Origin of the sequence: Streptomyces sp. NPDC048370 (assembly GCF_043200825.1) — a bacterium.
Taxonomy (GTDB): Bacteria; Actinomycetota; Actinomycetes; order Streptomycetales; family Streptomycetaceae; genus Streptomyces.
In genome coordinates this window covers 223485-279646 of the sequence record NZ_JBICYI010000010.1, presented here as the reverse complement: position 1 = coordinate 279646, position 56162 = coordinate 223485, and the positions used below count along the sequence as shown (strand labels likewise).

52 protein-coding genes (2 of these 52 cut by a window edge) are annotated in these 56162 nt (G+C 71.5%); 21 read left to right on the top strand and 31 right to left on the bottom strand.

Annotated features, from left to right (window positions below):
- Positions 1-918: the start of a glycosyltransferase gene (locus tag ACGFYP_RS22855; protein ID WP_393496451.1), read on the bottom strand. Its footprint begins 2814 nt before the window's first position; the window shows 918 of its 3732 coding nt (coding positions 1-918); its start codon is at positions 916-918; the stop codon falls past the left edge of the window.
- A gap of 223 nt (positions 919-1141) precedes the next feature.
- Positions 1142-1405, bottom strand: coding sequence for a WhiB family transcriptional regulator (locus tag ACGFYP_RS22850; RefSeq protein ID WP_015033978.1), 264 nt, complete (start codon positions 1403-1405; stop codon positions 1142-1144).
- Between the two features lie 676 nt (positions 1406-2081).
- On the opposite strand from ACGFYP_RS22850, the gene ACGFYP_RS22845 reads away from it, so the two are divergent.
- The 3 genes from ACGFYP_RS22845 to ACGFYP_RS22835 are packed head-to-tail and all read left to right on the top strand — an operon-like array spanning position 2082 to position 4937.
- Positions 2082-2591: a cysteine dioxygenase family protein gene (locus tag ACGFYP_RS22845; RefSeq protein ID WP_361961017.1), complete on the top strand. Its 510-nt coding sequence runs from the start codon at positions 2082-2084 to the stop codon at positions 2589-2591.
- Positions 2592-2604: 13 nt separating this feature from the next.
- Complete coding sequence (cofD, locus tag ACGFYP_RS22840; protein ID WP_361961019.1) at positions 2605-3561, top strand: 2-phospho-L-lactate transferase; 957 nt, start codon at positions 2605-2607, stop codon at positions 3559-3561.
- The gene (locus ACGFYP_RS22835; RefSeq protein ID WP_393496444.1) at positions 3558-4937 is read left to right on the top strand and encodes a coenzyme F420-0:L-glutamate ligase; all 1380 of its coding nucleotides are present in this window, start codon (positions 3558-3560) and stop codon (positions 4935-4937) included. The genes cofD and ACGFYP_RS22835 overlap by 4 nt, the downstream gene beginning before the upstream one ends.
- A gap of 45 nt (positions 4938-4982) precedes the next feature.
- Here the strand turns inward: ACGFYP_RS22835 and ACGFYP_RS22830 are convergent, their stop codons facing one another.
- The 3 genes from ACGFYP_RS22830 to ACGFYP_RS22820 form a co-directional block, all read right to left on the bottom strand.
- Positions 4983-6002, bottom strand: coding sequence for a DNA-3-methyladenine glycosylase family protein (locus tag ACGFYP_RS22830; protein ID WP_393496441.1), 1020 nt, complete (start codon positions 6000-6002; stop codon positions 4983-4985).
- 186 nt (positions 6003-6188) lie between these two features.
- Positions 6189-7271: a sugar phosphate nucleotidyltransferase gene (locus ACGFYP_RS22825; protein ID WP_393496438.1), complete on the bottom strand. Its 1083-nt coding sequence runs from the start codon at positions 7269-7271 to the stop codon at positions 6189-6191.
- A 112-nt stretch (positions 7272-7383) separates the two neighbouring features.
- Positions 7384-8904 carry an N-acetylmuramoyl-L-alanine amidase gene (locus ACGFYP_RS22820; RefSeq protein ID WP_393496434.1) on the bottom strand — a complete coding sequence of 507 codons (1521 nt, stop codon included), beginning with the start codon at positions 8902-8904 and terminating at the stop codon, positions 7384-7386.
- Positions 8905-9041: 137 nt separating this feature from the next.
- Between ACGFYP_RS22820 and ACGFYP_RS22815 the strand changes: the two genes are divergently transcribed.
- The 4 genes from ACGFYP_RS22815 (at position 9042) to ACGFYP_RS22800 (ending at position 15133) form a co-directional block, all read left to right on the top strand.
- Positions 9042-9794 (top strand): TIGR03089 family protein, encoded by a 753-nt coding sequence (locus tag ACGFYP_RS22815; protein WP_393496431.1) that lies wholly within the window; start codon positions 9042-9044, stop codon positions 9792-9794.
- A gap of 253 nt (positions 9795-10047) precedes the next feature.
- A complete protein-coding gene (locus ACGFYP_RS22810; RefSeq protein ID WP_393496428.1) occupies positions 10048-11307 on the top strand; it encodes an LCP family protein in 1260 nt (419 codons plus the stop codon).
- A gap of 245 nt (positions 11308-11552) precedes the next feature.
- Complete coding sequence (locus ACGFYP_RS22805; RefSeq protein WP_393496425.1) at positions 11553-13322, top strand: LCP family protein; 1770 nt, start codon at positions 11553-11555, stop codon at positions 13320-13322.
- Between the two features lie 47 nt (positions 13323-13369).
- Positions 13370-15133, top strand: coding sequence for an LCP family protein (locus tag ACGFYP_RS22800; protein ID WP_393496422.1), 1764 nt, complete (start codon positions 13370-13372; stop codon positions 15131-15133).
- A gap of 155 nt (positions 15134-15288) precedes the next feature.
- Here ACGFYP_RS22800 and ACGFYP_RS22795 read toward each other — a convergent pair whose 3' ends face one another.
- Positions 15289-16308: a glycosyltransferase family 2 protein gene (locus tag ACGFYP_RS22795; protein WP_393496418.1), complete on the bottom strand. Its 1020-nt coding sequence runs from the start codon at positions 16306-16308 to the stop codon at positions 15289-15291.
- Positions 16309-16527: 219 nt separating this feature from the next.
- Here ACGFYP_RS22795 and ACGFYP_RS22790 point away from each other — a divergent pair, with 219 nt between their 5' ends.
- The gene (locus ACGFYP_RS22790; RefSeq protein ID WP_393496414.1) at positions 16528-17946 is read left to right on the top strand and encodes an LCP family protein; all 1419 of its coding nucleotides are present in this window, start codon (positions 16528-16530) and stop codon (positions 17944-17946) included.
- 73 nt (positions 17947-18019) lie between these two features.
- On the opposite strand, the gene ACGFYP_RS22785 is transcribed toward ACGFYP_RS22790, so the two are convergent.
- The gene (locus tag ACGFYP_RS22785) at positions 18020-18553 is read right to left on the bottom strand and encodes an acyl-CoA thioesterase (protein ID WP_361961041.1); all 534 of its coding nucleotides are present in this window, start codon (positions 18551-18553) and stop codon (positions 18020-18022) included.
- Between the two features lie 119 nt (positions 18554-18672).
- Here ACGFYP_RS22785 and ACGFYP_RS22780 point away from each other — a divergent pair, with 119 nt between their 5' ends.
- Positions 18673-19932 (top strand): LCP family protein, encoded by a 1260-nt coding sequence (locus tag ACGFYP_RS22780; protein ID WP_393496410.1) that lies wholly within the window; start codon positions 18673-18675, stop codon positions 19930-19932.
- A 95-nt stretch (positions 19933-20027) separates the two neighbouring features.
- On the top strand, positions 20028-21356 hold the full coding sequence (locus ACGFYP_RS22775) for a UDP-glucose/GDP-mannose dehydrogenase family protein (protein ID WP_361961043.1): 1329 nt from the start codon (positions 20028-20030) through the stop codon (positions 21354-21356).
- A gap of 75 nt (positions 21357-21431) precedes the next feature.
- Here ACGFYP_RS22775 and ACGFYP_RS22770 read toward each other — a convergent pair whose 3' ends face one another.
- Entirely contained in the window at positions 21432-22343 is a 912-nt protein-coding gene (locus tag ACGFYP_RS22770) for a membrane dipeptidase (RefSeq protein WP_393496406.1), read from the bottom strand.
- A gap of 15 nt (positions 22344-22358) precedes the next feature.
- Here ACGFYP_RS22770 and ACGFYP_RS22765 point away from each other — a divergent pair, with 15 nt between their 5' ends.
- Complete coding sequence (locus tag ACGFYP_RS22765; protein ID WP_393496403.1) at positions 22359-22529, top strand: hypothetical protein; 171 nt, start codon at positions 22359-22361, stop codon at positions 22527-22529.
- A gap of 122 nt (positions 22530-22651) precedes the next feature.
- Here ACGFYP_RS22765 and ACGFYP_RS22760 read toward each other — a convergent pair whose 3' ends face one another.
- From ACGFYP_RS22760 to ACGFYP_RS22750, 3 genes are read right to left on the bottom strand one after another with little or no spacing between them, the layout of a single operon-like run.
- The gene (locus ACGFYP_RS22760) at positions 22652-23872 is read right to left on the bottom strand and encodes a dipeptidase (RefSeq protein WP_393496399.1); all 1221 of its coding nucleotides are present in this window, start codon (positions 23870-23872) and stop codon (positions 22652-22654) included.
- Positions 23869-24402, bottom strand: a complete 534-nt coding sequence (gene purE / locus ACGFYP_RS22755; protein ID WP_361961049.1) for a 5-(carboxyamino)imidazole ribonucleotide mutase — start codon at positions 24400-24402, stop codon at positions 23869-23871. Before purE ends, ACGFYP_RS22760 begins: the two co-directional genes overlap by 4 nt.
- A 5-nt stretch (positions 24403-24407) precedes the next feature.
- Positions 24408-25547, bottom strand: coding sequence for a 5-(carboxyamino)imidazole ribonucleotide synthase (locus tag ACGFYP_RS22750; RefSeq protein ID WP_393496395.1), 1140 nt, complete (start codon positions 25545-25547; stop codon positions 24408-24410).
- Positions 25548-25709: 162 nt separating this feature from the next.
- Between ACGFYP_RS22750 and ACGFYP_RS22745 the strand changes: the two genes are divergently transcribed.
- Complete coding sequence (locus ACGFYP_RS22745) at positions 25710-26228, top strand: GtrA family protein (protein WP_393496392.1); 519 nt, start codon at positions 25710-25712, stop codon at positions 26226-26228.
- Positions 26229-26280: 52 nt separating this feature from the next.
- On the opposite strand, the gene ACGFYP_RS22740 is transcribed toward ACGFYP_RS22745, so the two are convergent.
- Together ACGFYP_RS22740 and ACGFYP_RS22735 are read right to left on the bottom strand one after the other, a co-directional pair.
- The gene (locus ACGFYP_RS22740) at positions 26281-27552 is read right to left on the bottom strand and encodes an ATP-binding protein (RefSeq protein WP_361961055.1); all 1272 of its coding nucleotides are present in this window, start codon (positions 27550-27552) and stop codon (positions 26281-26283) included.
- A gap of 136 nt (positions 27553-27688) precedes the next feature.
- On the bottom strand, positions 27689-28366 hold the full coding sequence (locus tag ACGFYP_RS22735) for a response regulator transcription factor (protein ID WP_393496388.1): 678 nt from the start codon (positions 28364-28366) through the stop codon (positions 27689-27691).
- 426 nt (positions 28367-28792) lie between these two features.
- On the opposite strand from ACGFYP_RS22735, the gene ACGFYP_RS22730 reads away from it, so the two are divergent.
- Complete coding sequence (locus ACGFYP_RS22730) at positions 28793-30298, top strand: peptide MFS transporter (protein WP_393496384.1); 1506 nt, start codon at positions 28793-28795, stop codon at positions 30296-30298.
- 140 nt (positions 30299-30438) lie between these two features.
- On the opposite strand, the gene ACGFYP_RS22725 is transcribed toward ACGFYP_RS22730, so the two are convergent.
- The 6 genes from ACGFYP_RS22725 to ACGFYP_RS22700 form a co-directional block, all read right to left on the bottom strand.
- Positions 30439-31764, bottom strand: a complete 1326-nt coding sequence (locus tag ACGFYP_RS22725) for a hypothetical protein (RefSeq protein WP_393496381.1) — start codon at positions 31762-31764, stop codon at positions 30439-30441.
- Between the two features lie 14 nt (positions 31765-31778).
- Positions 31779-32939: a hypothetical protein gene (locus tag ACGFYP_RS22720; RefSeq protein WP_393496378.1), complete on the bottom strand. Its 1161-nt coding sequence runs from the start codon at positions 32937-32939 to the stop codon at positions 31779-31781.
- Positions 32936-33787, bottom strand: a complete 852-nt coding sequence (locus ACGFYP_RS22715) for a hypothetical protein (RefSeq protein WP_393496375.1) — start codon at positions 33785-33787, stop codon at positions 32936-32938. Before ACGFYP_RS22715 ends, ACGFYP_RS22720 begins: the two co-directional genes overlap by 4 nt.
- A 23-nt stretch (positions 33788-33810) precedes the next feature.
- The gene (locus tag ACGFYP_RS22710) at positions 33811-34497 is read right to left on the bottom strand and encodes a peptidase (protein WP_393496372.1); all 687 of its coding nucleotides are present in this window, start codon (positions 34495-34497) and stop codon (positions 33811-33813) included.
- Positions 34498-34699: 202 nt separating this feature from the next.
- Complete coding sequence (locus ACGFYP_RS22705; protein ID WP_393496369.1) at positions 34700-35170, bottom strand: ATP-binding protein; 471 nt, start codon at positions 35168-35170, stop codon at positions 34700-34702.
- Between the two features lie 100 nt (positions 35171-35270).
- A complete protein-coding gene (locus ACGFYP_RS22700) occupies positions 35271-35639 on the bottom strand; it encodes an STAS domain-containing protein (protein ID WP_361961069.1) in 369 nt (122 codons plus the stop codon).
- Positions 35640-35848: 209 nt separating this feature from the next.
- Here ACGFYP_RS22700 and ACGFYP_RS22695 point away from each other — a divergent pair, with 209 nt between their 5' ends.
- From ACGFYP_RS22695 to ACGFYP_RS22685, 3 genes are all read left to right on the top strand, one after another.
- Positions 35849-36751: an RNA polymerase sigma factor SigF gene (locus tag ACGFYP_RS22695; protein WP_393496365.1), complete on the top strand. Its 903-nt coding sequence runs from the start codon at positions 35849-35851 to the stop codon at positions 36749-36751.
- A gap of 193 nt (positions 36752-36944) precedes the next feature.
- Complete coding sequence (locus ACGFYP_RS22690) at positions 36945-38099, top strand: DegT/DnrJ/EryC1/StrS family aminotransferase (protein WP_393496516.1); 1155 nt, start codon at positions 36945-36947, stop codon at positions 38097-38099.
- Complete coding sequence (locus ACGFYP_RS22685) at positions 38092-40266, top strand: lipopolysaccharide biosynthesis protein (RefSeq protein ID WP_393496362.1); 2175 nt, start codon at positions 38092-38094, stop codon at positions 40264-40266. Before ACGFYP_RS22690 ends, ACGFYP_RS22685 begins: the two co-directional genes overlap by 8 nt.
- A gap of 3 nt (positions 40267-40269) precedes the next feature.
- Here ACGFYP_RS22685 and ACGFYP_RS22680 read toward each other — a convergent pair whose 3' ends face one another.
- The 8 genes from ACGFYP_RS22680 to ACGFYP_RS22645 form a co-directional block, all read right to left on the bottom strand.
- Positions 40270-40521, bottom strand: coding sequence for a DUF6406 domain-containing protein (locus ACGFYP_RS22680; RefSeq protein ID WP_393496359.1), 252 nt, complete (start codon positions 40519-40521; stop codon positions 40270-40272).
- A 4-nt stretch (positions 40522-40525) separates the two neighbouring features.
- Positions 40526-41776 carry a C2 family cysteine protease gene (locus ACGFYP_RS22675; protein WP_393496356.1) on the bottom strand — a complete coding sequence of 417 codons (1251 nt, stop codon included), beginning with the start codon at positions 41774-41776 and terminating at the stop codon, positions 40526-40528.
- 77 nt (positions 41777-41853) lie between these two features.
- Entirely contained in the window at positions 41854-42918 is a 1065-nt protein-coding gene (locus tag ACGFYP_RS22670) for a glycoside hydrolase family 26 protein (protein ID WP_393496353.1), read from the bottom strand.
- Entirely contained in the window at positions 42915-43319 is a 405-nt protein-coding gene (locus ACGFYP_RS22665; RefSeq protein ID WP_393496350.1) for a hypothetical protein, read from the bottom strand. Before ACGFYP_RS22665 ends, ACGFYP_RS22670 begins: the two co-directional genes overlap by 4 nt.
- 37 nt (positions 43320-43356) lie before the next feature.
- Entirely contained in the window at positions 43357-45228 is a 1872-nt protein-coding gene (locus ACGFYP_RS22660) for a hypothetical protein (RefSeq protein ID WP_393496347.1), read from the bottom strand.
- 179 nt (positions 45229-45407) lie between these two features.
- Positions 45408-46214 (bottom strand): polysaccharide deacetylase family protein, encoded by an 807-nt coding sequence (locus tag ACGFYP_RS22655; protein ID WP_393496344.1) that lies wholly within the window; start codon positions 46212-46214, stop codon positions 45408-45410.
- A complete protein-coding gene (locus ACGFYP_RS22650; protein WP_393496340.1) occupies positions 46211-47470 on the bottom strand; it encodes a glycosyltransferase in 1260 nt (419 codons plus the stop codon). The genes ACGFYP_RS22655 and ACGFYP_RS22650 overlap by 4 nt, the downstream gene beginning before the upstream one ends.
- Before the next feature lie 18 nt (positions 47471-47488).
- Positions 47489-48574, bottom strand: coding sequence for a GNAT family N-acetyltransferase (locus tag ACGFYP_RS22645; protein WP_393496337.1), 1086 nt, complete (start codon positions 48572-48574; stop codon positions 47489-47491).
- A 273-nt stretch (positions 48575-48847) separates the two neighbouring features.
- On the opposite strand from ACGFYP_RS22645, the gene ACGFYP_RS22640 reads away from it, so the two are divergent.
- The gene (locus tag ACGFYP_RS22640; protein ID WP_393496334.1) at positions 48848-49567 is read left to right on the top strand and encodes a leucine-rich repeat domain-containing protein; all 720 of its coding nucleotides are present in this window, start codon (positions 48848-48850) and stop codon (positions 49565-49567) included.
- A 48-nt stretch (positions 49568-49615) separates the two neighbouring features.
- On the opposite strand, the gene ACGFYP_RS22635 is transcribed toward ACGFYP_RS22640, so the two are convergent.
- Positions 49616-50086, bottom strand: coding sequence for a recombinase family protein (locus tag ACGFYP_RS22635; protein ID WP_393496330.1), 471 nt, complete (start codon positions 50084-50086; stop codon positions 49616-49618).
- Positions 50087-50216: 130 nt separating this feature from the next.
- Between ACGFYP_RS22635 and ACGFYP_RS22630 the strand changes: the two genes are divergently transcribed.
- Both ACGFYP_RS22630 and ACGFYP_RS22625 read left to right on the top strand, forming a co-directional pair.
- A complete protein-coding gene (locus ACGFYP_RS22630; protein ID WP_393496327.1) occupies positions 50217-51335 on the top strand; it encodes a helix-turn-helix domain-containing protein in 1119 nt (372 codons plus the stop codon).
- Between the two features lie 13 nt (positions 51336-51348).
- Positions 51349-51933, top strand: coding sequence for an HD family hydrolase (locus ACGFYP_RS22625; RefSeq protein ID WP_393496324.1), 585 nt, complete (start codon positions 51349-51351; stop codon positions 51931-51933).
- A 318-nt stretch (positions 51934-52251) separates the two neighbouring features.
- On the opposite strand, the gene ACGFYP_RS22620 is transcribed toward ACGFYP_RS22625, so the two are convergent.
- The gene (locus ACGFYP_RS22620; RefSeq protein WP_393496321.1) at positions 52252-52533 is read right to left on the bottom strand and encodes a hypothetical protein; all 282 of its coding nucleotides are present in this window, start codon (positions 52531-52533) and stop codon (positions 52252-52254) included.
- 339 nt (positions 52534-52872) lie between these two features.
- Between ACGFYP_RS22620 and ACGFYP_RS22615 the strand changes: the two genes are divergently transcribed.
- Together ACGFYP_RS22615 and ACGFYP_RS22610 are read left to right on the top strand one after the other, a co-directional pair.
- A complete protein-coding gene (locus tag ACGFYP_RS22615) occupies positions 52873-53574 on the top strand; it encodes a hypothetical protein (RefSeq protein ID WP_393496318.1) in 702 nt (233 codons plus the stop codon).
- 27 nt (positions 53575-53601) lie between these two features.
- Positions 53602-54036: a VOC family protein gene (locus tag ACGFYP_RS22610; RefSeq protein WP_393496314.1), complete on the top strand. Its 435-nt coding sequence runs from the start codon at positions 53602-53604 to the stop codon at positions 54034-54036.
- Between the two features lie 44 nt (positions 54037-54080).
- Here ACGFYP_RS22610 and hutI read toward each other — a convergent pair whose 3' ends face one another.
- Together hutI and ACGFYP_RS22600 are read right to left on the bottom strand one after the other, a co-directional pair.
- Positions 54081-55328 (bottom strand): imidazolonepropionase, encoded by a 1248-nt coding sequence (hutI, locus tag ACGFYP_RS22605; protein WP_393496311.1) that lies wholly within the window; start codon positions 55326-55328, stop codon positions 54081-54083.
- Positions 55329-55363: 35 nt separating this feature from the next.
- Positions 55364-56162 carry the 3' portion of a formimidoylglutamate deiminase gene (locus ACGFYP_RS22600; RefSeq protein ID WP_393496307.1) on the bottom strand. It continues 539 nt past the right edge of the window, so the window shows 799 of its 1338 coding nt (coding positions 540-1338); its start codon lies off the right edge, out of view — the gene reads right to left on this strand; its stop codon occupies positions 55364-55366.

Below are 56162 nucleotides of genomic sequence, written 5' to 3'. Positions count from 1 at the left end.
CAGGACGTACGGCAGGGTGGCGCCGCGGCTGTTGGCGAGGAGGGTGTAGACGGCGCCGGCCTTGTCGACGCGGTGCGGGTTGGCGACGGAGCGGCCGGCGCAGTCGACGGTGCGGCGTTCGCGGGCGGAGGCCTCGGCGTGCCGCAGGACGGCGTCGGGGGCGACGAGGACGCTGTGGCCGGCGGCGTGGGCGCGCCAGCAGAGGTCGACGTCGTCGCGCATGAGGGGCAGGCGGCGGTCGAAGCCGCCGAGCTCCTCGAAGACGTCGCGGCGGATGAGCATGCCGGCGCTGGAGACGGAGAGGACGGAGCGGACCTGGTCGTGCTGGCCCTGGTCCTGCTCGCGACGGTCGAGGCCGGTCCAGCGGCGGCCGCTGCGGGCGATGGAGACGCCGGCTTCGAGCAGCTGCCTGCGGTCGTACCAGCCGCGGAGCTTGGGTCCGACGACGGCGGCGTACGCGTCCGCGTCGGCGACGCGCAGGAGCTCGGTGAGGGCGTCGGGCTCGGGGGCGCAGTCGTCGTGGAGCAGCCAGAGCCACTGCACGGGCTCGCCGTGCGGGAGTTCGGGCAGGTCGTACGCCTCGTCGCTCCAGGTCCTGCTGACCGGGTCCCAGCCGCTGGGGCGCTTCAGATACGTGAGTTCCTCGGGTCCGAGCACGGGGGCGGTGCGGGCCGCCTCCTCGACGGCGGCGCCGAAGCCCGTACGGCGGGCCAGGTGCAGCACGCGGTCGGCGCCGATCGACTCGGCGAGCAGCCGCGCGGAGTCGTCGGCGCTGCCGGTGTCGGCGGCGACGACGTTCTGCACGGGGCGTTCCTGCGCGAGCAGCCCGGCGAGGGCGTCCGGCAGCCAGCGGGCGCCGTCGTGGGCGACGAGCACGGCGGTGACGACGTGTCGCGGAAACTCAGGAGTTGAGGACATCGAGGTACGGGCCCTCCGGCCGGGGGGGGTCGCCCGCGGGGGGCGTGGGTGCGTCTCGGACGGGGCCCCACACTAACGGCTGTCAAGAAAACGGTCCGCCCCCTGTGGACAGAGCACAGGGGGCGGACCGTTCGATGTGTACGGGTGTGGGTGGTTCGGAGGGCGGGTGGTTCGGCGGGTGAGTGCCGAAGCCGCCGGGTCGTGCGTCGGGCCGGGCGTCGGGTCAGACGGCGGCCTTCTTCAGGCGGCGGCGTTCGCGTTCGGACAGACCGCCCCAGATCCCGAATCGTTCGTCGTTCTGGAGGGCGTACTCCAGGCATTCGGAGCGGACCTCACAGGCGAGGCAGACCTTCTTGGCCTCGCGGGTCGAGCCGCCCTTCTCGGGGAAGAAGGACTCGGGATCGGTCTGGGCGCACAGCGCGCGCTCCTGCCAGCCGAGTTCCTCGTCCGCGTCCTCGACCAGCAGTTCCTGGAACAACTCGGTCATGTGCGCCCCTCGTCTGTCTTCGCGTCCCCGTGATGTTGCCGTTACCGATTCCGGCCGAACGACACGAGTGAAATTACAAGTTCGTGCTCTGTGCGAGTCAAGCCGGAATCTGCTATTGGGCCCGGTATTCACTCTGCGGAACCAAGGCTATGCGGAAAGTGTTCAAATCACCAAAAACCTGACACATGCCACTGGCCTGGCCACACCGTCCCCTCTCGCAGAGAGAGACGTCCGGAGCGTGGATCTTGTTGCGATCCAGCCACGGAAGCGATCCGGATCACAGTCTGATCACAGGACCTCAGCTGCGTTTACGGGCACGGATGTTGCGCCATGTCTCCCGCTCAGCGGCTGCACAAACCTTTCTCCGGGCGCTGTAACCGGATGAGGTGAAACATTACCCCCAAAACGGGCATTGGGTTGACAGTCGGGTGGCCCGCCCGTCACCTTTGGTGGCATGCCAGCGACCTCAGCGCCCTCCGCGACCCACGCCCGTGGGTTCCGCCGCGCTGTCCAGGCGCGCTGTTGCTGTTGCTGTTCCAGCTGTTGATGCCCCCGAGCTCCAGCGCCTTCTCTCCGCGTCACCCGCGTTTCCCGCGTTGCCCCGCGTGACCCCCTGCACGACTCCCGTGTGACCCCCCTGCACGACTTCTGTTACTGCCGAGGAACCACCGCACCCATGAACAGCGACAGCGACCTTCAGATCGCCGGCGACATCCTCGAGGTCCCCCACCTCCTGCAGCCCGCCCGCGAGCACCCCGCCACCGTGGCCGAGTTCGTCGGCCTCGCCCACTCCATCGCCGCCGACCGCGCGCAGTGGGCCCCGCACGTCGAGTACGACGCCACCACCCGCTGGTACCACCGGCTGCGCACCGGCCCCGGCTACGAGGTCTGGCTGCTCTCCTGGGTGCCCGGGCAGGGCAGCGGACTGCACGACCACGGCGCCTCGTCAGGCGTACTGACCGTGCTTCAGGGCGAGCTGACGGAGCGTACGGAGAGGGGCGTACGGAAGCTCGACGGGGGCGCGACGCGGGTCTTCGCGCCCGGGTACGTCCACGAGGTCGTCAACGACTCCCTCGAACCGGCGGTCAGCCTGCACGTCTACTACCCGGGCCTCACCGAGATGCCCATGCACGAGTCCCGGCAGGCGCAGTGCGCCCCGATCTCCCCCGGTGTCGTACCGGCCTGACACACTGATCCACATGCGCATTGTGGTTCTGGCCGGTGGCATCGGTGGTGCCCGCTTCCTTCGCGGCCTCAAGCAGGCCGCGCCGGACGCGGAGATCACGGTCGTCGGCAACACCGGTGACGACATCCATCTCTTCGGGCTGAAGGTCTGCCCGGACCTCGACACGGTGATGTACACCCTCGGCGGTGGCATCAACGAGGAGCAGGGCTGGGGCCGTGAGGACGAGTCCTTCACGGTGAAGGCGGAGCTCGCGGCGTACGGGGTGGGGCCGGAGTGGTTCGGCCTCGGCGACCGCGACTTCGCGACGCACATCGTCCGTACGCAGATGCTGGGCGCGGGCTATCCGCTCAGCGCGGTCACCGAGGCGCTGTGCGCGCGCTGGCAGCCGGGCGTGCGACTGCTTCCGATGTCCGACGACCGCGTCGAGACGCACGTCGCCGTCGAGATCGACGGCGAGTCGCGGGCGGTGCACTTCCAGGAGTACTGGGTGCGGCTGCGGGCGTCCGTGGACGCCCAGGCCGTGGTGGCCGTCGGCGCGGAGGCGTCGAAGCCGGCGCCGGGCGTCCTGGAGGCGATCGCGGAGGCGGACGTCATCCTGTTCCCGCCGTCCAACCCCGTCGTGTCGGTCGGCACGATCCTGTCCGTGCCGGGCATCCGTGAGGCGATCGCCGAGGCGGACGTGCCGGTGGTCGGCCTCTCCCCCATCGTCGGCGACGCTCCGGTACGGGGCATGGCGGACAAGGTCCTCGCGGCGGTGGGCGTGGAGTCCACGGCCTCCGCGGTGGCGCGGCACTACGGCTCGGGGCTGCTCGACGGCTGGCTGGTCGACACGGTCGACGCGGGCGTGGTGGAGGACGTCGAGTCGGCGGGGATCCGCTGCCGGGCGGTGCCGCTGATGATGACGGACCTGGACGCGACGGCGGCGATGGCGCGCGAGGCGCTGGCGCTGGCGGAGGAGGTCCGGGGATGACACGTCCCGCGCGTCCCGCGCGTCCCGCGCGTCCTGCGCGTCCCGCGGACGGCGACGCCCTCGACGGGCAGGCCGCTGAGGCGCCCGGGTATCGGGTGTGGGCGCTCGGCGGGTTGCCCGAGGTGAAGGGCGGGGACGATCTCGCCAAGTTGATCGCCTCCGTCTCCCCCGGGCTCGAGGACGGGGACGTCCTGCTCGTCACCTCCAAGATCGTGAGCAAGGCCGAGGGGCGGGTGATCGCCGCCGACGACCGCGAGGAGGCGATCGACGCCGAGACCGTACGGGTCGTGGCGCGGCGCGGATCGCTGCGGATCGTCGAGAACCGGCAGGGGCTCGTCATGGCCGCCGCCGGGGTCGACGCCTCCAACACCCCTGCCGGGACGGTCCTGTTGCTGCCCGTCGACCCGGACGCCTCGGCCCGCGCGATACGGGACGGACTGCGGGACGCCCTCGGCGTCGACGTCGGTGTCGTCGTCACGGACACCTTCGGGCGGCCCTGGCGCAGCGGATTGACCGACGTGGCCATCGGCGCGGCCGGCGTGCGCGTCCTCGACGACCTGCGGGGCGGGACGGACGCGTACGGCAATCCGCTGAGCGCCACGGTCGTCGCCACGGCCGACGAGCTCGCCGCCGCGGGCGACCTGGTGAAGGGCAAGGCGAGCGGGCTGCCGGTCGCCGTCGTGCGCGGGCTGCCGCACGTCGTGGACGGTTCCGCCGAGGAGGGCGCGCGGGCGCTGGTCCGCGGGGCGGCCGACGACATGTTCCGGCTCGGGACGTCGGAGGCGGTACGGGAGGCGGTGACCCTGCGGCGTACGGTCCGGGAGTTCACCGACGAGCCCGTGGACCCCGGGGCCGTGCGCCGTGCCGTCGCGGCGGCCGTCACGGCCCCGGCGCCGCACCACACGACGCCGTGGCGGTTCGTGCTCCTGGAGTCGAAGGCCTCGCGGGTGCGGCTCCTCGACGCGATGCGGGACGCGTGGATCGCGGACCTGCGGCGGGACGGCAAGTCGGAGGCGTCCGTCGCCAAGCGGGTGCGCCGCGGCGACGTGCTGCGGAACGCGCCGTACCTGGTGGTGCCGTGTCTCGTGACGGACGGCTCGCACCACTACGGCGACCCGCGCCGGGACGCCGCCGAGCGCGAGATGTTCGTGGTCGCGGCAGGCGCGGGCGTCCAGAACTTCCTGGTGGCCCTCGCGGGCGAGCGGCTGGGGTCGGCGTGGGTCTCCTCGACGATGTTCTGCCGTGACGTCGTACGGGAGGTCCTCGAGCTCCCGGAGGACTGGGACCCGATGGGCGCGGTCGCGGTCGGGCACGCGGCGGCACCACCGAAGGAACGGCCGGCGCGGCAGGCGGGGCGGTTCATCGAGGTGCGGTAGTGCGGCGGCGCCCGGGGGGCTCGGGGGGCTGGGGGCTCGGGGGGCTCAGAGGGCCGCGATGTTGCCCGGGGTCATGCGCGGTGCCCTCCGCGGTGGGGTGCGGCCGCTGAGGAGGATGAGGCGGGCCGCGCGGTGGCGTTGGCCCGCGTACGGGGCGAGCAGTTCGAGCATGGCCGCGTCGTCGGTGGTGCGGTCGCCCGCGAGGGCGTAGCCGACGATGCCGGGCAGGTGGTAGTCGCCGACGGTCACCGCGTCCGGGGCGCCATTGCTCCGCTGGATCGTCTCGGCCGAGGTCCAGGGGCCGATGCCCGGGATCAACTCAAGGCGTTGCTGGGCCTGTTCGGGTTCCATGGCCGCGGCTTCCTCCATGCGGCGGGCGACCTTGGCGGCGCGCAGGATCGTGGCAGCGCGCTTGTCGTCGACGCCGGCGCGGTGCCACTCCCAGGACGGGATCAGTGACCAGGTGCGGGGGTCGGGCATGATGTGGAGGCGGTGCTGGTCTCCGGAGCCGGGGGTGGGGCCGGGGGCGGGTTCGCCGAATTTCCGTACCAGCAGGCGCCAGGCTCGGTAGGCCTCGTCCGTGGTGACCTTCTGCTCCAGGATCGAGGGGATCAGCTCCTCCATCACCAGGCCCGTACGGGTCAGCCGGAGGCCGGGGCGGCGGCGGTGCGTGGCGGCGAGGAGGCGGTGGCGGGGGACGAAGGCGGCGGGGTCGTCGTCGGCGCCGAGGAGTTGGGGGAGGCGGTCGAGGAGCCACTGCGCTCCGGGGCCCCATGCTTCGGCCTCCGCCGTGCCCTGGCGGAGGGCCACCCGGAGGGTGCCGGGGCCTTCCGGGGTGCGGGTGGCGCGCCAGACGGAGCCGTCGGGGGTCGTACGGAAGGTGGGGTCGCCGACGCCGCGGCGGAGGGGGCCGAGCGTGAGGCCCAGGTCGGTGGGGGCGTCGGGGGTCCAGCGGCGGGTGGCTCCGGCGGCGGGAGCGGCCTGTCGCGAGGCGGGTACGGGGATGTGGCCGCCGCGAACGGTGGTGCGGGTCGTGGGGGTGCGGGGTGCGTAGCGGCCGGCCATGTGTACGAGCGTAGCCGGGCGGGTGCCGCCCGGCGGGTGGTGCGCCCGGCCTCCGGCCGGGCTTGTGTTTCCCACCCGCACCACCCGTGCGACTCAGAACACAGAGGTGCGGGTCCTCCCGTGGGCCGCGCCCGCCGTCGGCGGCCGTCGCGTCCGAACGGGGCGCCGGGCCGCGCAGCGGGGCGGCTACTGGTCCGAGGAGAAGCGGACTGCGCCTGGAGGGAGGGTGGTGTTGCACCAGATGCGGATGCCGTCGCGGAGTTCGTTGTCCGGGCCCACGTGGGCGCCGTCGCCGATGACCGCGCCCGTGAGGACCGTACGCGCGCCGATGCGGGCGCCCGCGCCGATCAGGGAGTCGGTGATCACCGCGCCCGGCTCCACCACCGCGCCCTCGTGCAATGTCGAGCCCGTGATGCGGGCGCCCTCGCCGACCTGCGCGCCCTCGCCGACGACCGTGCCGCCCGTGAGCTTGGCGGCCGGGGAGACGCGGGCCGTCGGCAGGACCAGGCGGTCGCCGCAGCGGCCCGGGACCGCCGGGGACGGGGCGCGGCCCAGGACCAGGTCGGCGGAGCCGCGGACGAAGGCCTGGGGGGTGCCCAGGTCCAGCCAGTACGTCGAGTCCACCAGGCCCTGCAGGTGCGCGCCCGTGGCCAGGAGCTCCGGGAAGGTCTCGCGCTCCACCGAGACCGGGCGGCCCGTCGGGATCGTGTCGATGACCGAGCGGCGGAAGACGTAGGCCCCCGCGTTGATCTGGTCCGTCACGATCTCCTCGGGCGTCTGGGGCTTCTCCAGGAACGCCGTGACCCGGCCCGTCGGGTCCGTCGGGACCAGACCGAACGCCCTCGGGTCCTCGACCCGGGTCAGGTGCAGCGAGACGTCCGCGCCCGAGGCGTCGTGCGTGGCGACGAGCGCGCGGATGTCCAGGCCGGTCAGGATGTCGCCGTTGAAGACGAGGACCGGGTCGTCCGGGCCCGAGTGCAGGCGCGAGGCGACGTTGCGGATCGCGCCGCCGGTGCCGAGCGGCTCCTCCTCGGTGACGTACTCCAGGCTGAGCCCGAGCGACGAACCGTCCCCGAAGTGCGGTTCGAAGACCTCCGCCAGGTAGGAGGTGGCGAGGACCACGTGCTCCACGCCCGCCGCCCTGGCCCGTGCCAGCTGGTGCGTCAGGAACGGCACGCCCGCCGCCGGGACCATCGGCTTCGGTGTGTTCACCGTCAGGGGCCGCAGCCGTGTGCCCTTGCCACCGACCAGGAGGATCGCTTCTGTCACCTGTCGTCTCTGCTTCCTGTCCGGGGCCGGTCTCGTCGCCCGTCTGGCTTGATTCGCTCGTCCGGGCGATATGACCGGTCAGTTTATGCAGATGGTCGGACCGGCGACCGCATCACGGCCGCCCCTGGTACTTCGCCGAGGCGGTACGGGTGGTGCCGAGCTTCCCGTAGAGGCGGGCTCCGGGGCAGGCCGTGGCGTAACCGTCACGGTGTCCGGCGATGGCGTTGAACTTGACCTTCGTGCCCTTCTTGTACCTGTTTCCACCGCCCGAGGTGAGCGTCGCCTTCCCCTTCGGATTTCCCCCGTGCAGCCCCAGCTTCCATGCGGTCAGCTTCGCGATCGCGGTCGTCACCGCGGCCGGCGGATTCGTCGAACTGTAGGTACCGAGGACGGCGATGCCCATGCTGTTCGTGTTGAAACCGAGCGTGTGGGCCCCCAGGACCGGCTTGGCCACTCCCCCGGCGCGGCCTTCGTAGATGTTTCCGCACTTGTCGACGGCGAAGTTGTAGCCGAAGTCGCGCCAGCCGCTGCTCTGGGTGTGGTAGCGGTAGATACTGCGGAGGACGGAGGGCGCCTGCTTGCAGGTGTAGTTGTTGCCGGTCGCGCTGTGATGGACGAAGGCGGCCTTGATCGACTTGGTGTAGACGAAGCCCTTCTCGCGCAGCTTCTCGTCCGCCCCCCAGCCCTTGCGCGTGATGATCTTCGGGCGCGGTCCGATGTACGGCTTCGCGGCGGCGGCCGCCGGGATCACGGCCGTACCGACCGGGGCGAGCTGTGCGTTCACGGAGAACGCCGCCGCCTCTTCCACGGTCGGGCCCCGGTGCACGCCCAGCGTTCCGTGCGTCACAGCCCCCGCGTAGGCACCGCTCTTGCCGTCGTCCGGGGATGCTGCCCGGTCGGGGACCGGCGCCGGTTCCTCGCCCGGGTCCACCAGTTCCAGGCGGAGGCCTTCCGGCAGCCGCTCGGCCGCCGACTCCTCCGCCGTGCGGTCCGTCCGCCCCTGCGGCTGTACGCGGACCTCGACGCCGTCCGAGTCGCCGACCCACAGCGGAGCCGTGGCCCCGCGGACCGCTCCCGACGCGGCCTCCGCGGTGCCGGGATCGGCCCCGTGCTCGTCGTTGTGGACCTCCAGGGCCTGCCACGGCGACCAGTCGGGGCTCCCGGTCGCCCGGGTGCGGACCTGGACGGTGCCGTGCAGGGGGGCGCGGACGTCGTCCCAGACGACGCCGACGAGTGAGAAGGGTCTGACGTCCCGTCGGGTCAGCCCCTGCGCCGCCCCGGCCGCGTCGGGCGCGCCGATGGCCCGGCGGCCGTTCCCGAGCGGGGCGAGGGGCAGGGACTCGGTGGACCCGGCGACGTCCGCGTCCGGTCGCGCGGCGAGGTCTCGTGCGGCGAGGTCTGGTGCGGGGAGGTCTCGTGCGGGGAGGTCTGGTGCGGGGAGGTCTCGTGCGGGGAGGTCTGGTGCGGCGAGGTCTCGTGCGGCGACGTCCGGCGCGGCGTCGTCCGCCCGCGCGGCACCTGGCGCGCCGGAAGCGGCCGGCTGGAGCGACGCCGCCGGCGTCGCGAGGGACAACGGCAGGGCGAGCACCGCCGCGCACGTGACGGCGATCGAGGAGACGAGGTAGGCACGCATGTAGGGATCGTCCGCACCCCGGGCCCGTTCCGCTCGGCGGGATCCCGGCCGGAAACTGACGGCCCGTCGGTCCGACCGGAGGACGGCGTCACCGGTACGGCGGGTCCCCGCACCCCTCCCCGCGTACCCTTGCCCGCGTGAACGCCAGCGACCGCACCCCCGCCGACCTGCTGCGATCCGCGCTCGCCGCGGACCCCGCACGCCCCTTGGTCACCTTCTACGACGACGCCACCGGTGAGCGCGTCGAATTGTCCGTGGCCACCTTCGCCAATTGGGTGGCCAAGACGGCCAATCTGCTCCAGGGCGAGCTGTCCGCCTCCCCCGGCGACCGGCTCGCGCTTCTGGTGCCCGCGCACTGGCAGACCGCCGTGTGGCTGTTGGCCTGCTCCTCCGTCGGCGTGGTCGCGGAGATCGGCGGCGACCCGGCGGACGCCGACTACGCCGTGGCGGGACCGGACGGCCTCGACGCGGGGCGCGCCTGCTCGGGGGACCGGATCGCGCTCTCCCTCGCCCCGCTGGGCCGCCGCTTCCCCGCTCCGCCCGCCGGGTACGCGGACTACGCGGTGGAGGTGCCGAGCCAGGGTGACCGGTTCGCCCCGTTCGTCCCGGTGGACGCGGACGGTCCTGCGCTCCTCGTCGACGGTACGGAACTGACGGGCGCCCAGCTCGTCGCACGGGCCCGCGCGGACGCCGAGGCCCTCGGCCTCGCGCCCGGGGCGCGGCTGCTCTCCGGGCGTCCGTACGACGGCTGGGACGGGCTCTCCGCCGGGCTGTACGCGCCGCTGGCGGCCGGCGCGTCCGTCGTCCTGTGCCGGAACCTGGACCAGCTGGCGCCCGAGTCGCTCGACAAGCGGGTGGAGAGCGAGCGGGTCACCGCGACCGCCGTATGACGAGCCACCGCACGGGCCACCGCCGTACGACGGGTCGCCGCACCGGCCCTCGCCGTATGACAACCAGCTGACGTTCCACCCGTATGGCGCACGGACTCGCCGAGTCCCCGGGTCCGTGCGTCAACTCCGGTACATGATCGGCGGGTACGCACCCCTCCCGCACAACCATGCGTCCGGTTCGGCCGTCCCACTCTTCGAACGGCGGCTTCCGGGCGCGCCGCCGACGCCGACGCCGTGAAGGATGGACTCAGACGTGACGGACAGTGCCGGCACGCCCGCCGAACCCCCGGAGGCCGAACCGGAGGCCGAACCGGAGGCTGGATCCGAGGCGGAACCGGAGACCGATCCGGAGGCCCCGCGCAAGCGTCACTGGCTGCGCTGGACGGCTCTCGGGTGTTCGGTGGTCGTCCTCGCCGCGGCGGGTACCGGCTGGTGGCTCTACCGCAAGCTCGACAACAACATCACCACCGACACCGACGCCGCCGCCGAACTGCTCAAGTACGAGAAGGAGCGTCCGACGCCGGTCGCGATGGGCGCGCAGAACATCCTGCTCATCGGTTCGGACACGCGGTCCGGGGCCGGCAACACGAAGTACGGGAAGGACAAGGGCACCCAGCGCTCCGACACCACGATCATTCTGCACATCGCGGCGGGTCGGTCGAGTGCGACGGCCGTGTCGATTCCGCGTGACCTGATGGTGAACATTCCGAGCTGCCGGACATCGGGCGGAAATCGGACCCAGGAAATGTTCGCCCAGTTCAATTCGGCCTTCGAGATCGGCGGCACGGCCTGCACGATCCGGACCGTCGAGCGGCTGACCGCAATCCGGATCGATCACCACATGGTGATCGATTTCCGGGGCTTCAAGAAGATGGTCGACGCGGTCGACGGGGTGGAGATCTGCCTCAAGGAGCCGATCGACGACAAGGACGCCAAGCTGAAGCTGCCGGCCGGGCGCCAGACGCTCCACGGCGAGCAGGCGCTGGGCTTCGTACGGGCCCGCAAGACGCTCGGCAACGGCAGCGACACGGAACGCATGGACCGCCAGCAGCAGTTCCTCGGCGCGCTGGTCAACAAGGTGCAGAGCAACGGCGTGCTGCTGAATCCGACCCGGCTCTACCCGGTCCTGGACGCGGCGACGAAGTCGATCACGACCGACCAGGGCCTTGACTCGCTGCGGGACCTGTACGACCTGGCGCGGTCGATGCGGGCGATCCCGACGGAGAAGGTGCAGTTCCTCACGGTGCCGCGGCGGCCGTATTCGTACGACGCGAACCGGGACGAACTCGTACAACCCGAAGCGAGCCAACTCTTCAAGCGACTGCGCGAGGACAAGCCCGTCACCGTGGCTCCGGGCACCGAACCGTCCCCCTCCCCCGGCGCGACCGGAGAGGGCGGAATGGGCCCGCAGGGCACGGAGAGCGACGGAAAACCGGACGACGCGGCATCCCCGAGCACGTCACCCGCGCCGACCTTCACGGGGCGCAGCGCGGCGGAGGGAGCATGCTCCTAGGGCTGGGTGAGTAAAGGAGAGTCCAAGGAGTCCGGGGGGAGGACGGTGACGGAAGAGGTTTGGGCTTATTGCCCAGTTGTAAGGGGCGTGGAATTTGTCACGGACGTCGCCCCACGCTGAACTGGGCGGATAGTGTGACGCGATCCGGTGCGCCGACCGCATGGTCGTGCACTCGACGGATCGAACGACCGAGCGCCAGCCGGGGGAGGCGCCTCGCGTGGCACCGACGGAGGATTCAAGTAACCGTGGACGCGCACAGCCGTGGACAGGCGGATGAGATCGACCCCGCCGACCAGTGGGTCCTCAACCCGCAGACGGGCAATTACGAACTGCGACTGAACCACTCCGCTGGGCAGCCCCCGGCGCCGTCGCAGCACCGAACTCCGTCGCAGTCCCGCCCTCGTGGCGCCACCACTCCGGGCCCGAGAACCGCCGAGGGGTCGGGGTCGCGATCCGGCCAGCGCTCGCGTACGACCGGCGCGCCGACCGAGGCTCCCGTGCCCGGCCAGCGCCGCCGCCGCGCCCCCGAGGGGCCGGCCGGAGGTCCGCCGCAGCCGGGCCGACGCAAGCGCAAGCCCGCGAAGTCCCGCAAGAAGAAGGTCCTGCTGTGGACCGGCGGGGCGATGGCCCTGGTGCTCGTGGCGGGCGGTGTGGGCGTGTACGCGTACTACGAGCACCTCAACGGGAACATCAACAAGGTCGACGTGGTCGGCGCCGAGAGCACCGGCTTCAAGAAGGACCAGGCCGTCAACATCCTGCTGATCGGCACGGACAAGCGGACCGGTGACGGCAACGAGGGCTACGGCGACAAGAACAGCCCCGGCCACGCCGACACCACGATCCTCTTCCACGTCTCCAAGGACCGGACGAACGCCACGGCGATGTCCATCCCGCGCGACCTGAAGACCGAGATCCCCGAGTGCCAGACGAAGATGCCGGACGGCACCATCAAGACCATCCCGGGCCAGGCCGACGAGCGGTTCAACGTCAGCCTCGGCCAGTCCGACCGTGACCCCGGCTGCACCATGCGTACGGTCAAGAAGCTCACCGGGCTGACCGTCGACCACTTCATGATGGCCGACTTCAACGCCGTCAAGGAGCTGACGACGGCCGTCGGCGGCGTGAAGGTCTGCCTGGCCAAGCCGGTCAAGGACAAGGACTCCAAGCTCAACCTGCCCGCGGGCGAGTCGACCATCCAGGGCGAGCAGGCCCTGGCCTTCGTCCGTACGCGCCACAGCTTCGGCAACGAGAGCGACCTGGACCGGATCAAGGTCCAGCAGCAGTTCCTCAGTTCGATGATCCGGCAGATGAAGTCGGACGAAACCCTGACAAGTCCGGGCAAGTTGCTCGATCTCGCCGAGGCGGCCACCAACGCGCTGACCGTCGACTCCGGCATAGGAAGCATCGGGAAGCTCAAGGCACTCGGCGAGGAACTCGCCAAGATCGACACGAAGAACATCACGTTCACGACGCTTCCGGTCATCGACAACCCGGCCGAGAAGATCAAGGCGACGGTCGTGCCCGACCCGACCAAGGCGCCGCAGCTCTTCGCGAACCTGAAGTCCGACACCTCCCTCACCGAGGTGAAGAAGAAGCAGCAGGACGCCAAGAACGCCCAGGCCGCCCTGTTGCAGGGCACCCGGTCCACCGCGCGCGAGGTGCGCGTCGACGTCTATAACGGCAGCGGCATCACCGGAGCGGCGCAGAAGACGCTGGACTGGCTCCAGAACGAGCAGGGCGTCACGAGGTCCACGAACAAGAGCAACGCCCCGGAGAAGGCGGCGAAGACCACGCTCACCTACGCTCCGAACCAGGCCGCTCAGGCCCGCAAGCTGGCAGACCTGATGGGGCTGCCCGCCACGGCGCTCAAGCCGGGCACGCAGGACGCCGAGGCGCTCGCACCCATGACGCTCGTCCTCGGTTCCGACTTCAAGGGCGCGGGGGTGCCCATCACCGGTCCGGCAAAGGCGCCGGAGGGTGCGCAGACCGCAGACAAGAAGGTGTGCGCCGCGTGACCCGGAAACACCGGGCCGCGGCGCGTTCCTGAGGAGGGGGACCAGGGGTGGGACAGAACAGCGTGCGTGGGGAGGGGACCCGGGGTCGCGTTCCGCACGCCCGCGAATTGGGCTGGGACGAGAGTCTCTACGGGGACGAGGGCGAACCGGGGGCGGGCGACCGCGCACCGGGCGACCGCACGCCGGGAGACCGGCCGTCCGACGACCGGACCGCGGGTGAAGGGGACAGGAGCGGCCCGGGCCGGAAGGCCGGCGAGGGCCGTGCCAACCACCGGCGCAAAGGGCCGCGCAGGCGTGCCAAGAAGAGCGGCAAACGCAAGATACTCCGCTGGGTCGCGGCGACCCTGTCGTTCCTGATACTTGGCACGGCCGCCGCCGGATACCTGTACTACCAGCACCTCAACAGCAACATCCGCGGCGGGGAGCGCGCGGGCGGCGACAGCGGTGTGAAGAAGGCCGCGCCGAACGCGCTCGGCGACACCCCGCTCAACATCCTGCTGATCGGCTCCGACAGCCGCGCCGACGAGAAGAACGTGGCGCTCGGCGGCGGCAAGAACGAGCGGGACCGCAAGGCCCTCGCCGACGTACAGATGCTGCTGCACATCTCCGCGGACCGCAAGAACGCCAACATCATCTCGATCCCGCGCGACACGATCGTCAAGATCCCCCAGTGCAAGGACGAGAACGGCACGCAGTACGCCGAGACGACCACGAGCCCCATCAACGAGACCCTGGCCCGCGGCGGTCCCGGCTGCACGCTGACCACCTGGGAGAGCATCACCGGGGTCTACATCGACCACTGGATGATGGTCGACTTCGCGGGTGTGGTCGCGATGGCGGACGAGGTCGGCGGTGTCCCGGTCTGTGTGAACACCGGCGTCCACGACAGGTCGACCCGCCAGGTCAAGGGTGGTTCCGGCCTGAAGCTGAAGAAGGGCACCACCGAGATCAAGGGCGAGCAGGCGCTGCAGTGGCTGCGCACCCGGCACGCGTTCGGCAGCGACCAGAACCGCGCCAAGGCCCAGCACATGTACATGAACGGCATGATGGAGAAGCTCCAGGGCCAGAACGCCTGGACCGACACCGGACGCCTCATGGGCCTCGCCGAGACGGCCACGAAGGCGCTTCAGGTCTCGGACGAGATCCGCTCCGTGGGGAAGCTCTTCGATCTGTCGATGCAGCTCAAGAACGTGAAGCTGGACCGTCTCACGACGGCGACGGTCCCCACGTCCGAGTGGACGCAGGACAGGAACAAGCTCGTCATGGTGCCGAGCGCCGCCGACAAGATGTGGTCGATGCTCCGCGACGACGTCGCCTTCGACAAGAACGGCGACCCGGCCGGCGCGAAGCCGTCCGCGTCCGCGAAGCCGAAGCCGCAGGGCCCGGCGGCGGCCGCGCCCGCGACGCTCGCCGTCACGGTCGTCAACGGCACGGCCGGGGACGGCCAGGCGCCCACCGAGGGCCGGGCCAACGCGATGGCCGAGACCCTGAAGGGCAAGGGGTTCACGCAGGCGGGGGCCTCACGGGACGCCGAGCCCCGCAAGGACACGGTGATCAAGTACCCCAAGTCCGGCGGCGATCAGGGCAAGGCGGACGCGCTGTCCGTGGCCAAGGCGCTCGGTCTGCCCGAGTCGGCCGTCCGCGCGGACGCGAAGGCGGAGAGCATCACCCTGGTCATCGGCTCGGACTGGCGCGAGGGCGCCACGTACAAGAAGCCGAAGACCGAGGCGGGCGATCTGCCGGCCGGCGCGGACGACAAGACGGAGTGCATGGACGTCTACAGCGTCTACCGGTGGGACGGCAAGAGCTGACCACCTGAGCGTGCGACGACGGCGAACGGCCGGGCCCCCGAGGGGACCCGGCCGTTCGCCGTGCGAGCCGTGCGAGCCGTGCGAGCCGTGCGAGCCGTGCGAGCCGTGCGAGCCGTGCGAGCCGTGCGAGCCGTGCGAGCCGTGTGACGTACGTGTCAGACCTTCGCGGTCGTCGTCACCGCCGGGCGGCGGCTCGCGATGACCTTCTTCGCGAGGGCGCGCGGGCTCGTCAGGAAGCCGTAGCCCCAGGACATGTGCATCGTCGCGAGGGCCACCGGGATCTGCAGACGGGCCTTGAGCGGCAGGCCCTTGCCCGCCGGGATCGAGCCCGCGGCGATCGCGGCCAGGTAGCCGGCCGGGATCAGGAAGCCGAGCGGGGTGAGGGCCGCGCCGACCACCGCACCGGCCGCGATCGCGCAGACGGCGGTCGGCGGGGCGAGGTAGCGGAGGTTGATCGAGCCCTGGTGGTAGCGGGCCACGACGTGGCGCCAACGGCCGTAGTCCTTGTACTGCTTCGCCAGCGCGCGCACGCTCGGCCGCGGGCGGTACTGGACGCGCAGCTCGGGCGAGAACCAGATCAGGCCGCCCGCCTCGCGGATCCGGAAGTTCAGCTCCCAGTCCTGGGCGCGGATGAACTCGACGTTGTAGCCGTCCTGCTGCTCCAGCGCCTCGCGGCGGAAGACACCCAGGTACACGGTCTCGGCCGGGCCCGCCTGGCCGCCGGTGTGGAAGGCCGCGTTGCCGACACCGATCTTCGACGTCATCGCGGCGGCGACCGCGTGCTCCCAGTCGTTCTCGCCCTCGGCGTGCATGATGCCGCCGACGTTCTGCGCGCCCGTCTCCTCCAGGAGGCGGACGGCGGTGGCGATGTAGTTGGGCGACAGCATGCCGTGACCGTCGACCCGCACCACGATCGGGTGGCGCGAGGCCTTGATCGCCGCGTTGAGGGCGGCGGGCGTGCGGCCCGTGGGGTTGGGCACGGTGTGGACGCGCGGGTCTTCTCGTACGAGTTCGGCGGCGATCTCGTCGGTACGGTCCGTGGACGGGCCGAGCGCGATCACCACCTCCATCTCGCCGTCGTACTCCTGCTCGAGGATGTGACGGACCGAGTTGCGCAGGTGCCGCTCCTCGTTGAGGACCGGCATGATCACGGAGACGGGGGGCGTGGCGTTCATTGCCGGTCACGTTACCGCGAACGGGGGACAGGAAGCGCGTCCCGGGGAGCGCTGCACCCTTGCGCTGATCGTATGGGCCTACGGTGCTCACGGTTCCCCTTGTCACACCCGCGGAGGTGTCCCCCGGTGCCCACACCGCCCCGCACGCCCCGTCCCCGCCCGGCCGCCCGTCCCGTACCGGCTCGCCGCGTCAGACGGACCGCGCGGCCCCGGTGGGGCATGCGGATGGCGACGACGCTCTCCGTCGTCGTCCTGGGCGCGGGCGGCATCGGGCACGCGCTGGTCACCAGCCTGGACACCGGGATCAAGCGGATCGACCCGTTCAAGGACATGAAGAACCGCCCCCAGGCCGGGCACGGCATGAACGTGCTGGTCGTGGGCACGGACGGGCGCGACAGCATCACCGAGGAGCAACGCAGGGCGTACAAGCTGGGCGGGGCGCCCTGCCACTGCACGGACACCGTGATGCTGGTGCACATCAGCGAGGACCGGGACCGGGCGAGTGTGGTGAGCCTCCCCCGCGACTCGTACGCCGAGATGCCCGAGCACGTCGACGCGACGACGGGGAAGCGGCACCAGGCGCACCCGGTGAAGCTGAACGCCGCGTACGCCGAGGGCGGGCCCGGGCTGACGGTGCGGACCGTCGAGAACATGACGGGCGTGAAGATCGACCACTATCTGGAGGTCGACTTCACCAGCTTCATCAAGACGGTCGACGCGGTCGGCGGGGTGGAGATCTGTACCACCCGGCCGATGAAGGACACCTACACCGGCCTCGAGCTGGCGGCCGGGCCGCACAAGCTGACCGGCGGGCAGGCGCTGCAGTACGTGCGCTCGCGCCATGTCGACGGGGCGGCCGACATCGGCCGGATGCAGCGGCAGCAGCGTTTCCTCGCCGCGCTCATCGACCGGACGACGAGCGGCGGGGTGCTGCTGAACCCGGTGCGGTTCCGTGAGGTGGCCACGACGATGCTGAACTCGGTCCGGGCCGACGAGGGCTTCGGTACGGAGCAGCTGCTGGCCCTCGCCAAGGCGATGCAGGGGTTCACGCCCGCGTCGTCGGAGTTCGTCTCCGTGCCGATCGGGGACATGAGCTTCCCGGTGAAGGGCATCGGCTCGACGGTGAAGTGGGACGCGCCCAAGGCGCAGAAGCTCTTCCAGGCCCTGCGCGACGACCAGCCGCTCGCCCCGCGCCCGGCGGGGCCGGCGGAGGGCGGGCAGACCGGGAAGGCCGCGGGGACCGCGGAGGCGAAGGGCCGGCCGAGGCCGACGGTGGTGGACGTGGCCCCGAAGACGATCCGGGTGCAGGTCTACAACGGGACCCGGACGGACGGGCTCGGCCGCAAGGTGGACGACGCGTTGCGCGCCACGGGCTTCGACACGACGCGGGCGCCGCGCACCGGGGAGGGGGCGGAGCTGCGGCGGACGCTGGTGGAGTACGACCCGCGCTGGGACCGCTCGGCGAAGTCCCTGGCGGCGGCCTTGCCGGGGGCGGAGCTGCGGGCGGTGAAGGGGCGGGGGCCGACGATGCGGGTGGTGGCGGGTCTCGACTACAAGGGGGTCACGCCGGTCAGGGCGGACGAGCCCGAGACGGGCCCGTTCGAGGCGGTCACCGGGGACCGGGTGGTCTGCCCGTAGGCGCGGGCCCAGGACCTCGTCCCGGGCCCCACCGCTCCGGAGGAACGTTTACCCACGGCAGGAGCGCGGCGGCTCAGTCCTCGTAGCCCTCCGCCGCCCTCTGCTCCCGCAGCTCCTTGATCGCTCGGCGGCGGGCCAGGCGGTGGGTGCGGCGGATCTGGGCCTCCTGGTAGCGGCGCTTGTCCTTCTCGGTCTCCGGGACGACCGGCGGGACCACGCGCGGCTTGCCGTCGGCGTCGACCGCCGCGAAGACGAGGTACGCGGAGCCGACCTGCTGGGCGGGCGTGGACTCGTTCCAGCGCTCGGCCATGACCCGGACGCCGACCTCCATGGAGGACCGGCCGGTCCAGTTGACCTGTGCCTTCACGTGCAGCAGGTCGCCGACGCGGACCGGCTCCAGGAAGACCATCTCGTCCATGGACGCGGTCACCGCCGGTCCGCCCGAGTGGCGGCCCGCGACCGCGCCCGCCGCGTCGTCCACCAGCTTCATGATCACGCCGCCGTGCACCGTACCCAGGAGGTTGGTGTCGTGGCTGGTCATGATGTGGCTGAGCGTGGTGCGGGACGCCGAGGTGGGCTTGCCCGGGATATCGCCCTGATCTGTCATGCCCTCCACCTTATGCCGGGTCCCGGCCCCGTCCTCTTTGCATCAGCTTGGCAACAGCGCCGCCCCGATTCCCCACCCGCCCTGTCGGCCCCCGAAGGGCGGCCTGCAAGATGGTCCGTATGAATGACTGGCCGAACTCGCAGCCCGACGGTCCCCGCCGGATGCGGCACGTGCAGCGCCCGCAGGTCCCTCAGCAGCAGCCGCAGTACGACCAGGGCTACGACCAGGGCCAGGGCTACAACCCGAACTACACGCAGCAGCAGGCGTCCGGCTACGACAGCGGCTACAGCAGCGGCCAGGTCTACGGCTCCCCGCAGGGTGGCGGGCGTGGGACCGTGCCGCCGCAGCACGACCCCCGGTACGCGCCGCAGCCGCAGCCGCAGCCCGGTGCTCCCGCGCCCGACTGGCGCCGCCGGATCAAGATCGGCTCGATCGTCCTGGTCGTCGCGGTGCTCGGCTGGAGCGTCGGCACCTACGCCTGGGCCAGCTCCCAGATGCGTAACGAGGTCGATCTCGGCAAGGTCATCGAGCGGCCGGCCGAGGGCGACTGCACGACGTACCTGATCGTCGGCTCCGACAGCCGTGAGGGCATGTCGGCCGAGGAGAAGAAGAAGCTGCACACCGGTTCCGCCGAGGGCAAGCGGACCGACTCGATGATGATCCTCGCGGCCTGCTCCAGCGGGAACACGATGGTCTCGCTCCCCCGTGACTCCTGGGTCACCATCCCGTCCTTCGTCGGCTCGGAGTCCGGCAAGAAGTTCGGGGCGCGCGGTGGCTCCAAGCTCAACGCGGCGTACGCGATGGACGGCCCGGAGCTGCTGGTCCGCACGGTCGAGTTCAACACCGGCCTTCGCATCGACCACTACGCGGAGATCGGCTTCGCCGGCTTCGCGAACATCGTGGACGCGCTCGGCGGTGTCGACCTGAACATCGAGAAGGGCTTCAAGGACAAGAAGTCCGGCGCCGACTTCCAGGCGGGCGAGCAGACACTCAACGGCGAGCAGGCCCTCGCCTTCGTCCGTACCCGGTACGCCTTCGCCGAGTCGGACCTCGCGCGGACGAAGAACCAGCAGAAGTTCCTCTCCGCCCTCGCCAACCAGGCGGCGACGCCGGGCACGATCCTCAACCCGTTCAAGCTGTACCCGACGCTGGGCGCCGGTCTTGACACGCTGATCGTGGACAAGGACATGTCTCTGTACGACCTCGGCAAGATGTTCTTCGCGATGAAGGGCATCAGCGGCGGCGACGGGAAGTCGATGAACATCCCGATCTCCGGCAGCGCGCCGCAGGGCTCCCTGAAGTGGGACATGCCCAAGGTGAAGCAGCTGGTGTCGCAGATCAGGAACGACGAGCCGGTGACGGTGACGTCGGACCGCTGACCTGCGGACGGGGCCCTTCCGGGCCCCGGACCAGGGCACGAGAGCGCCCGACTATGCTCGGGCAGGCATTCCGCCCGACCTCACTGGAGTCCCGTATGGCCCTCAAGATCACGGTGATCGGCACCGGCTACCTCGGCGCCACGCACGCTGCGGCCATGGCGGAGCTCGGCTTCGAGGTCCTCGGCCTCGACGTCGTCCCCGAGAAGATCGAGCTGCTCGCCACCGGTCGCGTACCGATGTACGAGCCCGGCCTGGAGGAGCTGCTCTCCCGGCACGTCGCCGGGATCGAGGGGTCGACGGGCCGGCTGCGCTTCACCACCTCCTGGGAGGAGGTCGGGGCCTTCGGCGACGTCCACTTCGTCTGCGTGAACACTCCGCAGAAGCACGGCGAGTACGCGTGTGACATGAGCTACGTCGACGCGGCGTTCGGCTCGCTGGCCGGTGTGGTGCGCGAGGGCGCGCTGGTCGTCGGCAAGTCGACCGTGCCCGTCGGCTCGGCCGAGCGGCTCGCGGAGCTGCTGCCGGAAGGCGTGGAGCTGGCCTGGAACCCGGAGTTCCTGCGGGAGGGCTTCGCCGTCAACGACACGCTGCACCCGGACCGGGTGGTCGCGGGCGTGGCGAGCGAGCGGGCGGAGAAGGTGCTGCGCGAGGTGTACGCCGGGCCGATCGCCGAGGGCACGCCCTTCGTGGTGACCGACTTCCCGACGGCCGAGCTCGTGAAGACCGCCGCGAACTCCTTCCTGGCGACCAAGATCTCCTTCATCAACGCGATGGCGGAGGTCTGCGAGGCGGCGGGCGGCGACGTCGCGAAGCTGGCGGAGGCGATCGGTTACGACGAGCGGATCGGGTCCAAGTTCCTGCGGGCCGGGATCGGATTCGGCGGTGGCTGCCTGCCGAAGGACATCCGCGCGTTCATGGCGCGCGCCGGCGAGCTGGGCGCCGACCAGGCGCTGACCTTCCTGCGCGAGATCGACTCCATCAACATGCGGCGGCGCGGCCAGATGGTCGAGATGGCGCGGGACGCGGTCGGCGGCGACTCGTTCCTGGGCAAGCGGGTCGCGGTGCTCGGCGCGACGTTCAAGCCGGACTCGGACGACGTACGGGACTCGCCCGCGCTGAACGTGGCGGGTCAGATCCACCTCCAGGGCGGCCAGGTCACCGTCTACGACCCGAAGGGCATGGAGAACGCGCGTCGGCTGTTCCCGACCCTCGGGTACGCGGAGTCGGCTCTTGAGGCGGTGCGCGGGGCGGACGTCGTGCTGCACCTCACGGAGTGGCGCGAGTTCCGCGACGCGCTGGACCCGGCGGAGCTGGCGGCGGCGGTGAGCTCGCGCGTGATCCTGGACGGCCGCAACGCCCTTGACGGCGCCCGGTGGCGCGAGGCGGGCTGGGTGTACCGCGCGATGGGCCGCCCGCGCGCGTAGCGAGAATTTACGGACGGAAGGGTCCCGCCACCCGTGAGGGAGGCGGGACCCTTCCGTGTTCGGGCCGCGCGAAACTCAGGCCGCGCGGCGCAGACGCTTCGAGCGGGAGTGGAACTCCGCCTCCCGCAGGGCCCGGGTGGCGTTGTCGTGGGAGAGGGCGACCAGGTCAGGGGCGGGCCAGTCGCGGCGGAGGAGCTCGGCGAAGAGCGGGGCGTAGCCGTCGGCCGGCTCGGTGGCGGGCGGGAGGCCCATGGCGTGTGGGAGGCCCATGGCGTGTGGGAGGCCCGTGGTCTGCGCGAGGGCCGTGGCGTGTGGGAGGTCCGTGGCGTGCGCGAGGGCCGTGGCGTGTGGGAGGTCCGTGACGTGCGCGAGGGCCGTGGTGTGGGAGAGGCCCACGCACTGCGGGCCCGCCAGGGCGCGGACGCGGTCGAGGACGTCGGCGGTCGCCGACGGGTCCTCGGTCACGGGGACCATGCAGACGCCGCCGTTCCGGCCCAGGAGGCCGAGGACGTCGTCCGGCAGCTCCCCCGGATCCGCGCGGGTCAGCAGGACCGGGGTCCTGGTGAGCGCGAGGGTGCGGCGAACCGAGTCCGGGTCGGCCCCGGAGAGGTCCACGACGAGGCCCAGGCGGTTCATCTCCCGTACGGCCTCGCGGGCGAAGTCGTCGAAGCGGGTGAGGTTGACCGCCCGTACCCCGAGCGCGTGGTACGCCCGCAGCGCGGCGATCGAGCTGGCAAGGGCCGACCAGCTCACCGGGCCGAGGACCACCGCGACCCGGCCGCAGTTGACGGCGTGAGCCATCTCGGCGGTGGTGGTCGCGAGGCGCAGGTCGTCGGGGCAGGCGTCGACGAGCGCGCGGATACCGTCGATCCGGCGCAGGGTGCCGATGACGTCCGCCGCGTCCTCATCGGGCTCGACGCGCAGGGACCAGAGCTGCGCGCCGGCCTCCGCCGCCCGCACCGGTGGCAGGTCCTCGGGGTCGAACACCCGGGGTGGGTCCGTGTGTCCCTCGACGACGGGCTGCGCGGCGAGAAGTGCCCGCGCACGGGTCAACTCGTCAAGCAGCGGCTCTTGTTCGGCGGCATCGAGCTCGCCGGACGCGGCGCCGGTGTGCTCGACGGCGAAGGGATGGTGATCTTCAAGATCTGCCATGGCGTGACAACTCCGAACTGAACGAGGCAGTACCGTCCACCGTGGCACGGAGCCCCTCGTGAGGGGCGGTGGAGTAGCCCGTTCGGGGGACGGGCCCGGTCCGGCACCGTCCCCCTGTCGCCGCGCCTTGGACGTCGAGAGGCCTACGCGTCCAGGGAGGCGAGCGTCGCGTTCGACGGGCCGCGCCGGGCGCTCAGGTCGCGGGAGACCGCCTCCGCGTCGCGCAGCGCGCGGACCGCGTTGGACCAGGTCAGCTTCGCCAGGTCGGCGTGGGACCAGCCGCGGTGGAGGAGTTCGGCGATCAGGTTCGGGTAGCCCGCGACGTCGTCGAGTCCGGCCGGGGTGAACGCCGTACCGTCGTAGTCGCCGCCGATGCCGATGTGGTCGACGCCCGCCACCTCCCGCATGTGGTCGAGGTGGTCCGCCACCGTCGCCGCCGTGGCGATCGGGCGCGGGTTCTCGGCCTCGAAGGCGCGGTGCAGCTTCATCGCCTCTGCGGTGGTGTCGAGGTGGTGGAAGCCGTGCGCCCGCAGGTTCTCGTCCGCCCGGGCCGTCCACTCCACCGCCGCGGGCAGGATGAACTTCGGTACGAACGTGGCCATCGCGACCCCGCCGTTCGCGGGCAGTTGGGCGAGCACGTCGTCCGGGACGTTCCTCGGGTGGTCGCAGACCGCGAGGGACGAGGAGTGCGAGAAGATCACCGGCGCCACGGAGGTGGCGAGCGCGTCCCGCATCGTCGTCGCGGCGACGTGGCTGAGGTCGACGAGCATGCCGACCCGGTTCATCTCCCGGACGACCTCGTGGCCGAAGGCGGAGAGCCCGCCGACGCCCGGCTCGTCGGTCGCCGAGTCCGCCCAGGGGGTGTTGTCGTTGTGCGTGAGCGTCATGTACCGCACGCCCAGGGTGTGCAACGCGCGCAGCGTGGCGAGGGAGTTGTTGATGGAGTGGCCGCCCTCGGCGCCCTTGAGCGAGGCGATGCGGCCCTGCTTCCGCGCCGCCTCCATGTCGTCCGCCGTCAGGGCGGGGGCCAGCTCGCCCGCGTACCGCTCCAGGAGCTGGTCGACGATGTCGATCTGCTCCAGGGTGGCGCTCACCGCGTCGTCGCCGGTCAGCTCGCACGAGACGTACACCGACCAGAACTGGGCTCCGACGCCGCCGGCGCGCAGCCGGGCGAGGTCGGTGTGGAGCGCGCCGGTCTGGTCGGCGGCGATGTCCAGCCGGTCCAGGTCGTAGCCGACGTGCTTGCGCAGCGCCCAGGGGAGGTCGTTGTGGCCGTCGACGACGGGTGCGGAGGCGAGGAGTTCGAGCGCCTCGGCCAGCCGGTCGGTCGCGCCCGTCCGCTCGCTCACGGTGCCGCCGCTCACTTGGCGAAGCCGAACGACTCCGAGCCCTCGACCTTGGCGCGCAGCCGCTTGCCCTTGTCGGTGGCCTGGTCGTTCAGCTCCTGCTGGAACTCCCGCATGCGGACGAGGAGTTCGGCGTCGTGCGCGGCGAGGATCCGGGCGGCGAGGAGGCCCGCGTTGCGCGCGCCGCCCACCGAGACGGTGGCCACGGGAACGCCCGCCGGCATCTGCACGATGGAGAGCAACGAGTCCATGCCGTCCAGGTACTTGAGCGGGACCGGCACGCCGATCACCGGCAGCGGGGTCACCGAGGCGAGCATGCCCGGGAGGTGGGCGGCGCCGCCGGCGCCCGCGATGATCGCCTTGAGGCCGCGGTCGGCGGCCTGCTCGCCGTACGCGATCATCTCGCGCGGCATCCGGTGGGCGGAGACGACGTCGACCTCGTACGCGATCTCGAACTCGTCCAGGGCCTGGGCCGCGGCCTCCATGACGGGCCAGTCGGAGTCGGATCCCATGACGATGCCTACGACGGGGCTCACAGAGCCGGTCATGCTGCTCACTCGACGATTGTTCCTCTCAGATAGCCGGCGGCGTGACGGGCGCGCTCCAGCACGTCGTCGAGGTCGTCGCCGTAGGTGTTGACGTGGCCGACCTTGCGACCGGGCTTCACGTCCTTGCCGTACATGTGGATCTTGAGCTGGGGGTCCCGGGCCATGCAGTGCAGGTACGCGTAGTACATGTCCGGGTAGTCGCCGCCCAGCACGTTGCACATGACCGTCCACTTCGCGCGCGGGCGGGGGTCGCCCAGCGGGAGGTCGAGTACGGCGCGGACGTGGTTGGCGAACTGCGAGGTGATCGCGCCGTCCTGGGTCCAGTGGCCGGAGTTGTGCGGGCGCATGGCGAGCTCGTTGACGAGGATCCGGCCGTCGCGGGTCTCGAAGAGCTCCACGGCCAGGTGGCCGACGACGTCGAGCTCCTTGGCGATGCGCAGGGCGAGTTCCTGGGCCTGTCCCGCCAGCTCGGCCGAGAGGTTCGGCGCGGGCGCGATCACGGTGTCGCAGACGCCGTCGACCTGCTGGGACTCGACGACCGGGTAGGCGACGGCCTGGCCGTGCGGGGACCGCACGATGTTCGCGGCGAGCTCGCGCGTGAAGTCGACCTTCTCCTCGGCGAGGACCTGGACGCCGGCCCGGAACGGGTCGCGGGCGTCCTCCTCCGTACGCACGAACCAGACGCCCTTGCCGTCGTAGCCGCCGCTCACGGTCTTGAGGATGATCGGGAAGCCCCCCACCTCGGCCGCGAAGGCCGCCGCGTCGGCCGGGTCGGCGACGATGCGGTGGCGGGGGCTCGGCGCACCGATCTCGTCGAGCTTCGCGCGCATCACCCCCTTGTCCTGGGCGTGCACCAGCGCGGCGAGCCCGGGGCGGACGACGACGCCGTCCTCCTCCAGGGCGCGCAGATGACCGGCGGGGACGTGTTCGTGATCGAAAGTGATCACGTCACAGCCGCGCGCAAAGTCACGCAGCGTAGTCAGGTCGCGATAGTCGCCGATGACGACCTCGCTCACCACCTGCGCCGCCGAATCCTGCGGGGTGTCACTGAGCAGCTTGAACTGGATGCCGAGGGGGATGCCCGCCTCGTGGGTCATACGGGCGAGCTGACCGCCACCGACCATGCCGACTACCGGGAACGTCACCCTCCTAGGGTATCCGCACGATGCGTGGAGCCTCCCCCGCCTGTGCTTTACGACAGCGGAAGGGGATTTTCCGTGGTTTGCAATGTCCCCGGGCGGGTCACAGGTGGGCTGGTTAGCATGGCTGGGTTGACGAAACCGAACGGACGGGGCTGGACCATCACCATGAGTGAACGAAGCGCACTACGTGTGCGGCTTGACCGGCTCACGCGTGAGTTCGCCAAGTTCGGGGCGGTCGGCGGTGTCGGCCTGTTGGTGGACCTCGGGGTCTTCAACCTGGTCCGCCATGTCACGGACCTGCCCGTCGTCCGGGCGAGCATCATCGCCACGGTCGTGGCGATCGGCTTCAACTATCTGGGCTTCCGGTACTTCACGTACCGCGACCGCGACAAGAGCCAGCGGACGAAGGAGCTGACGCTCTTCCTGCTGTTCAGCGTGGCAGGCCTGGTGATCCAGAACGGCATCCTGTACGCGGCGACGTACGGCTTCGGCTGGGACACCCCGCTGCAGAGCAACGTCTTCAAGTTCCTCGGGATCGGCGTCGCGACGCTGTTCCGCTTCTGGTCGTACCGCACCTGGGTGTTCCGGACGCTGCCGGCCCGGGAGGCGGTCGAGACCGCCGAATCGTTCCTGGAGCAGGCACCGAACCAGGCGACACGGAAGCAGCCGGACCGGGTGCGCTGAGCGCGGGCGGCCCCTGGGGCCCGCGAGCGCGGCATGATCCGAACGAAAGGGCCTAGCGGACCGGGCGGTCCCGTTCCTCGTCCGTGCGGCTCCTGACCTCGCGGCTCAGGAAGAGCGCGAAGACCGGGGGCTGCTGCTGGAGCAGTTCGAGGCGCCCGCCGTCCGCCTCCGCGAGGTCACGGGCGACGGCGAGGCCGATGCCCGTGGAGCTGCGCCCGCTGACCGCCCGCTCGAAGATCCGCGCGCCGAGGTCGGCGGGGACACCGGGGCCCTCGTCGGTGACCTCGATCACGGACTGGTTGCCGGTGACGCGGGTCCGCAGGGCGACGGTGCCACCGCCGTGCATGAGCGAGTTCTCGATCAGCGCGGCGAGCACCTGGGCCACGGCCCCGGGGGTGCCGACGGCGCGCATGCCCTGCTTGCCCGAGTGGACGATGGCGCGGCCCGCGCTGCGGTAGGCCGGGCGCCACTCCTCGATCTGCTGCTTGATGACCTCGTCGAGGTCGAAGGCGAGGGCGGAGCCCGTGCGGGGGTCGCGGGAGTTCGTGAGCAGCCGCTCGACGACGTCCGTGAGCCGCTCGACCTGCGTGAGCGCGATCGTCGCCTCCTCCTTGACCGTGTCGAGGTCGTCGGCGACGGCGACCTCCTCCAGGCGCATCGAGAGCGCCGTGAGGGGCGTACGGAGCTGGTGCGAGGCGTCGGCGGCGAGCCGGCGCTCGGCGGTGAGCATCCGGGCGATCCGCTCGGCGGAGGCGTCCAGGACGTCGGCGACCCTGTCGAGCTCCGGCACCCCGTACCGCTTGTGGCGCGGGCGCGGGTCGCCCGAGCCGAGGCGCTCGGCGGTCTCGGCGAGGTCGGTGAGCGGGGACGTCAGCTTGTTGGCCTGCCGTACGGCGAGGAGGACGGCGGCCACGACGGCGAGCAGGGCCACGGCGCCGATGATCAGCAGGGTGCGGCCGACCTCGCTGGTGATCGTGGAGCGCGACTCCTCGACGGTGACGGTCTCCCCGCGCTCGCCCTCGGCGGTGCCCCGGATGACGCTGCCCTCGGGGCGGTTGCCGATCTCGATGGGGGCGCGGCCGGGGATCTCGATGAGGGCGTACCGCTTGGCGCCGCTCTGCTCGGCGAGGATGTCGGGGTTGACGGGCTCCCCGCCGAAGAGCCGGCTGTCGACGATGGAGACGAGCCGGAGCGCCTCGGAGTCCACGCTCTCCTGGGCGCTGGAGGAGATCGTGCGCGTCTCGACGATGACGAGGGAGACGCCGAAGACGGCGATGACGACGAGGACCACGGCGAGCGTGGAGTTGATCAGACGACGACGCACGAGGCCCTCCGGGCGGGCGGTGTAGAGGCTGCCCCGAGCCTACGGGGGCCGACCCGACCCCACGCGCACGTCCCGAGCGGGCGGTCCGGGGCGCGGCGCCAGGCCCGGGAGCCCGGCATGATCCGAACGAAAGGCCCTAGCTCTTCTCGAAGCGGAAGCCGACGCCTCGGACCGTCGCGATGTAGCGCGGGTTCGCCGCGTCGTCGCCCAGCTTCTTCCGCAGCCAGGAGATGTGCATGTCGAGCGTCTTCGTCGACGACCACCACGTCGTGTCCCAGACCTCCCGCATCAGCTGGTCGCGGGTGACGACCCGGCCCGCGTCGCGGACGAGGACGCGCAGGAGGTCGAACTCCTTCGCCGTGAGCTGGAGCTCCTCGTCGCCCATCCAGGCGCGGTGCGACTCGACGTCGATGCGGACGCCGTGCGTGGCGGGGGCGACGGCCGGCTCCGTGGCGCCGCGCCGGAGCAGGGCCCGGACCCGGGCGAGGAGTTCGGCGAGCCGGAACGGCTTCGTCACGTAGTCGTCGGCGCCCGCGTCGAGGCCGACCACCGTGTCGACCTCGTCGGCGCGCGCGGTCAGGACGAGGATCGGGACCGCGTGCCCCTCGGAGCGCAGCCGCCGGGCGACCTCCAGGCCGTCCATGCCGGGCAGCCCGAGATCGAGCACCACGAGGTCGACGCCGCCCTGGAGTCCGGCGTCGAGCGCGGTCGGTCCGTCCTCCCGCACCTCGACCTCGTATCCCTCTCTGCGCAGCGCGCGGGCCAGCGGCTCCGAGATGGATGCGTCGTCCTCGGCGAGCAGTACACGGGTCATGGAGTGATGGTAGTCCGCGCCGTCGACGCCCCGGGGCATGATCCACAGGCTGCGGCCGACCCCTGCGCTTCAAGGGCGTTAACCTGCACATGACCTTCGAATAGGGCCCGTTGGTTCCTTCGTCACCTGTGATCCATGTCTCAAGTCCTTCCATATCCGGCACTGTCGTGCCGTATGGTGTCGTGAGTTCTGATGCGGTAATCGGGGACCTTTGGCTCGCTTTGTGCGCCAAGGGTCTCTTTCTGCGCGAGGTCGGCTTCGCCAACCTTGAGAACAGTGAATGACCTGTGGGCCGGGTTCCGGAACGTGATGACGCGGACCGGGGCGTGGATCCCGGCGGGGTGCGACCGCTCCCGCCGGTGCCGGCCTCCCCCACCGGGCGCACCACGCTCACAAGGCGCGCGTCCCGACAGAGCAAGGATCGACATGGCGTCCAGCCTGACGAAGGATTCCCCCGGAACCCCGAGTTCCGAGAACACCTTCTTCGGCCACCCCCGCGGCCTGGCCACTCTCTTCATGACCGAGATGTGGGAACGCTTCTCCTGGTACGGAATGCGCGGCATTCTCGTTCTGTACCTGGTCGCGGGTGTCCTCGATGGCCCTCTCGAAGGGCGTGAGGCGCTGGCCGCCTCCATCTACGGCGTGTACAACGCGGTCGTCTACATGGCCGCGATGCCCGGCGGCTGGGTGGCCGACCGACTCTGGGGCGCGCGCAAGGCCGTCCTCGTCGGCGGCATCGTCATCGCCCTGGGCCACTTCACCCTGGCCATCCCCTCCGACGCGGCCTTCTTCGCGGGCCTCGCGCTCATCGCCGCCGGAACGGGTCTGCTGAAGCCGAACATCTCGGCCATGGTCGGCGGCCTCTACGAGGGTCAGCCGAGCGCCCGCCGCGACGCCGGCTTCACCCTCTTCTACATGTCGATCAACATCGGTGGCATGGCCGCCCCGCTGGTCGTCGGCTACCTGGGCGAGAACGTCAACTGGCACCTCGGCTTCGCCGTCGCGGGTATCGGTATGACGCTCGCCGTCGCGCAGTACATCCTCGGCTCCCGTCACCTCGGTGACGTCGGCAAGGAGCCGGGCACCCCGGCGACGCCGGAGGAGAAGCGCAGTGCGCTGCGCAAGGTCCTGCTGTGGGGCGGACTGGCCGTCGGCGCCCTTCTGGTCGACCTGGCGCTCGGCACGTACGACATCGAGCACATCGTGAACGTGCTCGCGGTCCTCGGCATCGTCGTGCCCGTCGTGTACTTCGTCGCGATGTACCGGAACCCTGCGCTGACCGCCACGGACAAGCCCAAGATCAAGGCGTTCGCGTGGTTCTTCGCCACGGCCGTCCTGTTCTGGATGATCTACGACCAGTCCGGGTCGCTGCTCACCCTCTTCGCGGACAACAAGACCGACCGCCTCATCGGCGGCTGGGAGTTCCCGGCCTCCTGGTACCAGTCGGTGAACCCGGCGATGGTCATCGTCCTGGCGCCGCTCTTCGCCGCGCTGTGGGTCAAGCTCGCCAAGCGCAACCGCGAGCCCAGCGCCCCGATGAAGTTCGCCCTCGCGATGCTCCTCATCGGCGGCTCGTTCGCCATCATGGGCCTCGCGGGCGCCGCCGCGGCCAACAGCGAGACCGGCAAGGTCACCGTCTTCTGGCTGCTGAGCGTCTACCTCGTCCAGACCCTGGGCGAGATGTGCCTCTCGCCGGTCGGCCTGTCCCTGTCGACGAAGCTGGCCCCGAAGCAGTTCGTCGGTCAGATCATGGGTCTGTGGTTCCTGGCCACCGCGACGGGTAACGCCCTGAACGGCTGGACCACCAAGCTCAACGAGCCGTTGGGTGACGCCCTGTACTACTCCCTGTGGGCGGTCGTGGCGGTCGCCGCGGGCCTCACGTTCATGACGGCGGGCAAGAAGATCCGCGCGCTCATGGGCGACGTGCGCTGACACTCGTCCGAACAAGGGTCTGGCCCGGCACACACTGAACGTGTGCCGGGCCAGACCCTTCTCTGTCGAGAGCGCGCCTCGCTCTGTCGAGCGTGCGCCTCGTCGTCGCGCTACTTCGTCTGCGCGCCGAAACCGCGCGGTCAGCGCCGCAGCCGGGCCCACGGGGTGAACGTGAAGACCGCGCCGCCGAGGAGGATCACCGTGCCGGCGACCAGGGCGAGGGCGCGTAGGGCTCCGTCGTTCTCGGCGCCGGTCTCGGCGAGGCCGCCGGGGCCGCCGTCGCCCGAGCCGCCGCCGGCCGCCGCGTCACCGCCGCCCACCGCGCCCCCGTCCACCTTGGACGTGTCGAGCTCGAGGGAGGCCTGGACCGAGCCCTTGACCTGGCAGGGGATCACGATCGGCGAGCCGCCGAGCGAGACGTTGATGGTCAGGGTGCCGGGGCTGAGCGTGGACTTGCCGTTCGCGCCGGGCTTGTACGTGCCCTTCATGTCCGGCAGGTCGACCGGCTTGCCCTGTTCCAGCGGGGCGGAGTTCGCCGGGCCCTCGACCTTGACCGTGCCGCTGTCGGCGCCGCCGAGCTTGACCGCCATGGACGGCTTGAGCGCGCCCGCGGGAAGCGGGGCGGGGCTGTTCATGACGCCCTTGGCGGTCTTGACCGTCAGCTCGTAGTTCCCGCCGCTCTTCTTGGCGTTGATGGTGACCTTGGAGGTGATGCTCGCCGGTCCCGGCGACTGGCAGGCGAACTGGACCGCGACCTCCTTGCCCGGGAAGTCGGTCTGCCCGCCGCCACCGCCGGAGGCGCTGCCTCCGCCGGAGGTCGAGCCGCCGGACGCGGTCGTACCGCCCGAGGACGTCGTGGTCCCGCCGGACGTCGTGGTCCCACCCGACGAGGTCGTACCGCCCGACGTCGTCGTACCGCCCGAGGACGTGCCGCCGCCGCCCTCCGTCACCTTGATCTTCGCGCCGACCGGCACCGCCTCCTTCGGCGCGCACTTCGTGTCCGTCGACATCGGCTTGGAGACGTTGATGTTGTACTTGTCCGGCGTCAGCGTGATCTCGCCGGCCTTCTCCAGCTTCAGCTTGCCCTTCATGTCCGACAGCTTCATCGGGCTGTTCTTCGGGATCGCCGGGTTCGAGCGCGGCCCCTCCATGGCGAGCGTGCCGCTCGCCGCTCCGCCGACCTTGATCGTGCCGGTCGGCTTGACCGTGTCCTTCTCCAGGTCGAGGACGTCGGGGTTCTTGGACGCGGCCTCGACCGTCTTCCAGACGACCTCGACCTCGTCCCCGACCTTCGCCTCCGCCGGCGCGGTGATCTCCACCTTCGTGGTGCCCTGCACCGGTGGGAGGCCGGAGATGGACGGCGGAATGCACTCGGTCTTGTACGAGACCTCGGCCGCCTGCGCGGGGCTGGCGGCCAGCATGATCCCCGCGCCGCCGAGCATCAGCGCGACTCCCGCCGCGCTCATCCTCCGTTGCGTGCTCACTGATGTCCCTTCGTCGTCGGGCTGATCTCTGACGGTGCGGACGGTGCGGAGTCCGGGGTGAACCACGGCAGGACCGTGGTGGCTGTGGTTTCGTCCCGCTCCGGAGCGGGGCGGTGTTCAGGGGTACGTACGAGAGGCGTACGCACGAGAGGGGTACGGACGAGAGGGGTACGGACGAGAGCGCGGCGGCGCCGGTGTCCGGAGCGGGCCCCCGCGGGGGCGCCCGGCCTGACCCGGTCGACGACCGCCATCCCGATCCGGAAGAGCGCGGCCGGGACGACCACGGCGAGCAGCAGCCAGAAGAGCGTCACGCCCCAGGGCCTGCCGACGCCCCACGGCTGGTCGACCAGGACCTTGCCCGCGTACTTCACGGAGACCTCGTAGTCGCCGTGCGCGCCCGCCGACAGTTCGACGGGCAGCTTGATCTGGGCCTTCTTGCCGGGCTCGATCGTGCCGCGCCACTGCCGTTCCTCGTACTGCGGCGAGTAGACGCCGTGGCTGGTGCCGATCTGGAAGAGCGGGTCCTTGACGGGGGTCTGGCCGAGGTTCCCGACGGTGAAGACGACCTCGCGGCGGGCGGGCGCGCCGAACCAGACGAGGACGCCGCTCGAACCTTCGAGCCGTACGGAGGCGAGGACGGCGAGCCGGCCGGTGCCGGTGGCCTCGGGCAGCGGGGCGGTCGGGTGGCCGGCGACCGTGAACGCCACGTCCACGACGTCCTGTTGACCGGTGACGCCCGCGACGTGCACCACGCAGGGGCAGGGCTTGGGCGGTTCGGCGACCGGCATCTTCTGGCTGAAGGCGCCCTTGGCGTCGACGGTCGCCGCGCGGCCGAGGGTGTTGGCGCAGGAGTTGGTGCCGCCGATGACGCCCTTCCCCGGCTCGCCCTGACCGCAGATCAGCAGCATCAGCAGCGCGCCCGGCTTCCAGCCGGCCCCGCTCACGGTGATCTCGCCGCCCTTGCCGCCCTCGCTCTGCGACAGCGCGACGGTCGGCCCGTCCGCCCTCGCCTGGGCGGCGGGCGGGAGCGCCTGGGCGCCGGGCGCGAGCAGGGCGAGGAGCAGGACGGCGAGGACCGCCCCGACGACCGCGACCGCGCGGGGTGCCTCGACGGGCGCCCCGACCGCATCGCGCCGTCCCGTACCGCTCGTTCTCATCGGTCCGCTCCTGCCGTCACGTCCACCAACTGGGCTTGTTCCACCGGGTTCTCGGCCTCTTCGACGGCCCGGGCGCGGCGTCTTCGGAGTGCGAGGGCGGCCGCTCCCGCCGCCGCGACCAGGGCGCCCGTGCCCACGACGGCCGCGCCCGTCGACACGAACACGCGCTCGGCGCGGGCCTCCGCCGGCGTCGCACCGGGGGCGGTCGCGCGGAGGTGGACCGTGACCGAGTCGAGGGCGGGCGGGTCGGGCCAGGGTTCGGTGCGGGTGGCGCTCTCGCCGGGGCGGAGGGTGAGCGGCAGGGCACGGGACGGGCGGTCGAGGACGGTCCCGAACGTGCCGTCGGCGCGTACGGAGAGGCTCGGCGTGAGGACCGTGCTGCCCCGGTTGACCAGGGTGTAGCGCAGGGTGCCCGAGGCGTCGAGCCGTACGTCCTCGACGGTGAGCGCCGCCAGGCTCGGCCCGCTGACCCGCAGGTGGACCGGCACCCGCACCTCGCGCCCGTCCGCCGCCACGGTCACCGTGCCCCGGTGGTCACCGGGGGCGGTGCCGGCGGTCACGGTCACCGCGAAGGGCACGTCCGCCCGTGTCCGCGCCGGGACGGTCACCGTCCGCGCGGCGAAAGCGAGCGGGGTGCCCTGCCCGTCGAGCCGTACCGTGAGCGGTCGCGCGCCCGGGTTGCTGACCGAGAGGGTGTCCTCCAGGACGCTGCCCGCCGCGCCTTCGAGGTAGACGTACGGCCGTTCCTGGGTCGCCCCGGCCGCGCCCGCCGTCCACCCGGAGGCCGGCGTGGGCGTGGGCGCGGGCGCCGCCGCCACGGCTCCGAGCAGCGCGGCGACGGCGGTCACGGTCCCGGCCCACGCCCCCCGCATCAGCGTGCCGTGCGCCGTGTGAGCCAGAGCACGCCGGCCGCGCCGGTCAGGAGCACCGTGCCGCCGAGGGTGCCGAGCGCCGTCGCGGAGTCGAGCGGGCCGGTCCTGGGCAGCTCGCCCCCGCTCGGGGACTCGCCGCCGCCCGAGTCGGAGGAGCCGCCGGAGTCCGAGCCGCCCGGGGCCGTGACCTCCAGTTCGAGGGAGGGCGCGGGGTTGTTCTTCGGCGTACAGACGGCCGCGTCCATGCCGAGCGCGTGGACGGTGAGCAGGCCGGCCGTGAAGGTGACCTTGCCGCTCTTCTTCGGCGTGTACGTGCCCGTCAACTGCCCGATCTTGATGGGGGTGTTGGGCGGGATGGCCTCCGTGTTCGGCGTCCCCTTGACCTTGACCGTCCCCGTGTCGGCGCCGCCCAGCTTCAGCTCGGCGCGCGGGGTCATGACCCCCTTGGGCAGCTCGATCGGACTGTCCGAGACGCCCTTCTCGAAGGACATGGTGATCGTGTACGAGGAGCCGTTCTTGACGGCCTTGATGTCGACGGGCGAGACGGCGCCCTTGGGCCCGATCTTCGTCTCGCAGGCGTAGTTCACGTCGACCACGGCGGCGTGCGCGGCGGGGGCCGAGGCCAGGACCGCCGAGCCCGCCACCGCCGCTGCCAGCGCGGACGCTGTTCTCCTCCGGTACGGCACCTCTAGCACCCCTCACCGCGAAGTTACTGACGGCACATCAGATTGCGCGTCAAGGTACGCCTGGGGCGTTGAGGAGGGAAGACAAAGGGAGGACCGAAGTACGTGCCGATTCCGTGTTCCGGCACCACAGTCCGTACGCAAGTGCTAGGGAGTGTCCAGCGGATCATGCCGGGCCGATCCGGCCTGATCCGAACGAAGGCCCCTAGGAGGGTGCCGCCAGTTCGGCCCAGACCGTCTTGCCGGGGGCGCCCGCCGTGCGCTCGATGCCCCAGTCGAGGCAGAGCCGCTGGACGATGAACATGCCGTGCCCGCCGGGCCGCGCGGCCCGGTGCGGGGTGCGCGGCGCGGGCTGCCCCGCGCCACGGTCGGCGACTTCGAGGCGCAGCACCTTGGCCCGGCGCACCACGCGCAGCGCCTCGGGGCCCTCGGCGTGCAGACAGGCGTTGGTCACGAGCTCGGAGACGACGAGCAGGACGTCCTCGGCGGCCGCCCTGGCGTCGGCGGTCGCGGCCGGCAGCCAGCCCCAGTCGTACAGCGCGGTCCTGGTGAAGTCGCGGGCGAGCGGAACGGTGCCGCTGGTGGCGCCGAGCGCGAGCGTGCGTACATCGAGCACGGCGGAGCCCACGACGGGACCCACCGACTCCTCGACATCCCTGCCACCGGCAGTGTCCATCAGCGCTTTCACCTCACCGATTCACCAGACAGATTCACCAGACAACGGACGAAACCGGGGCTCTCCTTCCCGGTCCTCTCCTGACGACACCCGTCACGTTCTAGTCGGGCAGTGCCGCCGCGAGCGTTTCGTGCACGGTGAAGACGACGTCCGCACCGGTGATCTCGAAGACCCTGGCCACCACCGGCCGCATCCCCGTCAGATGGACCCCTCCTCCCGCGGCCTCGGCCTTCAGCCGGGCCCCGAGGAGCACGTTGAGGCCGGTGGAGTCGCAGAAGTCGAGCTGTGAGCAGTCGACGACGAGCCGTGACCGGCCCGCGTCGAGCGCGCGGTCGAGTGGCGCACGCAACACGTCGGCCGTGTGGTGATCGAGCTCACCCACCGGGGTGACGACCTCACTCGCCCCCACGGTGCGGACCTCGACCCGCAGCCTCCCTGGCTGCGCGCTGCCGATGTGGTGGCGGTCCATGCCCGTGCCTCTTTCGCTCTCGCGGATGCCGGTTGACGTGCCTCGAACCATACAAGTGTCACGTCAACGCTTGCACCCGAACACCGCAACATACTCCGGCAAATCGGACAATTGACACTTGCAAGCTTGTGGGTCGAGCGGGTAGGGCTAGTAGAGAACATTCGATACGGCCGGCTTGGAGGCGCCGCAAACCGCAGCAGGAAGAGACGATGGAGGAGACCATGTCACCCCGGCTCGACGCACCGCGTACCCCCGACGCGCCGTCGGCAGAAGCAACTCCGCCCCCCACCCTCGAAGACCTTCCCGAGATCCAGGCGATCTCCGAGATCGGGCCCTTCGACCAGGTCGACCCGCTGGACGCGCGGGCACTGTCGAAGACGCTCTTCGCCCGACTCGACGCTCTCGAAGAGGGCACGCACGAGCACGCGTACGTCCGCAACACCCTGGTCGAACTCAACCTCGCCCTGGTCAAGTTCGCCGCCTCCCGGTTCCGCTCCCGCAGCGAGCCCATGGAGGACATCATCCAGGTCGGCACGATCGGTCTCATCAAGGCCATCGACCGCTTCGAACTGGTCCGGGGCGTCGAGTTCCCCACCTTCGCGATGCCGACGATCGTCGGCGAGATCAAGCGCTTCTTCCGCGACACCTCGTGGTCCGTGCGCGTTCCGCGAAGGCTCCAGGAGCTCCGCCTGGACCTCGCCAAGGCCGGTGACGAGCTGGCCCAGCGCCTCGACCGCGCCCCCACGGTCGCCGAACTCGCCGAGGAGCTCGAGCTGAGCCGCGACGAGGTCGTCGAGGGCATGGCCGCCAGCAACGCGTACACCGCGAGCTCGCTGGACGCCCAGCCCGAGGAGGACGAGGGCGAGGGCGCGCTCGCCGACCGGATCGGCTACGAGGACCACGGCATCGAGGGCATCGAGTACATCGAGTCCCTCAAGCCGATGATCGCCTCGCTGCCGCCCCGGGACCGACAGATCCTCTCGCTGCGCTTCGTCGCCGGCATGACCCAGTCGGAGATCGGCGAGGAGCTCGGCATCTCCCAGATGCACGTCTCCCGTCTCCTTTCGCGGACGCTGACGCGGCTGCGCAAGGGGCTGACCCTGGAGGAGTGACCTCCGCCGGCGGCTCTCCCCCGCGCTCCGGCGCACTCCGTTTCCGGGCACCCCAAGTGACCTGTGGAAAGGGCCTGTTCTTCACCGGACAGGCCCTTCCGCGTTATTGACGGGTCGCCCGGAATGGGACACATTGGGCCGGGGTTCAGGGGGGAATCGCATGGTTTCTGCGTACGCGGAACTGGAAGAGCGCATGCGCGGCCGGCTCGGGGGCAGAGAGTGCCTCCACGTGCCGTCGTGCCGCTTCGGTCTCTATCTCGCACTGCGCCACTGGTGCGCGCCCGGCGGCCGGGTCCTGATGTCGCCGGTCAACGACGACGTCATCTTCTTCGTGGTCCTCGCCGCCGGGCTGCGCCCGGTCCAGGCGCCGCTGGACCCGCGCGACGGCTCGATCGACACCGCCGCCGTGCCCGAGTCCGTCTGGCGCGGCCTCTCGGCCGTACTGACCACCAATCTGTACGGGAATCCCGACCCGGCTCCCGAACTCCGGGCCCGCTGCGACGCGTTGGGCATCCCGCTCCTGGAGGACGCGGCCCACGCCATCGGCTCGCGGGTCGCCGGCCGCGCGGTCGGCACCTGGGGCGAGGCGTCCGTGTTCAGCCTCTCCAAGCACACCGGGGCGAAGACGGGCGGCTTCCTGACCTTCGCCGACCCGGCGCTCCGGGCCGAACTGGCCGCCGCACGCGACGAGTTGCTGCACCCGCCCCGCACGACCGCCGAACTGACCTATCTCGTACGGCCGTACGCCGAGGCCACCGTCCGCGCGCTGCGGCTCGTGAAGGCCGCGCACGCCACGCTGCGGCTGCTCGGGCAGCAGGAGCGCGAGGAGATCCGGATGCCGCTGCGGGCGCGCGAGTTGAAGCAGGCCCTCGCCTCCGCGCCGGGGCTCACGCCCTTCCACCCCTGGGTCCGCGTCGACATGCACGACTACCGCCTCGGCCCCGGCGCGGCCCGGCTGCGCCGTACGGGACGCCTGCTGGCCCGCCTGGACACGACGCTCGCCGCCCACCGGGCGGGGACGGAACGGCTGCTCGCGAGCGAGTGGGGGCCCGGGGCCGATCCGGGCGCGGACGGGCTCCAGCCACTGTTCCGGGTCCCGCTGCTCGTCGACGACCGGGAGGCGGCCGTCGCCGCGCTCGCCCGGCGCAGGATCGTCACCGGGTACCTGTACGACCCGCCGCTCGACACGTACGCGGGCGAGGTCTTCACCGACCCCTCCCCCGCCCCTGAGCCGGCGACCTGGTTCGCCCGCCACGCCCTGCCGGTGGACCCGCGGCGGGCGGCCGAGGTGCTCGGAACCCTGCGCGCGGCGGGCGTCCGGCCGGTGCGGTACGGCGACCGTGGCTGACGCCGTCCGGCTGCGCAGGCCGGATGGGCCCCCGGAGCGGAAGGGCTCCGCGGTGCGGGACCTCGACGGGTCGGGCGGGTCCGGCGGGTCGGGGGGCGGGTCGGGGGGCTCCGACGCGTCGGGCGGGTCCGACGTGTCCGGCGGGGACTCCATGTTCCGGAACGCGTACGCGCTCATGCTGTCCACCGGCGTCTCGGCCGCCCTCGGGCTCGGCTTCTGGCTGGTCGCCGCCCGCTACTACTCGGAGGAGGCGGTCGGGCAGGGCTCCGCCGCCATCGCCGCACAGCGCCTGCTCGCCTCCATCACCGCGACGACGATGATCGGCGCCGTCGTCCGCTACGTCCCCCGGGCCGGCCGCGCCACCGGCCCCCTGGTCGGCCGGGTCTACCTGGTCAGCTCCGTCGTCGTCGCGCTGGCCTGCGGGGCCTTCCTGCTCACCCTGGACTGGTGGGGCCCGTCGTACGCGCCGCTCGGCTCGCTCTCCGCCGGGCTCTTCTTCACCGCCTCCTGCGTCGGCTGGGCGCTCCTCACCCTCCAGGACGGCGTCCTCACCGGGCTCAGACGCGCCTTCTGGGTGCCCGTGGGCAACGCCGGCTTCTCCATCGGCAAGCTGCTCCTGCTCGCCGCCTTCGCCACCACCATGCCGGTCCTCGGCGTCTTCGTGTCCTGGTCGGCGGCGATCGCCCTGTCCGTCGTACCGCTCGGCTGGCTCGTCTTCCGCCGCCTCATCCCCCGGCAGGCCCGCGCCGACGCCGACCGCGAGCCGCCCGCCATGCGCGAGATCGGCCGCTTCATGGCCGGGGACTCCGTCGGTGCGCTGTTCAGCCTCGCCATGATCAACCTGCTGCCGGTGATGGTCGCCGTGCGCTTCGACGCGGCGCACAACGCGTTCTTCTACACCGCGTACACCGTCGGCGGCACGATGGAGTTCATGGCCATCAACATGGCCTCCTCGCTCACCGCGCACGCCTCCCACAGCCCGGAGTCGCTCGCCGAGGGCGTGCGCGGGGCGCTGCGGCGCATGGCGCTGCTGCTCGTCCCCGTCGTCGTGTTCCTCGTCGTCTTCGCGCCGTACATCCTCGCGCCGTTCGGCTCCGACTACGCCGAGCACGGTACGACGGTGCTGCGCCTGCTCGCCGCCGCCGCGCTCCCTCGGGTCGCCGTCGAGCTGTACATCGGCGTGCTGCGCGTCCAGGGGCGTACGGGCGCGCTCGCCGTGCTCCAGGGGGCGATGTGCGTACTCGTCCTGGGCAGCGCGGCGCTGCTCCTCGGCCCCGTCGGGATCTCGGGCGCCGGCCTCGCGATGCTCGGCTCGATGACCCTGATGGCGGCGGCCTCGGCGCCCGGGCTGCGCAGGGCCCTGAAGGGCGGCCGCAAGGAGGTCGAGTACGGCACGAGCTGGGCGCGGCGGGCCGCCGAGCAGGGGTGGGCGCCGCAGGGCGCCTCGGCGGACACGGTGACGCCGGCACTCGGCCTGCCGGTGTACGTTCCGGCACGCCCGCCGAGCGCTCGGGCGGACGGGGACGGTCGCGGGACCGGGCACGGGGACGGCGACGGGGACGGGGACGGCGACGGCCGGGAGGACCGGCCCGGGACGGTGCTATGGCTGCTGCTCGGACTCGCCACCGCGCTCTTCTGGCTACCGCTCGCCCACACGGACGCGGTCGCCGCGGACCGGCTCTCCGGTACGGAACTGATCGCGGCGCTCCCGCCGGTCACGCTCGGAGCCGGGATCCTGCTGGTCGCCCTGCACGCGGCGGCGGTGGCGCGCCGCCAGGTGCGGCGCCTCTACGCCGCGACGGTCCTGGCCACCACCTTCCTGGCCCTGCACGTCGCGCCGCCCCTCCTGGGCCTCCGCCCGGAGGAAGCGGCGGGCCCCGGCGCGACCCTGGCCCCCGCCTTCGTCCCCACCGACGCCCTCACGGCCCTGCCGATCGCCCTCCAGGCCCTCTGCCTGGCCCTGGCGGCGCTCCTCCTCCGCACCCTCGGCACGAGCGTCCGGCTCACGGCATGCGCGGTCTGGATCCTGACCTGGGCAGGCTGGGCAGCCCAACACACCTTCGCCGACGCCCCCCTACCCATCCTCCTGGGCATGTCCGGCGCCACGATGACGGCCCTCGCGGTCCGGGGCCTGCGGGGCGCCGGGCGCCGTTCCGGAGGCGGATGACCTTCAGACGACCTTGCGCAGGAGTACGAGCCAGCGCTCGCTCTCCAGGTTGTCGACCCGCTCGAACTTCCAGGTCTCGTCCCTTACGGGGAACATGTCGCCCACGTGCAGGGTGTGCGTGTGCTCGGCGTCGGCCGCGACCAAGAGCTGGATGCTGAGCGGCTCATCGGCCGGAGCGTAGAGGTGGATCACCGAGAACCGGGCGTTGTCCGAGTCCCCGACCACTCGGGGCCACAGCCAGACTTCGTTGATCATGTTCCTATCCCATCGTGGTGAACTGGCCACTGAAATTGGCCCTGAGTTCCTTCGCCGTGAGCGGCTTCGGATCGTTGATGTTGTGCGGATTGTGCAGATGGATGAGCCCGCGATCGTCCACGCGGGTCACCTCGTACACATGGCCGTCCACAAGATTGTTGGGGAGAGGGCGCTCGTCCTTCTCGATCTTTCGTGTGCCGATCAGGATCGGGCAGCCCGCGTCGAGCTTCTCCCGGAACATGGTGAGCAGCTGACGTTCCGGGCTGACGCCGTTCATGTCGAACCCCGTGGGGATGTCGTCGGTGTAGGCCGGCCGCCCCGTGAGCTGGGTCAGCATCTCGGCACGGTGACCCGCCCGGGTGCCCAGGTCGAGCCGTTCGTAGCCGGATGCCTGCCCGGGGCGGTCTCCCTCCCAGGTCTGGTCCACTCCCGCGAAGGCCTTCTCCAGGACGGCGGGCCAGGCGACGTCCTCGGCGCCCGCACGGGCGTAGGCGGGCTTGTCCGGCCGGTCGTACTGGACGACCAGCTCCGGGGTGACCGTGAGAACGGTGACAGCGCCATTTGGTTCGCAGCGGGTCCAGTCGGCGCTGTAGGACTTCGTCACCTGATGGAGAGTCACCTCGTAAGTGCCGTCTTCGTTCTCCTTGACGCACTCCGAGATCGCCTCCGGAAGATGCGAGGCAACAGCACCCATGGTGGCGATCACGCCACAGTCCCCGAGCCTTCCCTGCTCCGTCTGCTCACGCCTGAGCTCTCCGTCGAACAGCGGGGCGCGCTGCCCGTCAGGGCGGTCCAGAGGCGTGCCGTACTCGAAGAGGGTCACACCGACTTCCGGGATCTCCATGGCGTTGAAGTCCGGCCGGTCCACGGTGGTGTACCTGTCGACCGGCCCATCCGCCGGCTCGCGCAGTCCGGCGACGGTGTCGCGCAGCTTCGAGAAGACGTCACCCAGGAAGGCACGTTCGGGCTCCGGACCGGCCTCGGCCGTGTCGCGGCCATTGTCGGCCGGGTCCGCATCGGCCTCCGGTTCGGCCGGCTCGCCCTGCGCTTCGGGTTCCTCCGGCGCATCGGGTTCCTCCGGATCCGCCGGCCGTTCCGGCTCCCCGGGCCCCTCAGGCTCCCCGGGCTCGTCCGGCTCGCCGGGCTCAACCGGCTCCTCGCCCGCGTCAGGGGCCTCAAACGCCGCGTCGGGCAAGGGCGGCGTCTCCGGCGCCTTCGTCTCCGTGCCGCGTTCGGCCGTGCCCAGCTCGCTCATACCGCCCCGTCCGTCCCCCTCGGCCACCGGACGGGAATCATAGTTCTCGCGCCGGCGGGCGAGGGCGGCGGGGCCTCTCAGCGCGGGACGTCCTGGCGGAAGTATTCGTGCTGCCCAGCGGCCTTGTAACCCTCCAGGGCAGGGCCCGAGTTGACCGTCAGGTCGCAGTTCGGGCCGGGGACCGCGCGGTTCCAGTGGACGTACGCCTTGGCCCTCGGAAGCGTGGGGGCGACCTTCGGGATGGCGGCGTACCAGTCGCGTTGGCGGTCGGGGCGGCGTGGGTCCGGTGCGGTGGCGAATTCCGACAGCATCAGGGGCTTGTTCGCGGAGACGTTCGTGCGCAGCCACTCGTAGGTCGGCCGCTGACTGGCCTCGAAGTCGAGCCAGTCGGGCGACTTGTGGCACTGGTAGTAGTTGTACTGGTCCATGCCGATCCAGTCGACGTACGCGTCTCCCGGGTAGAGCGCCCTCATCACGTCGGCGTTGCCGAGGTAGCCGGAGACCGTCCACACCCACACCACGTTACGGACCCCCAGCCGCTCGAAGCGGTCGCGGAGGTGGCGGTACGCGGCGACGTACTCCTCGGGGCTCCCCGCGCCCTCCTTGATGCGCATGTCGGTCTCCTGGTCGAAGGAGAAGAAGACCCGCTTGCCGTACGCCTTGAGGCGGCGCGCCTGCGGGTCGATGATCGAGGCGTCGTACTTCCCCGAGGCGATGTTCTTCCAGCCGAGCTGGGTCTCGCTCCAGCCCGCGTGGTGCTTCTCCTTCCAGACCGTGGACTCCCAGGCCAGCATCAGCAGCCGGTCCTCGCCGAGTTCCACCTCGTCGGGGGTGAGGAGTTCGCCGTCCGTCGGCTTCCCCGACATGTCGTGGTACGTGTAGACGAGGTCGAGCTTGCGCCCGATCTTCTTCTCGAAGGCGTACACCGGCCTGGTGAGCGAGCTGTTCTCGTCGTACGGGATGTACGCGCCCCACCACGCGCCGTCGCACGGCAGCACCAGCTTGCGGTCCGGGGCGCAGCGGTCGTCGGAGCCCTGGGTGCTCCAGACCCCGATCGCGGCGGCGAGCGCGCCGACGGCGGCGAGGGCGACGGCCATCGGGGCCGTCCGGCGCGGCGGCTGTGCGGCATGGCGGCGGCTCATCGCCCGCCACCGGGCTTTCGTTTGGTCCGCGGGCTCTCGACGGCGCCCCGGGTCGCGGCGGGCAGCGGGACGCCCGGCAGGGCGGCGACGACGGTCACGAAGACGGCGAGCGAGACCAGGAACGCGGTCGTGGAGAACCCCTTCACCAGGAAGAGCGAGGTCGCGGCGAGCGTCGCGAGGGACAGGCTGACGGGCGCGGCGAGCGCGAGCGCCTCCAGACGGGCGCCGGGCCGCAGCCCGCTCGGCTGCGGGTGGAGCAGCGCGAGGCCGGGCACGAGGGCGACGAAGGCGAGGACGGGGATCCAGCGCAGGGGGGAGCCGCCCGGCAGCGCGGTGGCGCCGAGCGCGACCCAGCCGGATGCCGCGAGGCCGATTCTGAGCCGGAGGTGTGCGGGTGCCATGGCGTACGTACTCCCGTGATCGTGATCGGTCGGAGGGTCATGACCTCGGTGCCGGCCGTGGGCGGTACTCCAGGACGAGGCCGTGTTCGTTCTCCTCCACCACGTGGAAGAGCGGCGAGCGCTTGAGGTCCTCGCGCAGGGTCCGGAAGCTGCCCGGTGGCAGATAGCCCTCGCCGATGACCGCCTTCTCCTGCGTCGGCGTGAGGACGACGAACGCCGGACGGCCGTCGGGGATGCCCCGGGCGAGGTAGCCCGCCGGGTCCTTCAGCATCTTCAGGTTCTCGGGCACTTCCTGCTCCGTGAAGAACCAGCGCTCGAAGTGGTCGTAGCGGTGGTACGCGCCGGGGAACGAGCCCGTCGTGGCGAGGATCAGCGCGCCGTCCGGGGCCCGGTCGTAGGCGCGTCGGGTGAGGGCGAGTTCGGCCGGCGGGGCGTAGTGCATGCCCTCCTTGCCGTAGTACGAGGGCAGGAAGCCGGCCAGCAGGGCGGTGAGCGCGAGCGGCAGCGCGACGGCGGCCACGCGTCGGGCCGCCTTCGCGCCCCTGCCGACCGCGCCGGCCGCCGGGACGAGCGCGGCGGCGGCGAAGAACGCGGTGCCAGGGAGCCCGAACAGGTAGACGCGGAAGAGCATTTCGCCGCCGTAGTCGTTGACGGCGAACATCGGGACGGGCGCGGCGGCGGCGAGCAGCAGCGGCAGCGCGCTGCGGACGAGTCTGCGGCGCAGCAGCACGGCCGTGCCGGCGAGCGCGGCGAGCGCGAGGACCATCACGATGTTGGCGGCGCCGACCAGCTCGGGCCCTGGCCCGGTGGGCTCACCGGCGTATCCGGCACGGGAGTTGGAGAGCAGGTCGCCCGCCGAGTCCTTGAGGGTGCTCATGGTCTCCAGGAAGAGGACCCGGCCCATGGTGAGGTCCCAGGCGAGCATGATGAGGCCCGTGACGACGAGCAGCCCGATGTTGCGGTAGCGGCGGGTGAGGCAGAGCGCGAAGAGAGTGGCGCACAGCATCACCGGGGTGAGCTGGTGCGAGGCGTTGATGGTCGCGATCAGCGGGGCGACGATCAGTACGGCGATCGCGCGCTGCTTCGGTGTCGTGGGCGGCGGCACGGCGGCCGCGGCCGGGTCGAGGAGGGTGCGGTCGCGCAGCTTCCCGGCGGACCCGGGCCGGACGAAGTGCCGTACGACGACGGCGAAGACGGTCAGATAGAGCAGGTACGCGAAGCCCTGCGGGGAGAGGTAGTCCTGGCCGACCCAGTTGGCCAGCTGGAAGATCCACACCCCGGTCCACACGAGCCGCCAGTCGTCGCTGAAGGTGCGGTAGATGAGGAGGAGGACGGGGAGGGTGAGGAGGCCCAGGGCGATCGGCGCCCAGTTGATGAAGGAGGCCGCCGATTCGACGCCGAAGGCGCGTACGAGCGCGGCGTCGAGCGAGAAGAACCCGGGCCACTGGTCGTACGCGGACATCCCGCCGGACAGCTCGCGCTGCGGGTACACCGTGCCTTCGGCGAGGAGCCGGCTGATCACGGCGTCGTGCTTGGAGGCCCAGGCGTACCGGACGGAGTCGTAGAGGATCGCCGGCGGCGCCTTCAGCGCCACGAGCATGGCCACACTGTACGCGGCCGGCCACCACGGGGCCGTGCCCGCCCGCCGCAGGGTGACCAGGAAGCCGCAGGTCAGGGCGGTAAGGGAGGCGTAGAAGGCGAGCGGGAAGCGGTCGAGGAGCCCGTAGTCGGCGATGTCGCGGAAGCCGATCCGGGGCAGCGCGTACAGCCAGAGCGCGGCAGCCACGAGCAGCGGGAGCGCGCTGAAGAGCGCGTGCGGGCCGGGTACGCGCCACCCGCGCACCGGCGCGGGGGTGCCCGCGTCCGGCTCCGCCTCGGTTCTCCGGGCGGCGGCGGGAGGCGGCGGCACGTCGCTTCCCTTTCCCTTGACTGGCGCGGGCACACGTTGCTGCACGGTGGCACTCCCCCTAGAACTGCCTTCGGACTGTCTTGCGAGCTGCTGTACGTGATGGGGCTCGTGATGGACCCTGATGGAGCTTGTATGGGGCTTGTATGGGGCTTGATGGAGCCTTTTCGGACAGCTCAGGCTCAGCCCGCGAACTCCGGTCCTCTGACCAGCGCACGGGCCCTGCGGTACAGCCGCCAGCCCACCGTCGGCAGCGAGTCCGCGTACGGCGCGGCCTTGGCTCCGCGGCCGTCCATCCACTGCTCGACGTCGGCGACGGTGTGGCTCCTGCGGACGATGAGCCGGGCGATCCGGTACCGCTCGTCGGTCTCGGAGCTGAGTGCGTGCCGGACGGCGACGGCCGAGGCGTACCCGGCGGCGGCGACGGCCCGGCGCACGGCGGGGCTGTTGTAACCGTGCGGGTAGGCGAGGTGGCGGACCTCGTGTCCGAGGACGTCCTCCAGGACGGCCTTCGGCTCGCGCAGCTCGCGCCGCAGCTCCTTGGGCGCCAGCGTGTCGAGCTGCGGGTGGGTGGCGGTGTGGGCGCCGACCTCCATCCCGTACTGCTCCAGGAGCGGCGCCTGGCCGAGGGCCATCATCGGGGCGGGCGGCAGCAGGCAGGCCCGGCCCGGGGTGATCGCGCCGGTGGTCAGGTACGCGGTGGCGGGCAGTTCGCGGGCGGCGAGCGCCTCGGCGGTCCGTCCCGGCAGGTCGGCGAAGCCGTCGTCGAAGGTGAGGACGACGGGGCGGGGCGGCAGCGGGGCGCGGCGGGCGAAGTGGTCGGCGAGACGTCCGACGGTGACGGGGGTCCGCCCGCTGTCGACGATCGCGTCGAGCTGGGCCTCGAACTCCTTGGGTCTCACGGTGAATTCGGCGATCCAGTCGGGCGGGTCGTCGCAGACGGCGTGGTAGAGCAGGACCGGGATGCGGGCGTGGGCGGGTGCGCTCATCTCGAACCCCTCATCCGTAGACGGGCTTTGGCGTAGCCGACGGGTCCGTAGAGCATGCCGCGTCGCTCCAGTCGGGAGAGGCTGCGAGGCCAGGGGTGGGCGTGCCCGCCGTGCGCGCCGGGGACGCCACCGCCGTCGACGTCCCGGCGCGCGGTCATGTTCCTGGCGTACGCGAGCCCGCGCGGCAGCCGGGCGAGGAGCGCGGGCAGCAGAGTGGGGCGGCGGACGAGGGTGGCGGTGAGGTACGCGGTGAGGCCGGCGCCGTACCCGAAGGCCTGGTTGCGCAGGTCCTGCGGGCTCTCGCGGTGGTGGTGCCAGACGAGGGCGTCGGCCGTGTAGCGGAGCCGGAAGCCCGCGGAGAGGACGGCGACGAAGGCGTACAGGTCGTCCCCGCCCCGGGCGGCCGTGCCGGTGCCGGTGGCCGGGTCGAAGCCGCCGGCGGCCTGGAGCGCACGGGTCCGGAAGGCCATGTTGGCGCCGGAGCCGAAGCTGCCGGCGGTGAACGGGAAGAGCGGTTCGTCGGCGGGCGGGCGCAGCGGGTCGTAGAGCCGGGGCGCGAAGCCCTTGGCGAAGCCGCCGTGGGATTCGAGGAGGATCTGGGCGGGGGTGCGCAGCCGGGCGGGCAGGATGAGGCCGGTGGCGCAGCCGAGTCGCGGGTCGGTGGCGAAGGGCACGGTGAGGGCGGTCAGCCAGTGCGGGTCGGCGACGACGTCGTCGTCGGTGAAGGCGACGACGTCGGCGCGGGCGTGGGCGAGCCCGGTGTTGTGGGCGACGGCGAGCCCGGGGGTGTCCTCGCGGACGTACCGGACGCGGTCGCCGTACTTTCCGGTGACCAGCTCCTCGGTGTCCCTGGTGCGGGGCGCGTTGTCGACGACGAGGACGTCGTAGTCGGGATGGTCCTGGTCGAGGAGGGAGTCCAGGGCGCGCGCGAGCTGGTCGGCGCGCTCGCGGGTGGCGACGACGACGCAGGCGCGGGGCGGGAGGGCGTGCGGCTCGGCGTGCGGCCCGGCGTGCGGCCCAGCGTGAGCGGCGTCCGGGAGCTGCTCCCGGGCGAGCCGGCCCAGCACCTCGGCGGGATCGTCCCCTTCCCGCACGTGAGCGAGGACGGTGGCGGCGGGCCGCCCCCGGAGGCGTACGAGCGCGTAGAGGTCGCCGGGCCCGGGGGCCGGGCCGCCGGGCGCGGGCCGGAGGGAGAGGACGGGCCCGTCGGGCGAGTCGAGGTCGAGGTCGACGACGGATCGTGGTCGCAAGCGCATGGTTCCCCCGCTGTCGGCTCAGGGCTGACCGGCGACGCCGCCGCGCAGGCGGGCGAGCCGGTTGAGGGCGCGGCGGCCGCGCGCGGCGAGCGCGGGCCTGTTGCGTATGTAGCTGTGGGCGCGGCGGGTGGGCTCGTGGGAGAGCCAGTGGAGTCCGGCGCGGAGTCCCGGCCGGGTCACCGACCCTTCGTAGACGGTCAGTTCGCCGGTCTTCAGGGCGTCCTTGTACTCGGCGTCGCCGCGGCCGAGGTCGAGCACGCCGATCCCGGCGTCCGCCGCGGCCTCGGCCATCCGCAGATGGAGGACGAGGCCGGGCGAGAACTTGGCGAACTCGGGGTCGTAGGACGGGAACCAGCAGGAGAGGACGGTGCGGGAGCGCAGCCCGAAGTGGGCGGCGATCGGCCGCTCACCCGCGTACAGCACGGACAGCACGCCCGAGCAGCCGGGCTCGCGCAGCGCGTGGAGATGCCGGACCAGGCCGCTTATCCACTCCTTGGCGAAGCGGTCACGCCGGCCGGTCCTGCGGTATTGGGCGGACTTCCACTCCATGAGGGTGCGCAGGGCGGCGGGATCCCGCTCGTCGAAGACGAACCGGACGGGCCCGACCTGCCGCCCCAACCGCCGCTCCTTGGCGAGCGTGGTCTTGAGGAACTTGGGCGACTGGACGCGCAGGAGGTCTTCGTACGCGGCGTATCCGTCGCCGACGTCGATGACGGGTGAGGCGAAGGCCTCACCGGCGACGCCGAGGAACGCGGGCTGCCCCTCTTCGAGATTGTCGAACTCCCAGGCGGAGAGCCCGCAGAGGCGCAGCAGCGCGCGGGGCGAGGGCGCGAGCCCGGTCCGCAGGACGGCGCCCTGACAGTCGGACACGCCGAGCCCGACGGCCCGCCCGTGCCCGAACGGCCCTTTCTCGTACGGGAAGAAGCCGACGGCCTCCCCGTCCTCCCACCACACGGCGACCCGCACCCGGGCCCGCACGGCGGCGACGGCCTGCGTGAACTCGGGCCCCATGAACGGATTCTCGGGCGCTCCGCTCTTCCCCCGCAGCTCCCGCCACGCCTCGACCTCACGAGCGGCGAGCTCCCCCGGCGCGACGATCTGCACGAACTTCCGTTGCTCACTGCCCTGTTCAAGGACAGCCCTCTTACGGACAGCGCTCAACTCCGACCCCCCGGTCTTCCCCCCTGAGTCCTGCCGCTACAGGACGGTACCGGTCGAAATCCCTCCGGGACAGGGCTACTCGACCATCTGTGACGGAGGGGAATTGATGGTGATCAAGCGACCAATGGTGCGTGACGGTCTGAGGTTCGCGGACCCGTCTGCCCGTGAGGTCCTTGATGAGACGCTGGCCCAAACCCCTGACGAGAGGGCGCGGCCGTGGAACACGTACTGAATCTTTGGCGTCAAGAACTCGGAGAGGTACCCGAGTCCGTCTGGCAGCGGACCGATCTCCGCGTCCTGATCCTGGCGGACAACGGACTCGCGACCCTCCCACCGGAGATCGGGCGTCTCCGCTTGCTGACCACCCTCGACCTCGGCCACAACGCGCTCACGTCGGTACCCGAGGAACTTTGTGAGCTGACCGAGCTCCGCGACTACCTCTACCTGCACGACAACCAGCTGTCACGGCTTCCGGACTCGCTGGGAAACCTGACACGGCTGCGTTACCTCAACGTGGGTGAGAACTCCCTCGCCTGCCTGCCGGAGGCCATCGGGACGATGACCGGCCTCATCGAGCTGAGAGCCCAGCACAACCGGCTCACAACCTTGCCGGACGCGCTCGGCCACCTCCGCGACCTGCGCGAACTCTGGCTCCGGGGAAACGCGATCGAGCACCTGCCGCCATCTACCGCCGACCTGCACGAACTGCGCCACCTGGACCTCCGCGAGAACTCCCTGACCGAACTGCCACAGTCACTCGCCGGCCTGCCACGCCTACGCCAGATCGACGTGCGCTCCAACCGCCTGAGACAGTTGCCGGAGTGGCTGACGTCGTTGCCCTCGCTGGAGAAGCTGGACCTCCGCTGGAACGCCATCGCCCCGTCCCTCCCGCTCCTGACCGAACTGGGGCACCGGGGCTGTGTCGTCCTGACGTGATCCGCCTGATGGGACGTGGCGGTCGGGCGCACGGCGGGCGTCGCGGGGTCAGCTGTGAGCCCGGCGATCACACTCACGCGCGTCGCGGGACTCCTGGAGCCACTGAAGGTTGGCCAGAACGTCGAAGGGGTCGTCCGGCCGGCCCGCGTGCACGCGATCGGTGTCGCCACATGGCGTCACGCAGTACCCACCGGCCATGACGACACGACGCCGCATGACGGCCCGGTGGCCCGCCGCGCGGTTCAGCCGATCAAAGTCGTCGACGAGGCAGACGACGGGGTTGGGGGTTGCCGCCATGGCACGGCACAGTGCGCTGAACTGAGGACGCGTTTCGGCGAGCGCGTGATCGCCGAGGTCGATCCACGTACCGACGATCTCCCATCCCCGCTGCTCCGCGTACGCCCGGCAGCGCGCGAGCCGGAGATCCAGGGCCACTGTGATCGCAGTGGCGTGGCGGTCGTAGAGGAATGCCCGTGCCCTCTCGCCCACATGCGTTGACGTCTCCGTACCGGCGTTCATCGTGTGCCCCTTCCACTACGCTGAGTTGTCGTCCATCCCTGTCGGCAAGACGGTACGAAGCGGCGGCAGGGGCTTGAAGCGACCACCGGTACGGGTTTCCCAGAACTGGTCGGCAGGCAAAGGGGACATCATGCTCGGCAGCTCGGAGCCAACCCCGACCGCCAGTAAGGGATCGTCACGGCGCGCCCCCGGATGCACGGTCGCAGGCTCCGTCTTCCGCCTCACTCGCGAGCAGACCGGCCACACGCAGGACTCCGTCGCGGAGTTGCTGGGAGTCGCGGTCGATACCGTCGCCGGCTGGGAGTCGGGACGGCGGCCGCTGACCTCCGTACCGGTCGGTCAGACGCTCGCTCACCAAGCCCTCCTCCTGAGGGAAGGCGCTCCGCCGCCCCTTCTGTCGACCCTGCGAAGGGCTTTGGAGGCGGACGTGCTCCTGACCGACCTGCTGGGGCGGGAGGTGCGCCACGACGACAATCCGCTCGGAGCATGGGTGCTGCGACGCGAGCTCGTGGAGTTGGTGTCCTGGCCTCTCAGCGGCGTGCCGCCGACTCCGCTGCGCTCCCTGCCGCCCGCCTCGCGGGCGCGGAGGGGTCCGGTGCCTGCGGGGCCACGCTTCTCTGCCGTCGAGCGGGAGCGGTTCTTCACACTGATGCGAGAGACGGCCGAACGGGCCCGCAGGACGGATCAGTTCCTACTCCGGCGTCAGGCCCTCTATCTCGCAGGGTACGACGATGCGACCGACACTCCGGCCTGGCTTGCCTACCAGCAGCGGACGGAACGGCCGGACGACTGGCTGTCCCAGTGGCTCAATGACCGCTCCGTCGCCACCGTGGCCGCCCGGCACGGCGACGGGGAGCGCTTGGACCACTTCATCTCCGCGACCCTCGCCGCGAGCGAAGCCGCTGAGACGGCCAATCTGAACTACTGGGCGTACTGGATCGGGGAATCGGCCCACGTCGAGCTCTCGGACGACTTCATCGCCCAGCCCAGCTGGGGACCCTGGCGGGGCGACAGGCTGATGGACCACCTAGTACGCGGCCTGACGCCGAACCACGGGTTCTTCGATCTCAATGTGCACACGCTGTGGGCTCTGATCGCGTCCCGGCCTGACCTACTGAGCCACAACGCGCCTGCGGCCCTGGCCCTGCGTGACCGGCTGCCGATGATGTTGGATGGCACCGAGCCGTCGACACGGGCGCGTCGGGAGCTCGAAAACATCCGCTATGCGATCCGCCTCGCGGACGCGTGAGAGGGGACGGACAGTGGCTGACGAGGACCTGTCGGCGGTGGCGCACTTCCTCTACGAGGCTGGAACTCTGAAGAACGCGCGTCGCACCGGATGGTGGATGGCCGGGGTTCGTGACCCGGAGAGCGTGGCGGAGCACTCCTGGCGTACGGCACTGATCGCGTCGGTCATCGCGAAACTCGAAGGCGCGGATCCGGCGCGTGCCGCGTTTCTGGCGGTGTGGCACGACACTCAGGAGACGCGTACCGGGGATGTGAACTACCTCGGCAAGAAGTATTCGACGGCCGCCGATCCCCGCGAGGTCACCGCAGACCAGACGGCCGGCATGCCCGGGGTGTTGGCCGAAGCGATCCGGGATCTGGTGGACGAATACGAGGCCAAGGAGTCGCCCGAGGCGATCTGCGCGCGCGACGCCGACAAGCTGGAGTGCCTGCTGCAGGGCATCGAGTACAAGGCTCAGGGCTACGAGAACGCCCAGCGCTGGATCGACAACAGCCGGGGCAGGATCACCACGGAGACGGCGGGGCGGCTGGCGGACGAGCTGCTGGCGCAGGGCAGTTTGGACTGGTTGCGCGCGGTGCTCGGAGAGTCGCGGGGGTGAGTGGGTCGCGGTTTTCCGCGACCCGGTTCAGGGTCAACTGGTGGTCCACGAGATCCCGTTGAAAAGGACTGGGGAAAGAACCACTTCCACCCAAACCCGACAGCTCACACTTTCGGGTGACAAGGTGGCAGAACGGCCGGGCGGCGCGGTACGGTCGCGCCAACTTGCATATGCCGTAAAAGATTTCGGCCCCCGGCGGGACTGGCATCCCGCTCGAGGGCCTGATCATCAAGGAAGTCGGAACCTCTTCCGCATGACTGCAACGCAGTTTAGTACGCCCACGCCCGCTCGCGCTGGAGTGACGCACGTACGTCACCGTCACGACGAGAAGTTCACCGTCGTGAGAACCCGCACCCCGTCGACCTGGTCAAGCGCCCACGCGCAGCCCGTCGGGAACCCCGCCCCGCAGCCCCTCCTACGGCACCTGAAGTGCCCGAACTCACCGAGGAGTTGCAGCCCGCTGCCGGGCTTCTCGCCGGCCTCCGGCAGCGCGAGGCCCGGCTGCTGCTCTCGGAGAGCGACGTACGGCGCCTGGCGCCCGAGGTTCATCGCTGGCTGGAGCGGGACATCCCGCCCCGCCGCCGTCACCCGTACCCTCACCGGCTCGCTCCCCTCCGGCACCATCCGCTGGCCCGCCCGCCTCCTCGCCCACCGTCTGCGCGAGTGGGTCCCGCCCGAGCTTCCCCCTGCGCCGGAGGCCCCCACGATCCTGCCGTTGCAGAACTGCGACCGCTGCGACCGGGCCTTCCGGAGCGCCGAACACGGTCTCTGCCGCCCCCGCAAGGGAGATGTGCATGATCAGGGAGCCGAGGAGCCGCGACCTCAGGGGGCCTGACGTCACACCACCAGCGTCGCGCCATCCTCGCCACACCCGGCGCTCCATGCGCCAACTCCCCGTAAGATGCTTTGACTTGAGGCTTTCGGGGGGAGGGCTTGAGCGTGAAGCTGGGACTTGAGCACGTGGTGTTGGTCGGCTTGGTCTGCTGGTTGGTCTACCGGGGCTTCTTGTGGGCCCGTGGGGTCGTGCATCGGCTGCGGCTTCCGCAGCTGTCGGTCGCCCCGGGGCAGTTGGAGATGTGTCAGGGGCAGGCGTTCCGCGAGATCTGTCGGCGGGCCGAGCGGCCGGGCGGACACGTGGAGATGAACGACTACTTCGCCGAGCGCGGATGGAACCGGGCGGACGCCCTGCGCATCCTGGCCGAGCCGCTCAAGCACAGGCTGATCAAGGTCAAGGGCTGGTGGTTCGGCGGGTACAGCGTGACGCGCAAGGGCTGGGCGGAATACGAGAGCAAGTTCATCTGGTCAGGAGGCGAAGGGGTGCACATCTCCTCGGCATCGGGCGGGTTCGTCGTGGCGAACGTCAACAGCCCTCAGGCAGTGGCCCACGGCGGCTACGGAAACCGGGCGAACGCGCCCGACATCCCCCACCAGCGGCTGATCGACGCCCTTCGTACGGACGCCGGCACCGAGACGTCCGACGAGGCGGTACGGGCACGGGAGTACGCCGACGACCTGGCCTCGGCCGTCGACGCGCAGGACACCGACGGGACCACGCGCATCCTCGGGAGGATCAACGCTCTTCTGGCCTCCGCCACGGCCGCCTTCACCCTGACCCGCGAGCTGCTGCCCCCGGGGTCGTAGGAACGCGCGCGCCACTAGGGTGGGCCAATGGCGTCGATCAAGAAGTTTCAAGTCACCTTCGACTGTGCGGACCCTGAGCGCGTCGCCCGGTTCTGGTGCGAGGTGTTGGGGTACGTCGTACCGCCGCCGCCGGAGGGGTTCGCCACGTGGGACGCGTACGAACGCTCGCTGCCGCCCGAGCGGCAGGGTGCGGGGTTCGTCGCCATGGATCCCACGGGTGTCGGGCCGCGCATGTACTTCCAGCGCGTCCCCGAAGGCAAGGTCGTCAAGAATCGTGTGCACCTCGACGTGCGGGTCGGCACCGGTCTCGTGGGTGACGAGCGTGTCGCCGCACTCGAGGCCGAGTGCGCGCGCCTGGTCGCACTCGGCGCGGTGCGCGGGCAACTCCTGCTGGCCGACGAGTACAACGAGTCGTGCCTGGGGATGCAGGACGTCGAGGGCAACGAGTTCTGTCTCGACTGACGGGACGCTGAGGGGCCGCGAGTCGCGGCCCCTCCAGATCGCCGTCACACCAGCCGCGTCCCCTGCCGCCAGACCTCCGACACCAGCGGGACCCCCGGGCGGTACGCCAGGTGGACGTGGGACGGGGCGTCCAGGAGGGTGAGGTCGGCCAGGGAGCCGGGGGTCAGGTGGCCGACGTCCGTGCGGCGGAGGGCCTTCGCGCCGCCCGCCGTCGCCGACCAGACCGCTTCGTCCGGGGTCATGCCCATGTCCCGTACCGCGAGCGCGATGCAGAACGGGACCGAGGACGTGAACGACGAGCCCGGGTTGCAGTCCGTCGACAGGGCCACCGTCGCGCCCGCGTCCAGGAGGCGGCGGGCGTTCGGCCACTGCGCCCGGGTGGAGAACTCCGCGCCCGGGAGGAGCGTCGCCACCGTGTTGCCCGAAGCCAGGGCGGCCACGTCCTCGTCCGTCAGGTGCGTGCAGTGGTCCGCGCTCGCCGCGTCCAGTTCCACCGCCAGCTGGACACCGGGGCCGTACGTGAGCTGGTTCGCGTGGACCCTCGGGTGCAGGCCCTTCGCCTTGCCCGCCGTGAGGATCGCCCGCGCCTGGTCCCCGTCGAACGCGCCCTTCTCGCAGAAGACGTCCACCCAACGGGCGTACGGCGCACAGGCGTCGAGCATCTCGCCCGTCACAAGCTCCACGTACGCGGCCGGGTCGTCGGCGTAGTCGGGCGAGACGATGTGGGCGCCCAGGTACGTGACCTCGTCCGTGTGCTCGGCCGCGATCCGCAGCGCCCTCGCCTCGTCCTCGACCGTCAGGCCGTAGCCCGACTTCGTCTCGAAGGTCGTCGTGCCCTGGCGGAGTGCCTCCCGCATGAAGCGCGCCACGTTCGCCGAGAGGTCCTCGTCGCTCGCCGCCCGCGTCGCCGCCACCGTCGTACGGATGCCGCCCGCCTTGTACGGCTGCCCCGACATCCGCGCGTTGAACTCCGCCGTGCGGTCGCCGGCGAAGACCAGGTGCGAGTGCGAGTCCACGAAGCCGGGGATCACGGCCCGGCCACCGGCGTCGACCCTGTTGTCAGTGGCGGGTGCTTTGCTTGATTCACCGACCCAGACGACCCGGTCGCCTTCGATGACGACGGCCGCGTCCTGGATCAGACCCAGAGGGCTTCCATCACCGAGAGAGGGGTCGTTGGTGACCAGGCTGGCGATGTTGACGATGGCCGTGGCCGCCGTCGCCACCGCGCTGTTCGCGCTCGTGGGGGCGGAGGTCGCCGCCGCGTTGTTCCTCGCCGCAGGGCCTGTGTTCATGGTTCGGGGTGTCTCCTTCAGCCGGTTCAGCCGGTTCAGCCGTGTAGGGCGGCGATCGAGTCCGCCAGTGCGCGGGCGACGTCCGGTACGGACTGGTGGACCCCGTCCCGTACGACATGCCGGCCGCCCACGATCGTGTGCCGCACATCCGCGGCCGACGCTGCGAATACCGCCGTCTCGGCTGCCAGACGCGGCACCGGTCCCGCTGTCCTGACCGAGTCCAGGGCGATCGTCGTGAAGTCGGCGAGCGCGCCCGGCTCCAGGGTGCCCGCCCCGGCCCAGCCGAGGGCCGCGTGGCCGTCGGCCGTCGCCGCGCGCAGCAGCGCGGCGGCCGTCCAGTGGCCGCGCGTGCGGGAGCGGAGGCGTTCGTTCAGCTCCATCGCCCGCGCCTCCTCCAGGAGGTCGATGACGGCGTGGCTGTCGCTGCCGAGCGACAGCGGCGAGCCCGCCTGCTGAAGGGCGACCGCCGGGCCGATGCCGTCCGCCAGGTCCCGTTCGGTCGTCGGGCACATGCAGGTGCCCGTGGTCGACGAGCCAAGGAGGGAGATGTCCGCGGCCGTCAGGTGCGTGTTGTGGACGCCCGTCGTCCGCGCGCCCAACACGCCGTGGTCCGCGAGGAGCTGCGTCGGCGTGCGGCCGTGCGCCGCCAGGCACGCGTCGTTCTCGGCCGTCTGCTCCGAGAGGTGGACATGGAGGGGCACCGCGCGCGACCGCGCCCAGTCGGCCACCGTCGACAGCTGGTCCGCCGGGACCGCGCGGACCGAGTGGATCGCCGCCCCGATCCGGACCCCGTCCCGCTCCTTCAGGAGCGAGACCCGCTCCGCCCACGCCTCC

Bases quoted from the DNA above. Each gene is read 5' to 3' on its own strand.
- ACGFYP_RS22850 (WP_015033978.1), bottom strand. From the start codon at position 1,405: ATGACCGAGTTGTTCCAGGAACTGCTGGTCGAGGACGCGGACGAGGAA.
- ACGFYP_RS22845 (WP_361961017.1), top strand. From the start codon at position 2,082: ATGAACAGCGACAGCGACCTTCAGATCGCCGGCGACATCCTCGAGGTC.
- cofD (WP_361961019.1), top strand. From the start codon at position 2,605: ATGCGCATTGTGGTTCTGGCCGGTGGCATCGGTGGTGCCCGCTTCCTT.
- ACGFYP_RS22835 (WP_393496444.1), top strand. From the start codon at position 3,558: ATGACACGTCCCGCGCGTCCCGCGCGTCCCGCGCGTCCTGCGCGTCCC.
- ACGFYP_RS22830 (WP_393496441.1), bottom strand. From the start codon at position 6,002: ATGGCCGGCCGCTACGCACCCCGCACCCCCACGACCCGCACCACCGTT.
- ACGFYP_RS22820 (WP_393496434.1), bottom strand. From the start codon at position 8,904: ATGCGTGCCTACCTCGTCTCCTCGATCGCCGTCACGTGCGCGGCGGTG.
- ACGFYP_RS22795 (WP_393496418.1), bottom strand. From the start codon at position 16,308: ATGAACGCCACGCCCCCCGTCTCCGTGATCATGCCGGTCCTCAACGAG.
- ACGFYP_RS22790 (WP_393496414.1), top strand. From the start codon at position 16,528: ATGCGGATGGCGACGACGCTCTCCGTCGTCGTCCTGGGCGCGGGCGGC.
- ACGFYP_RS22785 (WP_361961041.1), bottom strand. From the start codon at position 18,553: ATGACAGATCAGGGCGATATCCCGGGCAAGCCCACCTCGGCGTCCCGC.
- ACGFYP_RS22780 (WP_393496410.1), top strand. From the start codon at position 18,673: ATGAATGACTGGCCGAACTCGCAGCCCGACGGTCCCCGCCGGATGCGG.
- ACGFYP_RS22775 (WP_361961043.1), top strand. From the start codon at position 20,028: ATGGCCCTCAAGATCACGGTGATCGGCACCGGCTACCTCGGCGCCACG.
- purE (WP_361961049.1), bottom strand. From the start codon at position 24,402: ATGACCGGCTCTGTGAGCCCCGTCGTAGGCATCGTCATGGGATCCGAC.
- ACGFYP_RS22745 (WP_393496392.1), top strand. From the start codon at position 25,710: ATGAGTGAACGAAGCGCACTACGTGTGCGGCTTGACCGGCTCACGCGT.
- ACGFYP_RS22735 (WP_393496388.1), bottom strand. From the start codon at position 28,366: ATGACCCGTGTACTGCTCGCCGAGGACGACGCATCCATCTCGGAGCCG.
- ACGFYP_RS22730 (WP_393496384.1), top strand. From the start codon at position 28,793: ATGGCGTCCAGCCTGACGAAGGATTCCCCCGGAACCCCGAGTTCCGAG.
- ACGFYP_RS22725 (WP_393496381.1), bottom strand. From the start codon at position 31,764: ATGAGCGCGGCGGGAGTCGCGCTGATGCTCGGCGGCGCGGGGATCATG.
- ACGFYP_RS22720 (WP_393496378.1), bottom strand. From the start codon at position 32,939: ATGAGAACGAGCGGTACGGGACGGCGCGATGCGGTCGGGGCGCCCGTC.
- ACGFYP_RS22705 (WP_393496369.1), bottom strand. From the start codon at position 35,170: ATGGACACTGCCGGTGGCAGGGATGTCGAGGAGTCGGTGGGTCCCGTC.
- ACGFYP_RS22700 (WP_361961069.1), bottom strand. From the start codon at position 35,639: ATGGACCGCCACCACATCGGCAGCGCGCAGCCAGGGAGGCTGCGGGTC.
- ACGFYP_RS22695 (WP_393496365.1), top strand. From the start codon at position 35,849: ATGGAGGAGACCATGTCACCCCGGCTCGACGCACCGCGTACCCCCGAC.
- ACGFYP_RS22690 (WP_393496516.1), top strand. From the start codon at position 36,945: ATGCGCGGCCGGCTCGGGGGCAGAGAGTGCCTCCACGTGCCGTCGTGC.
- ACGFYP_RS22680 (WP_393496359.1), bottom strand. From the start codon at position 40,521: ATGATCAACGAAGTCTGGCTGTGGCCCCGAGTGGTCGGGGACTCGGAC.
- ACGFYP_RS22675 (WP_393496356.1), bottom strand. From the start codon at position 41,776: ATGAGCGAGCTGGGCACGGCCGAACGCGGCACGGAGACGAAGGCGCCG.
- ACGFYP_RS22670 (WP_393496353.1), bottom strand. From the start codon at position 42,918: ATGAGCCGCCGCCATGCCGCACAGCCGCCGCGCCGGACGGCCCCGATG.
- ACGFYP_RS22665 (WP_393496350.1), bottom strand. From the start codon at position 43,319: ATGGCACCCGCACACCTCCGGCTCAGAATCGGCCTCGCGGCATCCGGC.
- ACGFYP_RS22655 (WP_393496344.1), bottom strand. From the start codon at position 46,214: ATGAGCGCACCCGCCCACGCCCGCATCCCGGTCCTGCTCTACCACGCC.
- ACGFYP_RS22650 (WP_393496340.1), bottom strand. From the start codon at position 47,470: ATGCGCTTGCGACCACGATCCGTCGTCGACCTCGACCTCGACTCGCCC.
- ACGFYP_RS22635 (WP_393496330.1), bottom strand. From the start codon at position 50,086: ATGAACGCCGGTACGGAGACGTCAACGCATGTGGGCGAGAGGGCACGG.
- ACGFYP_RS22630 (WP_393496327.1), top strand. From the start codon at position 50,217: ATGCTCGGCAGCTCGGAGCCAACCCCGACCGCCAGTAAGGGATCGTCA.
- ACGFYP_RS22610 (WP_393496314.1), top strand. From the start codon at position 53,602: ATGGCGTCGATCAAGAAGTTTCAAGTCACCTTCGACTGTGCGGACCCT.
- hutI (WP_393496311.1), bottom strand. From the start codon at position 55,328: ATGAACACAGGCCCTGCGGCGAGGAACAACGCGGCGGCGACCTCCGCC.